This window comes from Streptomyces argenteolus (assembly GCF_042902585.1).
Classification (GTDB): Bacteria; Actinomycetota; Actinomycetes; order Streptomycetales; family Streptomycetaceae; genus Streptomyces; species Streptomyces argenteolus.
On record NZ_JBIBEG010000002.1, the window covers coordinates 115,343 to 169,755 of the forward strand.

A 54,413-nucleotide genomic window follows, 5' to 3' on the forward strand; every position below is an offset into this window, starting at 1 on the left:
TGGGCACGCGACTCCTCCAGGTCGTGCTCGTGCTCCATGGCGGCGAGCCGGTCGGCCTCCAGGAGTTCCTGCACGGAGTTCATCAGCGTCTGCATGTCGACGACGCCGATGAACTCGCCGCGACGACCGGTCACGGCGACCCGCCCTCCGCTGTCGGTCAGCACGGCCTCCAGCGCGTCGTGCAGCGTCGCGTCCCGGGTCACCGTGTCGTGCACCAGCTGTCCGGCCCGGGCCAGCGAACCCTTGGCCCGCATCAGATCGCCGCGCCGCAGCCACTTGTAGGGGCGGTTGCGGCGGTCCAGCATCAGCAGCTCGTTGTGCCGGCCGTCCCGGAGCTTGTTGAAGATCGACTGGAGCGGGTCCTCGACGGTGACCGTGGGGAACTCGGCGATCCCCACGTCCCGCACCCGGGTCAGGTTGAGGCGCTTCAGCGCGGCGCCCGCGCCCACGAAGCCGGAGACGAAGTCGTCCGTCGGGTTGGTGAGGATGGCCTCCGGGGTGTCGAACTGGGCGATGTGCGAACGCTCCCGCAGCACCGCGATCCGGTCACCCAGCTTGATGGCCTCGTCGAAGTCGTGGGTGACGAAGACGATCGTCTTGTGCAGCTCGTGCTGGAGCCGGATCAGCTCGTCCTGGAGATGGTCGCGGGTGATCGGGTCCACCGCCCCGAACGGTTCGTCCATCAGCAGTACCGGCGGGTCCGCGGCCAGTGCCCGCGCCACCCCCACGCGCTGCTGCTGGCCGCCGGAGAGCTGACGGGGATAGCGCCCGTGGAACTCGCGGGGATCGAGTCCCACCAGGTCGAGCATCTCCTCGACCCGGTCCTTCACCCCGGACTTCGACCAGCCCGTCATCTTCGGCACGAGCGCGATGTTCTCCGCGACCGTCATGTGCGGGAAGAGGCCGGAGGACTGGATGGCGTAACCGATCTTGCGGCGCAGCTTCACCGGGTCCATGTCGGTGACGTCCTCGTCGTTGATCCTGATCCGCCCGGACGTCGGCTCGATCAGGCGGTTGATCATCTTCAGGGTGGTCGACTTCCCGCAGCCGGAGGGGCCGACGAGGATCACGGTCTCGCCGGCCTTGATGTCCATGGACACCTCGTCCACCGCGGGGGCGGGGCTGCCGGGGTAGGACTTCGTGAGGTTCTCCAGCTGGATGGTCGCACCCGAGGTGGCCGAAGCGGTGGTGCGGTCCTCGGACCACTCCGTCGGCCCGGTGACGGTCTCAGGCACGGATCCCCCTAGGGATGGTGAGCCGCCCGAGCAGGACGTACGCGGCGTCGAAGAGCAGGGCGAGGATGACGATGCCGACCGTGCCGGCGAGGACCTGGTTGATGGCGTTGGCGCTTCCCAGTGAGGCGAGTCCCCGGAAGATCTCGTTGCCGAGCCCGGGACCCGAGGCGTACGCGGCGATGGCGGCGATACCCATCAGCATCTGGGTGGAGACCCGGATGCCGGTGAGGATGGGCGGCCACGCGAGCGGCAGTTCCACCTTCAGCAGCCGCCTCGTGCGGGACATCCCGATGCCCTTCGCCGCGTCGACGAGGGAGGGGTCGACCCCGCGCAGCCCGACGATGCAGTTGCGGACGATGGGCAGCAGCCCGTACAGGGTCAGGATGATCACCGTGGGCGGGACCCCCAGGCCCACCAGCGGGATCAGGAGACCGATCGCCGCGAGCGAGGGGATGGTGAGGATCGCCGAGGTGGACGTGATCGCCAGTGAGCCGCCCCAGCCGCTGCGGTAACTGACGACACCGATCAGGACGCCGAGAACGGTGGCGATGACCATGCACTGGAAGACCGCGCTGGCATGCTGGTACGTGTCGGTGAGCAGTTGGTCGTGGCGGGTGCCCAGATACTCCCAGAAGTTCACATGGTGCTCCGTAGGCTCAGTCGGTGTCCTCTGCAGCCTGCTCGACCAGCGGGATAATACGCAGGGGTACCGGGTTTTCCATGACGATCGCCGTGGAAGCCCGGACGATGCCATCAAATCCCACGACCCGGTCGATCACCCGCTGGAGATCGGCGTTGGAGCGGGCCACGAGCCGGCAGAACATGTCCCCGTGCCCGGTGGTCGTGTGGAGTTCCAGCACCTCGGGGACGCCACTCAAATGGGCACGTACATCGGCGCCTTGGCCCTGCTTGATCTCCAGTGTGGCGAAGGCGGTGACCGGGTAGCCCAGCGCCGCCGGGTCGACGTCCGGTCCGAACCCCCGGATGACGCCATTCGACTGAAGACGGTCCAGCCGCGCCTGCACGGTCCCGCGCGCCACTCCGAGCCGCCGCGAGGCCTCCAGTACACCGATACGGGGCTCGCGGGCCAGCAGCACGATGAGCCGGCCGTCCAGATGATCGATCGCCATGATCCGCCTCCTGCGGTCAGCCTGTACAGATAGCCCGCCCATCCTGGCCGGAGGCTGCACAGATTGACCAGTGAAGCGGCGAACTGTTGCGCACCTTGCGAAGCGGCGGGAACCTGCGGACATGACTGAGACTCTGCACACCACCCCCGACACCGCCCGGCAGGCCGATCCCTTCCCGGTCAAGGGAATGGACGCGGTGGTCTTCGCCGTGGGCAATGCCAAGCAGGCCGCGCACTACTACTCGACCGCCTTCGGCATGAAGCTCGTCGCCTACTCCGGACCGGAGAACGGCAGCCGCGAGACCGCGAGTTACGTCCTGACCAACGGTTCCGCCCGCTTCGTCCTCACCTCCGTCATCAAGGCGTCCACCGAATGGGGCACCTTCCTCGCCGACCACGTGCACGCCCACGGCGACGGCGTGGTCGACCTCGCCATCGAGGTCCCCGACGCCCGCGCGGCGTACGCCTACGCAGTCGAGCACGGGGCGACGGGTCTCGCCGAGCCGTACGAGGTGAAGGACGAGCACGGCACGGTCGTCCTGGCCGCCATCGCCACGTACGGGAAAACCCGGCACACGCTGGTCGAGCGCGGCGGTTACGACGGGCCGTACCTCCCCGGCTACACGGCGGCCGACCCGATGGTCGAACCGCCCGCCAAGCGCACCTTCCAGGCCGTCGACCACTGCGTGGGCAACGTCGAGCTGGGCCGGATGAACGAGTGGGTGGCCTTCTACAACAAGGTCATGGGCTTCACCAACATGAAGGAGTTCGTCGGCGACGACATCGCCACCGAGTACTCCGCCCTGATGTCGAAGGTCGTCGCCGACGGCACGCTCAAGGTGAAGTTCCCCATCAACGAGCCGGCGATCGCCAAGAAGAAGTCGCAGATCGACGAGTACCTGGAGTTCTACGGCGGCGCGGGCGTCCAGCACATCGCGCTCGCCACGAACGACATCGTCGCCTCCGTGCGGGCCATGCGGGCGGCCGGGGTGCAGTTCCTGGACACCCCGGACTCGTACTACGACACCCTGGGGGAGTGGGCGGGCGAGACCCGGGTGCCCGTGGAGACGCTGCGCGAGCTGAAGATCCTGGTCGACCGGGACGAGGACGGCTATCTGCTGCAGATCTTCACCAAGCCGGTCCAGGACCGTCCGACCGTCTTCTTCGAGATGATCGAGCGGCACGGCTCCATGGGCTTCGGCAAGGGCAACTTCAAGGCCCTGTTCGAAGCGATCGAGCGTGAGCAGGAGAAGCGCGGAAACCTCTAGGACAGCACGACAGGGCCCCTTCCCCGCCCGGGGAAGGGGCCCTGTCCGTCGTCGCTACGGCGTCGCGGTCGCGCTGGGCCCCGCCGCCCGCGGAGATGCCGGCGCGGACTCGGCCCGGGGCTCCTGACGGGGCTGCGCGGGCTTCTTCCCGGACCCCTCCCCGGACCCGGACTCCTTCTCGGCGTCCTTCCCGGACCCCGGCCGCGTACCCGGACCCGAACCCGGGTCCTGCTCCGAGTCCGGTTCCGCGGCGGGCTCCGGTGCGGCCGAAGGGCTCATGTCCGCCGGGCCTCCGGCCGCCGGTTCGCCCAGGGCGTCCAGGGCCTCCTGCGCCAGCGGGGCGGCCAGCGGAGAGAAGCCGGGGTTCGTCCGGAGCGCCTCCTCCAGATGGCCACGGGCCGGACCGTCCTGGCCGAGGGCACTTTCGATGACCCCCAGGTGATAGGCGTACGAGGCATCCCGTACCCCCGTCTCCACCGCCTTCTCCGCGTACTGGAGCGCCTCCTCCGACAGGCCCGCCCGGTGCAGGGACCAGGCCAGCGTGTCCGCCACCGCCGAACTGCGGCGCTGCGCGGCCCACTCCGCGCGCATCAGCTCCACCGCGGCCTCCGGGTCGCCGTGGTCGGCCTCGAAGCGGGCCTCGGTGAGGGACTCGTCCACCCCCGCCGTCCGCGCCTCGGCCAGGAGCTCGCGCAGCTCCGCGTACTGGGTGCGGGCGTCGCCGTCCAGGCCCAGTGACTCGTACAGCTCGCCCAGTTCGAGCACGTACTCCGGACGGGGGAGCTTCGCCGTCACCGTCCGGTAGTCCGCCAGCGCCTCGTCCGTGCGGTCCAGGGCCACCAGGGCGCGCGCCCGGCCCGCCCGGGAGGCGAGGTGTCCCGGATCGGTGCGCAGGGCCGCGTCGTACTGCGCGAGGGCCTCCGCGGGCTCCCCGCGCTCCGCGGCGAGCTCACCGAGGCGGTGCAGCGCCGCCGCCTTCTCGGCGGGCGTGGCCGCGCGGTCCGCCGCCTCCTGGGCGGTGGCCAGGGCGTCCTCGCGCCAGCCCTGGTCGCGGTACATCTGCGAGGTTCCGGCCAGGGCGGGGAAACCCGTGCGCAGCGTCCCGAACTTCTCCGTCGCCCTGGCCGCCGCCGCGTAGTCGCCGAGGCCCCGGTACGCCTCGATCAGGACGGGGTACGCCGTCCAGTCCTTCGGCTGCCGCGTCCGCACCGTCTCGCCCCACTTCTTCGCGGCGAGGAAGTCGTTCCGTGCGTTGGCGAGGGCGCCCAGGCCCACCCAGGCCGGCGTGTTGCCCCGCTCCCCGGGCTGCGCCGCCAGCGACCGCTGGAGCGCCTGCTCCGCCCGGGTGTAGTACGCGGCGTCCGCCGACCGGCGCCCCCATTCGACGTACGCCGTACCGAGCACCGCCCAGGACGGCGCGTCCGCGGGATGCGTCTCCACCCACTTCTGCCGGTCCCCGATCAGTGCGGTCAGGTCGGACAGGGAGGCGGGGGAGCCCGCCGCCGCGGCGGCCTCGGCCCGCGCCACGGGCCCCGGCGTGGGGGGCGCGGCCTCCTCCTCGCCCCCGGGTACGGCGATCACCGCGCCCGCGACGAGCACGGCCCCGGCCACCGCGCCGAACGCCGCCCGGCGCAGCGTCGTGCGCATCGGCGCGGGGGGCGGCGGGACGGACGTCGCACCCTGGGGCGGCAGGGTGGAGGGGGAGAGCTCCGGGTTCTGCTGCGGCTTGGCATCCATGGCCATCACTCTGCGTCAGTACGAAGATCGCATCGCACTTCCCGAAGGGTTCCGCAGACGGGTTCACACCATTGGCCCCGGGTGTCACGCTTGGATCATGGACGCACTCCTCGAACGACTGCGCACAGGTCTTCCCGCCGAGGCACTGATCACGGACCCGGACGTCACCGCCTCGTACGCCCACGACATGGCGAGCTTCTGCGAGGCGGGCGCACCCGCCGTCGTGGTGCTGCCGCGCACGGTCGAGGAGGTCCAGCACGTCATGCGGACCGCCACCGAGCTCCGGGTGCCCGTGGTGCCCCAGGGCGCCAGGACCGGCCTCTCGGGCGCGGCGAACGCCTCCGACGGCTGCATCGTGCTCTCCCTCGTGAAGATGGACCGCATCCTGGAGATCAGCCCGGTCGACCGGATCGCGGTCGTCGAGCCGGGCGTCGTCAACGCCACGCTGTCGCGCGCCGTCGAGGAGCACGGGCTGTGCTACCCCCCGGACCCGTCGAGCTGGGAGATGTGCACCATCGGCGGCAACATCGGGACCGCGTCCGGCGGACTCTGCTGCGTGAAGTACGGCGTCACCGCCGAGTACGTCCTGGGTCTGGAGGTCGTCCTGGCCGACGGGCGGCTGCTGAAGACCGGGCGCCGCACCGCGAAGGGCGTCGCGGGATACGACCTCACCCGGCTCTTCGTCGGTTCGGAAGGCAGCCTCGGCATCGTCGTCAAGGCGGTCCTCGCCCTGCGGCCCCGGCCGCCGCAGCAGCTCGTGCTCGCCGCGGAGTTCCCCTCAGCGGCAGCCGCCTGCGACGCCGTGTGCCGGATCATGGAGCGAGGACACACGCCGTCACTCCTCGAACTGATGGACCGTACGACGGTGCGCGCCGTCAACGCGATGGCCTCCATGGGCCTTCCGGAAACCACCGAGGCCCTGCTGCTCTGTGCCTTCGACACCCCCGACCCCGGTGCCGATCTCGCGGCCGTCGGTGAGCTGTGCGCGGCGGCGGGCGCCACCGAGGTGGTGCCCGCCGAGGACGCGGCCGAATCGGAGCTCCTGCTGCAGGCCCGCCGGATGTCCCTCCCCGCACTGGAGGCCGTCCGGTCCGCCACGATGATCGACGACGTCTGCGTGCCGCGGTCCCAGCTGGGCGCCATGCTCGAAGGGACCGCCGCCGTCGCCGAGAAGTTCGGGCTCACCATCGGCGTCTGCGCCCACGCGGGCGACGGCAACACCCACCCCGTCGTCTGCTTCGACCACACGGACGCCGACGAGTCCCGCAGGGCCCGCGAGTCCTTCGACGAGATCATGGCGCTCGGCCTCGCACTGGGCGGCACCATCACCGGCGAGCACGGCGTCGGCGTACTGAAGAAGGAATGGCTGGCCCGCGAACTGGGGGAGGTGGGAGTCGAGTTGCAGCGCGGCATCAAGGCCGCCTTCGACCCGCTCGGCCTCCTCAACCCCGGCAAACTCTTCTGACGGGCGGCCCCACCGCTCAGGCGTCGCCGTCCTGCGGTTCGTCCTGGGACCAGGGATCACTCAGCCACAGGTCGTCGGCCGGCATCGGGGCGAGCAGCTCGGCCAGCGCCCCGTCCAGCCCGAGCAGCCCGCTCTCCGTCCCCGGCGGCACCACCCGCAGCGTGCGCTCCACCCAGGCGGCCGCGACCGCCGACGGCAGCTCCAGGAGGGCGTTGCCGTCGGGCGAGGTGAGCGCGACGCAGATGACCCCCAGGTCACCGACCCTGGTCGGCCAGATCCGCACGTCCCCGTGCCCGCACGGCCGGAACACCCCCTCCACGAGCAGCTCACGCGCGAACGTCCAGTGGACGGGCGAGTCGGAACCGATGTGGAAGGTGACGTGCACGGCGAACGGGTCGTCGGTGAAGTACGACAGCCGGGCGGGCACGGGGATGGAGCGCTCCGGCGACAGGACCAGCTTCACTTCCAGCTCGCGTTCCACGGCGTTCTGCATGAGGGTGCACGACCTTCCGATGCTCGTAGGGGCCGGTCCCGTGACCGGTCCGCACAAGGAGAGAGCTCCCTCCCGGACGTCTATGACGCGACTTCCAAGAAAAACTTCCGGAGACCTGGAAAGTGGTCCAAACGCCAGGACAGGCCCGGTGGCACTCGGCTGTCTGATAGATGTGGACCCTTGTATTGAGGTCGGCCACCCCCGACGGCCGGCCGGCCTGAGGCCTCGAAGAGATACGGGACCACGGTGATGAGCGCCCCAACCCCGGCACCCGGTGACGAAAGCCCCCGCGAGGGGTACTACCCCGACCCCTCCATTCCCGGATACGTCCGGTACTGGAACGGGGCGTCCTGGGTCCCCGGCACGAGCCGGCCCGCCCCCCAGCAGGACGGGACGACGCCGGCCGCCGCCCCGGCCGCGGACCCGGCCCCGCGGCGGCCCGCCCCGGCGGAGGAGACCGGACCGATGTACCTCGACGAGGTCGACGGTGCGCAGCTGACCGGCGGGAGCCCCGCCGCCGAGCCGGACGTGGCCCCCAGCAGGCCCAGGCCGGCGTCCGCCTGGCAGGCCGACACCTCCCGGCAGACCGGCTTCGGCGGCGAACGCGACCACCGGGTCTCGTGGGGCGGCCAGGATCCGCGTACGCCCGAACCCGCACCGGCCGCCCCCGCACAGGCGGTTCCGGCCCAGGCCGCTCCGGTGGACGGCGCCCCGGCCCCCGCCGCCGACCCCCGCACCGCGCAGGACCCGGACCCGACGCGCGGCGCCCTGCCGGGCATGCGGGACGGCGACGGCGACGCGTCCGACGGCACCGTCGCCATCCGCCGCAACCGCCCGGGCAGCGGCGACGCGGGCCGTCGCCCGCCGACGGACGGCACGGTCACCATCCGCGCGGCGGGCCCCGCCGCGTCCACCCCGCGTCCCGCGCCTGCCGACGGCACGATGGCGATCCGCGCCATGCCGCCCGCCGCCCAGCGGCCTCCCGCGCCCGCCCCGGCCCCCGCGTCGCCTGCGCCTGCGCCGAGCCCGGCGCCGCAGTCGCCGGGGCTGCCCACCCCCCTCACCCCCGGTCCCGGTGGCGGGTCCGCCTCCTGGGCACAGCAGGTCCACCAGCTCGCCCAGCCCGAGCGGACCGCCCCGCCGCAGCAGCCCCGGCAGCAGGCCCCCGTGCCCGCGCCGCAGCAGGGCGCCCGCCCGGAGCAGCCGGTCGTCCCGTGGAAGCCACCCGTCGAGGACCCCTTCCAGCAACTGGCCCGCGCCCAGGCCTCCGCGAGGCCCGCCGGTCTCGGCAAGCGGCTGGCCGCCCGGATCGTCGACACGGTCGTGCTCGGCGCGCTCGTCGGTGCGATTGCCTTCCCGCTGGTCACCCGCGCCACGGACCACATCGACCGGAAGATCGACGTGGCGAAGCAGTCCGGAGAGACGGTCACCGTCTGGCTCCTGGACGCCACCACCGCCGGACTCCTCGGCGGGGTGATCGCCGCGTTCCTGGTACTCGGCTTCCTGCTGGAAGCCCTGCCCACCGCCAAGTGGGGCCGCACGCTGGGCAAGAAGCTGTGCGGTCTGGAGGTGCGCGACATCGAGTCGCACGACTCGCCGAGCCTGGGCGCCGCGCTGCGCCGCTGGCTCGTGTACGGGGTGCTCGGCCTCGTCGTGATCGGTGTCGTCAACGTGCTCTGGTGCCTGATCGACCGTCCGTGGCGCCAGTGCTGGCACGACAAGGCGGCCCGTACCTTCGTCGCCGGCTGACCCCGCCCGTACGGGCACGTCCCCTCCGTCCCCCTCCCTCAGGAGTTCTGGTGCAGGATCTCGCGGATTCGATCGAGTCGATGGAGCAACTCGTGGTGGGCTGGCGGGCGATGGTGCTCGACCGGGACCCCGCGGCGGACGTGCGTGACCTTCCGGGCATCGCCGTGCGATGGGCCGACTCGCGCTTCGCCTTCTGGAACTGCGTCACCCTGACCGACGTCGGCGCGGACCCGGCTCTCGTACGGCAGCGCCTGGGGCACGTCGCGGAGATCATGCGCGCCAAGGAGCGGCCGGGATTCCTGTGGGTCTTCGAGGACCTCCTGACCGCCGAGGCGCGCTCGGCACTCGGCGAGGCGGCCGGGCAGGCGGGCCTCGTGCACGCCTTCCCCGGCATCGGCATGGCCGGGGACCTGCTGCCGCTCGCGGCACCGGCCCACCCCGACCTGACGTTCGTCCGGGTGAGCACCGACGAACACCTGCGGGCGTACGCCGACCTCAACTCCCAGGCGTACGGATTCCCGCTGGAGGACGGCCGCGACGGCCTCGTCGGCTCCGCGCTGTGGAAGGACGGGGTGCACGCCTACCTCGGCCTGCGGGACGGAGTCCCGGTGACGTGCGCGGCGACGGTGGAGGCGGCCGGCCGCCTGTTCGTCGTGCTCGTGGCCACGGACCCGGCGTGGGAACGCAGGGGCTACGGCGAAGCGGTGACCCGCAAGGCGCTGTACGAGGGTGGCCGGGCCACCGGCCTGACCCGTGCGACCCTGCACGCGACCGCCGCGGGCGCGCCCGTGTACCCGCGCATCGGCTTCGAACCGAACTCCCCGATGGCCTTCTACGCGCTGAAGGACTGAGGCCGCCGCCTCCCCGGGCGCCCCTTCCGTCGGGCGGTGGCACCCTTGTCGGTCGGCGGCCCGTTCGTGAGGGCGGCGGCCCCTCGCCGGCGGCGGCCCGTAAGCGGCCCGTACGCCCGTGTGCTGACACCCCGTCCCCCGAAGGGACCTCAGCCGTTGCGGCCGTTTGCGGGGCGGGGTGCACTGCCCCCATGAGCAACGAACCGCCGCCCCCGCCGCCCGGACAGCCGCCCGAGGACGACCCCTTCTCCAAGAGGCCGCCGCAGGGGCCCCCGTCGGGTGGCTCGCCCTACGGCGGCGGGACGCCTCCGCCCCCGCCCCCGCCTCCGCCGCCCGGCCAGGGACCGTACGGCGGCGGCCCGTACGGCGGTGCCGATCCGCTGGCGGGCATGCCTCCGCTCGCGGAGCCGGGCAGGCGCATCCTGGCGCGGCTGATCGACTTCCTCATCATCTCGATCCCGCTGTACCTGATCTCACTGCCTTTCGGCGGGGCGGTCGACGTCACGTCGGACGACGGCAACGACGACTTCGGCACGGCGGTCGGCAACACCTACAGCGGGCATCAGCTGGTCTGGTCGCTGATCGGCCTGGTGGTCTACGTCGCCTACGACACGTACTTCACGCACAAGGACGGCCGGACCCCCGGCAAGCGGCTGCTGAAGATGCGCGTCGCGATGCTCAACGACGGTTCGGTCCCCGACACGAGCTCCTCGCTGATGCGGGCCGTCGTGCTGTGGCTCCCGGCGCTGCTGTGCTGCCCGTGCCTGTGGTGGCTCATCAACATCGTGATGATGTTCACCGACAAGCCCTACCGGCAGGGGCTCCAGGACAAGGCCGGGAAGACCGTGGTCGTCAGCGTCCCCTGAGCAGGGGCCGGCCGGGTCTCCGGCCGGTCAGCGGTGCAGCGAGTGCTCGCTCATGCGCTGCCGCTGGGCCGCGGCGATCTCGATGTCCTCGATCGTGCGGTGCGCGCGGACCGAGGAGGGCACGGGTGTCACTCGTGGGGCCGTCCGGGCGCGCGAGGGCAGGGCCATGGCGACCAGCAGCCCGAGCACCATGGCCGCGGTGCCCACCGCGGCGATGCCGATGCCCGATTCCGTGCGGAACAACAGCAGCATGGCGAGGGCCGAGAGGACCACGGTCGCCGAACCGAAGGAGAACTGTGCGGCAGTCGGACGCGGCATGGCGGTATCCGTCCTCGGGGCGTCGGATGGGGGAGTCTCTCGACTCGTTCGCACTGTCAATCGACTCTACGACGGTGGATGCCCGTGAGGAACGGCCAGTAAGCGTGACCTAACCCACGGTACCGGTGCACAGGGGGCGCACTGAGTCACGGGGAAGCCGATGTCAGCCGTCGGCGCGCCGGTCGGCGGCCGTGCCCGCAGCGGTCCTGTCCGGATAGCGGAAGCGGACTCCCGCATAGTGCACTTGGCCTGTGCAAGTCAAGATCTGTCTTTTCTCTCATAACTCCGATCCAATGTCGTCACTTGTGACGCGTTAATCTGCGCGCGGCCCTTCTTCACCCCCTGGCCGCGGACGCGAACGCCGGGGAGGACTGCATCAAGTGACCACTCAGAGACGGGCGATACGGGCGGCGGCCGTTGCCGTGTGCCTGGCCGCCACCGCTGCGACGGCATCGGCCTTCGCCACCGCGCAGGCCGATGACAGGACGTCAGGATCGGGCGCGACCACCGTGGACCGGCGCGATCCCGCACCGGTCAAGGCGCACGAGCACGACCTCGAAGGGCCCTTCAGCAAGGAGCAGGACGCACAGCGCCAGGCGGCGCTGCAGCAGGTCCTGGCCGGCGACAAGAAGGTGACCACCAAGGGCGGCTCCAAGGTCGTCAAGCTCGGCAAGAGCAAGTACGTCGAGCTCGGCCGGGAGAAGACCGACAAGATCTTCACCATCCTCGTGGAGTTCGGCGACCAGGTCGACGACACCACGATGTTCGACCCGGACGGCGACGGCCCGAAGCCCCCGGTCAAGAAGTACGGCGGCACGCCCGGCCCGCTGCACAACGAGATAGCCGAGCCCGACCCGGCGAAGGACAACAGCACCGCCTGGCAGGCCGATTACGACCAGGCCCACTTCCAGGAGCTGTACTTCGGCGAGGGCAAGGGCAAGGACTCGCTGAAGACGTACTACGAGAAGACGTCCTCCGGGCGCTACTCGGTCGACGGCGAGGTCTCCGACTGGGTCAAGGTCCCGTACAACGAGGCCCGGTACGGCTCCAACTACTGCGGCTCGACCAACTGCGCCAACGTCTGGGACACCGTCCGCGACGGCGTCAACGCCTGGGTCGCCGACCAGAAGGCCAAGGGCCGCACCCTGGACGAGATCAAGGCGGACCTCGCGCAGTACGACGAGTGGGACCGCTACGACTTCGACGGCGACGGCAACTTCAACGAGCCGGACGGCTACATCGACCACTTCCAGCTGGTCCACGCCGGTGAGGACGAGTCCGCGGGCGGCGGCGCGCAGGGCACCGACGCCCTCTGGGCGCACCGCTGGTACGCGTACGGCACCAACGCCGGTGCGACGGGCCCCGAGGGCAACAAGGCCGGTGGCGCCCAGATCGGTGACACGGGCATCTGGGTCGGCGACTACACCGCGCAGCCCGAGAACGGCGGCCTGGGCGTCTTCGCCCACGAGTACGCCCACGACCTCGGCCTCCCGGACCTCTACGACACCTCCGGCGGGGGCGAGAACTCCGTCGGCTTCTGGTCCCTGATGTCGGCCGGCTCCTGGCTCGGCACCGGCGACGGCCAGATAGGCAACCTCCCGGGCGACATGACCGCCTGGGACAAGCTCCAGCTCGGCTGGCTCGACTACGCCACCGCGAAGGCGGCCACGGCCTCCACGCACAAGCTGGGCGTCGCGGAGTACAACACCAAGGACAAGCAGGCGCTGGTCGTCGAGCTGCCCGAGAAGGCCGTCACCACCACGGTCACGAAGCCCGCGGAGGGCTCGAAGCAGTGGTGGAGCGACATGGGTGACGACCTGTCGAACACCCTGACCCGCTCGCTCGACCTCACCGGGAAGACGTCCGCCTCGCTGGACCTGTCCGGCTGGTACGACATCGAGGCCGACTACGACTACCTCTACACCGAGGTGTCCGAGGACGGCGGCAGCAGCTGGACCGCGCTCGACGGCACGGCCGACGGCCAGGCCATCCCGCGTGACGCCAGCGACAAGCCGGCCCTGACCGACGTCTCCGGCGCGTACAAGAAGCTCTCCTTCCCGCTGGACGCCTACGCGGGCAAGAAGATCGACCTGCGCTTCCGCTACCAGACGGACGGCGGAGCGGGCGGCAAGGGCTTCGCGGCCGACGCCGTCACGGTCACCGCCGACGGTGCCGTGCTCTTCACGGACAACGCCGAGGGCGACGACAACGGCTGGACCGCCAAGGGCTTCTCGCGGATCGGTGAGTCGTTCACCAACGACTACCCGCAGTACTACCTCGCCGAGAACCGCCAGTACGTCTCGTACGACAAGACCCTCGAGGTCGGTCCGTACAACTTCGGCTTCTCCACCACCCGCCCGGACTGGGTCGAGCACTACGCCTACCAGAACGGCCTGATGGTGTGGCTGTGGGACACCTCCCAGAAGGACAACAACACCTCGGCCCACCCGGGCCAGGGCCTGATCCTTCCGGTGGACTCGCACGCCAAGCCGCTGAAGTGGACGAACGGCTCGCTCCTGCGCAACAAGATCCAGCCCTTCGACGCGCCGTTCAGCTGGTACCCGAACCAGGGCTTCACGCTGCACAACGCCGACGTGGCGCTCAAGATCAAGCCGTCGCTGGGCGTCCCTGTCTTCGACGACCGCAAGGGCACGTACTGGTACGAGGAGAACCCCACGGGAAGTGTCAAGGTTTCTGACACCAACACCCGGATCGCCATCGTTGACGAGCCGCTCGACGGCTCGACGATCACGGTGAAGGTCGGTCCCTCGACCAAGTAGTCGGCAACACCGCAGGTCACAGCATGATCGGCCGTCGCCCTCTAGCGGGCGGCGGCCGATCGTGTTTAGGTGCGTCCTACCGGATCCTTATTGACACGAAGTCTCACGGGGGAGCGCGAAGCATGGCAGGCGGAGGTTTCTGCAGGTTGCCCAACGGCACGGTGGTGGTGGCGCTGACCCTGAACGGCCCGGCTGTCGGCTCCGGCCCCGGAGCGCCGGTGCGGGTGCTGGTGCACGCGGCGAACCGGGCCCGCGCCCTGACCCGGCTGCGCAATCTCGGACTGCGCGCGGTGTACCTCAGGGGAAACGCCCAGCCGCCCACCCCGGACGAGGTCACGGCGGTCCTGCATCATCCGGACGGACTGCTGTGGCGCGCGGCGCCCCAGACCGCCCAGGAGCTCTGGCACCCCATACGCGCGCTGCTGGGGTCCGCCGGATACGCGGGCCCCGCCCGCCCGGCGGCCTGAGCGTCCCGGGAGGGGTCAGACGACCGGCTTCCCGGACAGCTCCACCCCGGCGGTCCGCAGCTCCTCCAGGGCCCGCTCGGTGGTCCCCTCGGCGACACCGGCCGTCAGGTCCAGCAGGACGTGCGTGACGAAGCCCTCGCGGGCGGCGTCCAGGGCGGTGGCCCGCACGCAGTGGTCGGTGGCGATGCCGACGACGTCGACGGCGGTGACGGAGCGGTCGCGCAGCCACTGGGCGAGCCCGGTGCCGTTCTCGTCGACCCCCTCGAAGCCGCTGTACGCCGCGGCGTACGCCCCCTTGTCGAAGACGGTGTCGATCGCGCCGGAGGCGACCGCGGGAGCGAAGTTGGGGTGGAAGCCCACTCCCTCCGTGCCGGCGACGCAGTGCGGCGGCCAGGAGTGCTCGAAGTCCGGCGCCGAGGAGAAGTGGTCACCCGGGTCGATGTGGTGGTCCCGGGTGGCCACCACATGGCGGTATCCGGGCTGTGCCTCACCGATCAGGTCGGTGATGGCGGCGGCGACATCGGCGCCGCCCGCCACCGCGAGGCTGCCGCCCTCGCAGAAGTCGTTCTGAACGTCAACGACGATCAAGGCGCGATGCATGACGGTTGTCCTTCGATGGGGGGCCGGCGGGTCGTGCGGAAGATGAACGATGGGGATGTCACCGAGCCTAGAGACTCGGCGCACCGGGCGGGAGGGGGCACACACATCGGCTCTCCCGCCGGACCCGCCCGAAACCGGCCGGGCCGCGCCGATCGGGCCGGGCCGGACGGCCTCGGCACGGTCCGGCGGGCGGGAGGACCCGGACGCCGGACCGTCTCAGAGGTACTCCGTGGGCAGCACCGGCTCGCCCCGGGACAGCTGCATCGCCGACATCGGCAGCGCCGCGCGCGCCGCGAGGTGCCGCTCACGCGCCGCCTCCAGCGGCTCCCGCCCGATCACCTCACCGCCCTTGACCAGCTGCACCTGCACCTGCCGGTCCGCGAGCTCCGCCGGGACGTCCCCGGTGCCGATCACCTCGGCCTCGGCCACCCCGGCCCCGTCGAGCCGGCGCGCCGCCCACTTGCGGCCTCCCCGCGAGGACTTCGCGCCCAGCGACTTCTTCACCACCGGGAGCAGCGGATCGGCCGGATCCGCGGACCGCGCACGTGCCACCAGCTTGTAGACCATGGAGCAGGTGGGGTGCCCGCTGCCGGTGACCAGCTGCGTCCCGACCCCGTACGTGTCGACGGGCGCGGCGGCCAGCGAGGCGATGGCGTACTCGTCCAGGTCGGACGTCACCACGATCTTCGTCTCCGTGGCTCCCAGCTCGTCCAGCTGCTGCCGCACCCGGTGTGCGACGAGCAGCAGGTCGCCGGAGTCGATGCGCACGGCACCGAGCTCGGGACCCGCGACCTCCACGGCCGTACGGACGGCCTCGGTCACGTCGTAGGTGTCGACCAGCAGCGAGGTTCCCCGGCCGAGCGAGTCCACCTGCGCCTGGAAGGCGTCCCGCTCGCTGTCGTGCAGGAGCGTGAAGGCGTGCGCGCTCGTCCCCACGGTCGGGATGTTGTAGCGGAACCCGGCGGCCAGGTCCGAGGTGGTGTGGAAGCCTCCGACGTACGCGGCGCGGGCCGACGCCACCGCCGACAGCTCGTGGGTGCGCCGGGCACCCATCTCGATCAGCCGCCTGCCGCCCGCCGCGGCCGACATCCGTGAAGCGGCGGCGGCGATCGCCGAGTCGTGGTTGAGGATCGACAGGATCACGGTCTCCAGCAGCACGCACTCGGCGAAGGAGCCCTCGACCCGCAGGAGCGGGGAGCCCGGGAAGTACACCTCGCCCTCCGGGTAGCCCCAGATGTCGCCGCTGAAGCGGTAGTCGGCCAGCCAGTCGACGGTGGGGGCGTCCACGATGCGCTGGTCGCGCAGGAAGCCGAGCATCTCGTCGTCGAAGTGGAAGTTCTCGACCGCGTCCAGCACCCGCCCGGTGCCCGCGACGACGCCGTAGCGCCGCCCCTCGGGCAGCCGCCGGGTGAACGCCTCGAAGACGGAGCGCCGGTCCGCGGTGCCCGCCCTCAGAGCGGCCTGCACCATCGTGAGCTCGTACTGGTCGGTGAAGAGCGCGGTCGACGGCACACCGACCCGTCGCCCAAGGTCCGCTGAGTTCATACCGGGGATGCTACTCCCTATTCGTCAAAGTGACGAGATGGGGGCGCCGTTTGTGCGCGGACCCCTCCCTGGTGGCAGCATGGGGTAGGTGAGCGTTGCTGCCCCCGTAGAGATCGAACGTCCCGAATCGGCCGAGGAGACCTTCGCCGTCCCCGAGCCCGACGTCCCCTGGGTGACGCTGGTGCACAACGACCCGGTCAACCTCATGAGCTACGTGACCTATGTCTTCCAGGCCTACTTCGGCTACTCGAAGGACAAGGCGCACAAGCTGATGCTCGACGTCCATCAGAAGGGCCGCGCGGTCGTCTCCAGCGGCAGCCGCGAGGAGATGGAACGCGACGTCCAGGCCATGCACGGCTACGGGCTCTGGGCCACCCTGACCCAGGACCGCAACTGACCTTCGCTGCCCTCCGTCCGACCCATCATCGGAGAATTCATGGCCGGCCACTTCGAGGCCACCCCCGGCGGCGGCGCGTCCGTCGCGCTCGACGAGGTCGAGGTCGCCATCCTGCGCTCCCTCGCCGTCCAGCTGCTCGAACTGATCGGACCCGGCGACGAACCCGCCGAGGGTGAGGACCCGCTCGCCGCCCTGTTCGCCGAGGGCCCGAGCGAACCGCCCAGCGATCCGGCCCTGGCCCGGCTCTTCCCCGAGGCGTACGGGGACGAGGACAAGGAGCTGCGCGAGGCCTCCGCCGAGTTCCGCCGCTTCACGGAGAACGACCTGCGCACCCGTAAGCGTGACGACGCGCTCGCCGTCGTACGGACGCTCGACGCGCTCGCGCCCGTCGCCGACGACGGAGCGGTGCTCTCCCTCACCCCCGGGGAATGCCACCACTGGCTCGGCGCCCTGAACGACCTCCGGCTGACCATCGGCACCCGTCTGGAGGTCTCCGACGAGGACGAGGGCCAGGACGGTTCGCTCTACCGCCTGCCCGACAGCGACCCCCGCAAGCCGATGGTCATGGCCTATCTCTGGCTCGGCGCGCTCCAGGAAACACTCGTCGAAACGCTGATGCCCGACTGAGGCCCTCACGTTCACCCGGGTTCGCTCAACGGACGCTCAAATCCGAATAACGATCCCGTCACCTGAACGGCGTTCTTTGCAGTGCCTGGAAACGCTTGTCCGCTTTTTCCTGTGGTGTGCGCCACATAATGTCCGACGGCGCCCCCGGCCGGTCGTGATAAATCTTCACGACCGCCCGGGGACGCCACCCCTGTCCCCGGGGCGCTACGAGCCGGCCGAACGCCGGCGGCACTCCATCCATATCCGGGGGGATCAGGACCTGATCCGACGCCGACGGCGGCGCGGATCGGCGTGGAGAAAGGCGCACCACCATGACATCGGCGCAGGTCGACAACGGACAGGCGGACGGCCCGAAGGCCGTCGACGCCCAGGCGGGCGAGGGCTACCAGCGTGGCCTCGGGGCCCGTCAGATCCAGATGATCGCCATCGGCGGAGCCATCGGCACGGGGCTCTTCCTCGGCGCCGGCAAAGCCATCGACAGAGCGGGCCCGAGCCTCATCCTGGCGTACGCCATCGCGGGCCTGGTCATCTTCTTCATCATGCGGGCCCTGGGCGAACTCCTCATGTACCGCCCGGTCTCCGGTTCCTTCTCGGAGTACGCACGCGAATTCCTCGGACCGTTCTTCGGGTTCGTGACCGGCTGGACCTACTGGCTCTTCTGGGTCGTCACCGGAATCACCGAAGTCACCGCCGCGGCCACCTATATGACGTACTGGTGGGACATCCCGCAATGGCTGTCCGCCCTGGTCTTCACCGTCATTCTGTACGGCGCCAACCTCATCTCGGTGAAGCTGTTCGGTGAGCTCGAGTTCTGGTTCTCGATGGTCAAGGTCACCGCCATCCTCGGCATGATCCTCATCTGTGCCGGCGTGCTCACGATCGGCTTCTCCGACGCGGGGGACACCGCCACCGTCGCCAACCTGTGGAACGACGGCGGGTTCTTCCCCGAAGGCATCGGCGGCACGCTGATGACCCTCCAGATCGTGATGTTCGCCTTCCTCGCCGTGGAACTCGTCGGTGTCACCGCAGGCGAGTCCAAGGACCCCAAGACCGTCCTGCCCAAGGCCATCAACACCGTGCCGTGGCGCATCGCCGTCTTCTACGTCGGCGCGCTCATCATGATCCTGTCCGTCGTCCCGTGGAGCACCTTCGAGCCCGGCGTCTCGCCGTTCGTCGCCGCGTTCGAGGAGATGGGCCTCGGCATCGGCGCCGCGATCGTCAACTTCGTCGTGCTCACCGCCGCGCTCTCCTCCTGCAACTCCGGCATGTACTCCACCGGACGCATGCTGCGGGACCTGGCGCTCAACGGACAGGGCCCCAAGGCCTTCACCAAGCTCACGAAGAACGGCCTCCCGCTCGTCGGCACCACCTTCTCCGCCGCGCTGATGCTCGTCGGCGTCTGGATCAACTACCAGTGGCCCGGAGACGCGTTCAACTACGTCGTCTCCTTCGCGACCATCTCCGGCATGTGGGCCTGGATCATGATCCTGGTCTGCCAGATCCGCTACCGCGCCAAGGCCGACCGCGGCGAACTGCCCCAGTCCACCTTCAAGGCACCCGGCGCACCCTTCACCAGCTGGTTCGCCCTCGCGTTCATCGGCCTCGTCATCATCATGATGGCCGTGGACAAGGACGCCAGGATCTCCCTCTACTGCGCACCGGTGTGGGGCCTGATCCTCGGCGTCTCCTACCTGGTGCTCAAGGCGCGCAACCCCGAGAACACCGCCTTCGCCAAGCGCTGACCGCGCGACGGCCACCCCGGGACTCCGGCCGCCCCAACGGCCCTGTCCGGCATCCGGGCCCTCCCGTACCACTCCCCGGTACGCGAGGGCCCGTCTGCTTATCCTGGGCGCCATGCTGACCCTTACCCAGGCGCTCTACGACCAGATCGTCGCGCACTCCCGCGCGGACCACCCCGACGAGGCGTGCGGAGTGGTCGCGGGCCCGGCCGGAACGGGCCGCGCCGAGCGCTTCGTACCCATGCTCAACGCCGCGCGCTCACCCACGTTCTACGAGTTCGACTCCACGGACCTGCTGAAGCTCTACCGCGAGATGGACGACCGCGACGAGGAGCCGGTGATCATCTACCACTCCCACACCGCGACCGAGGCCTACCCCTCCCGCACCGACGTGACGTACGCCAACGAGCCCGGCGCCCACTACGTCCTGGTCTCCACCGCGGACACCGACGACGCGGGCCCCTTCCAGTTCCGCTCGTACCGGATCGTGGACGGCGAGATCACCGAGGAGGACGTCGAGGTCGTCGAGGCCTATCCCCCCGCCGCCTGACCCTCGCCGACGGCGCCGGAAGCCCCGCCTCCGGCGCCGCTTGTCCACCTGGCGAACGGTCGCCATCCACCATGTGGGATCACACTCCGATTCCGGGGTGGGGAATCGATACGATGAGCCCATGGTTCTCCATGACGTGAGCGAAAAGACGCCGGGCGCGATGCTCGTCGCGCGCCTGCACGTCGACCTGTGCAGGCTTTCCAGCGCGATGTGTCCGCCTCACGCCTGCCCGTGAACCGCCCGGCCTGAGCCGCGGTCCGAGCGCGACCACGTACGCACCACCCCTGCGCGGGGGCACCCAAACGCGCGCCCCACGCCACCTCCCCGCATTCGACAGGAGCCCACGCCATGGCCATCGAGGTCCGCATCCCGACCATCCTCCGCACCTACACCGGCGGCGCGAAGGCGGTCGAAGGCAGCGGTGAGACGCTCGCCGACCTCCTGACCGACCTGGACAGCCGCCACAACGGCATCCGTGAGCGCATCGTCGACGGCGACCAGCTGCGCCGCTTCGTCAACGTCTACCTCAACGACGAGGACGTCCGCTTCCTCGACGGCATCTCCACCAAGCTCAGCGACGGCGACAGCATCACGATCCTCCCCGCCGTCGCAGGCGGCATGCGCTGATGCGGTACGACTCCCCGCTCGCGGCCGTTGGCAACACGCCGCTGGTCCGCCTGCCGCGGCTGTCCCCGTCCGACGACGTCCGCATCTGGGCGAAGCTCGAGGACCGCAACCCCACCGGCTCGATCAAGGACCGCCCCGCGCTCCACATGGTCGAACAGGCGGAGAAGGACGGCCGCCTGACCCCCGGCTGCACCATCCTGGAACCCACCAGCGGCAACACCGGCATCTCGCTCGCCATGGCGGCCAGGCTGAAGGGCTACCGCATCGTCTGCGTCATGCCCGAGAACACCTCGCAGGAGCGGCGCGACCTGCTCACCATGTGGGGCGCCGAGATCATCTCCTCGCCCGCGGCGGGCGGCTCCAACACCGCCGTACGCGTGGCCAAGGAGCTCTCGGCCGAGCATCCCGACTGGGTCATGCTCTACCAGTACGGCAACGCGGACAACGCCGGCGCCCACTACGCCACCACCGGACCCGAGATCCTCGCCGACCTCCCGTCCATCACGCACTTCGTCGCCGGCCTCGGCACCACCGGCACCCTCATGGGCGTCGGCCGCTACCTCCGGGAGCACAAGCCCGACGTCAGCATCGTCGCCGCCGAGCCCCGTTACGACGACCTCGTCTACGGCCTGCGCAACCTCGACGAAGGCTTCGTCCCCGAGCTCTACGACGCGTCCGTGCTCACCACCCGCTTCTCCGTCGGCTCCGCCGACGCCGTCACCCGCACCCGCGAGCTCCTCCAGCAGGAGGGCATCTTCGCGGGCGTCTCCACCGGTGCCGCGCTCCACGCCGCCATCGGCGTCGGCCGCAAGGCCGTCAAGGCCGGGGAGAGCGCCGACATCGTGTTCGTCGTCGCGGACGGCGGCTGGAAGTACCTGTCGACGGGCGTCTACACCGCCCCCACGACGGAAGCCGCCATCGAGACCCTGCACGGCCAGCTCTGGGCCTGACACGGCACAGCACCCTCGGAAGGCGCGGCGCGGACATCCCGCCCGCGCCTTCCGTACGTTCCCGCATGCGCCAGGCCTCGCGCCCCCCGCGCGCTCACCCCCGCCCGCGGACCTGCCCCCACACCCCCGGGTCCAGGTCGCCCGCCTTCCGCCGGAAGCCCGACACCGCCACGTCCCGCAACTCGTCCGTCTCCAGATAGCTCTGCCGCCCCTGCGCGTCACCCACCGACCCCGGCGGCAACGCGATCACCCCCGGCCGCCCGTCGTGGCGCCTGCTGGTGATCTTGGCGACGACCGCCGTACCGCCCCGCACCGACAGCACGAGACACGGCCGGTCCTTCGACCCCGGACCGTCCTCGTACGGCACCTGCGCCCACCAGATCTCGCCCGGCTTCGGACCCCCGTGCGGACGCGCCCCCTTCCGCTCCGGAGCCCGCCCCGGCGGACGGACCCTCCCACCCGGACGCCGCGGCCCGCGGCCACCCCGTCCCCGCGCATCCGAGACCGTCGCCACCAGAGCCAGCAGGACGACGACGACCAGAGCCACCCACCACCACGTGTTCATGTCCCGACCGTACCGGCGAGCGGCACCGCCCGGGTTTCCATCGAACCGGTGACACCACAGGTGAGTTCCCCCACAACGGCAGGCCCTGGAGGAGCGACCGGTGGTCCAGCGCCTTACGCTCGACGCACCGCACGAACCCTCCCCGTTCCCAGGCCTCGGAGGTTCACGCTCCATGAAGCTCACCGTCGTCGGCTGCTCCGGCTCGTTCCCCTCCGCGGGTTCGGCATGCTCGAGCTACCTCGTAGAGGCCGACGGCTTCCGGCTGCTCCTCGACATGGGCAACGGCGCCCTCGGCGAGCTGCAGCGCCATGTCGGTCTCTACGACCTCGACGCCATCTTCCTCAGCCACCTGCACGCCGACCACTGCATCGACATGTGCGCGTACTTCGTGGTCCGCTACTACCGCTTCGACGGTGGGCGACCCGAGGCGATTCCCGTGTACGGACCCGAGGGCACCGAGCAGCGGCTGACCACCGCCCACGCCGACACCCCGTCCGACCACGCGATGGGCGAGGTCTTCGACTTCCACACGCTGAAGTCCGGATCGTTCGAGATCGGCCCCTTCTCGGTGCGTACGGAGAAGCTCTGCCACCCCGTCGACACCTTCGGCATCCGCGTCGAACACGACGGGCGCGCACTCACGTACTCGGGCGACACGGGCGCCTGCGAGGCACTGGCCGAACTGGCCGAGGACACGGACCTGTTCCTCTGCGAAGCATCGTTCGTCCACGGCAAGGAGGACATCCCGGACCTCCACCTCAACGGCCGCGAAGCAGGCGAGTACGCCGCACGCGCCGGAGCGGGACGGCTGGTCCTGACCCACATCCCGCCGTGGACGGATGCCGAACGCAACCTCGCCGACGCCCGCGAGGTCTACGAGGGCCCGGTCGAGCTGGCCGTTCCCGGCGCGGTGTACGAGGTCTGACGTGTACGAGGTCTGACCGGACACGGCGAAGCCCCGTCCTCTCAGCGGAGAGGACGGGGCTTCGCCGTGTCGGTGCCGGGGCCTGCGGACTACTTGGCCTCGGCCTTCTGGAGCTCGGCGAGCTCCTCGTCGGACTCGCGGCCCGGCGTCGGAAGGTTGAACTTCGTGATCGCGAACCGGAAGACCACGTAGTAGACGACCGCGAAGCAGAGGCCGACCAGCACCAGCAGCCAGGGCTTCGACGCGATGCCCAGGTTCAGCAGGAAGTCGACCAGACCGGCGGAGAAGCCGAAGCCGTCCTTCATGCCGAGGGCCCAGGTCAGAGCCATCGAGACACCGGTCAGGACCGCGTGGATCGCGTACAGCACCGGGGCGATGAACATGAACGTGAACTCGATCGGCTCGGTCACACCGGTGACGAACGAGGTCAGCGCGAGGGAGAACATCATGCCGCCGACGACCTTGCGGCGCTCCGGACGGGCACAGTGGACGATCGCCAGGCAGGCTGCCGGGAGGGCGAACATCATGATCGGGAAGAAGCCGGTCATGAACTGCCCGGCCTGCGGGTCACCCGCGAGGAAGCGGGCGATGTCACCGTGGGCGCCGTCGTACTCGCCGGCCTGGAACCACGGGAAGGAGTTGAGCAGGTGGTGCATGCCGACCGGGATCAGCGCGCGGTTGGCGACACCGAAGATGCCCGCGCCGACCGCGCCGGAACCGACCAGCCATTCACCGAAGTTGTGCAGACCCGTGCCGAGCACCGGCCAGATCACGCCGAAGACGATGCCGATGACCAGACCGGCGAAGGCCGAAAGGATCGGGACCAGGCGACGGCCGCTGAAGAAGCCCGCCCAGTCGGGCAGCTTCGTCCGGTAGAACTTCTGGTACAGCAGGGCCACGACTATGCCCATCACGACACCGCCGAGCACACCGGCGTTGACCGGGGCGTCGTTCATGACGATCTTGCCGTCGACGACGCTCGCGACCTGCGGCAGGTTGCTGTCGGTGAAGGTGGCCAGCACCTTCTGGAAGACCAGGTAGCCGGTCACGGCGGCCAGGGCCGTCGAGCCGTCCGACTTCTTGGCGAAGCCGATGGCGATGCCGACGGCGAACAGCAGGGCCATGTTGTCGAGGATGGCGCCACCGCCGGCGGCCATGTAACCGGCCAGCTTCGTGATGACGGTGGGGAACGACTCGCGGCCGAGCATGTCGGCATTGCCGAGCCGGACCAGCAGCGCTGCCGCGGGCAGGACTGCGACCGGCAGCATGAGGCTGCGGCCGATGCGCTGCATGACAGCCATCACGCCGGCGCCCCGCTTCTTCGCGGGGGCGGCCGGAGCGGTGTCCGTACTCATCAACTTCCTCCAGTTGGCAAGGCGCCGCCAGGGACAGGGGATTGTTTCGAGGGGGCGGCGACTCGAGGAACGCGGCGGCAGAGACGGCCGCGTGGTCTGGACCACTGAGTGGTGTAGACCAGTTTTAGCACGGTGAGGGTTAGATAAGGAACCTTCAATTTGTCCCGTAGTGCCCTCGCCACCCTCGGTGACATGGCAAAGGCCCCCAGACCGTCTGGTCCGGGGGCCGCGCGAAGAGCCTGGCGGCTCTACTTCGTCAGGTCGTCCTCGATCTTCTCCTCCTCCTCGACGGGCTCGCGGCCGGGGGTCTGGAGATTGAACTTCGTGATCGCGAACCGGAAGATCACGTAGTAGATGACGGCGAAGCAGAGCCCGATCGGGATGATCAGCCAGGGTTTGGTGTCCAGATGCCAGTTGACGACGTAGTCGATCAATCCGGCCGAGAAACTGAACCCCGCGTGCACCCCGAAGGCCCAGGTCACCCCCATGGAGACGCCGGTCAGGATCGCGTGCACGCCGTACAGCAGCGGGGCGACGAAGAGGAACGAGAACTCCAGCGGTTCCGTCACCCCGGTGACGAACGACGTCAGCGCCACCGACAGCATCAGGCCGGACACCTCCTTGCGCCGTTCCGGGCGGGCACAGTGGGCGATGGCCAGGGCCGCGGCGGGCAGGCCGAACATCATGATCGGGAAGAAGCCCGAGGTGAACTGCCCCGCCGAGGGGTCCCCGGCGAAGAACCGTGAGATGTCGCCCTGGACCGTGCCGCCGTCGTCGCCGGTGAACTCGCCCGCCTGGAACCAGAAGAAGGTGTTCAGGAACTGGTGCATGCCGATCGGGATCAGCAGCCGGTTCGCGAAACCGAAGATCGCCGCACCCCAGGCGCCCAGATCGATCAGCTGCTTGGCGAACCAGGTCAGAGCGTCGCCCACCGGCTGCCACAGCAGGCCGAACAGCACGCCCAGGACGACGCAGAGGAACGCCATCAGGATCGGGACCAGCCGCCGGCCGTTGAAGAAGCCGAGCCAGTCGACCAGCTTGGTGCGGTGGTAGCGCTGCCAGACCACGGCGGTCAGCAGGCCGATGATGATCCCGCCCAGGACGCCGGGGTTCTGCGGCACCCCGTCCGGCGTCGCCTCGGTCACCGTGTCGTCCACGGGGAAGGCCGCCAGGACGCCCCGGTAGACGAGGAAGCCGACGACGGCGGCGAGTGCGGTCGAGCCGTCCGCCTTCTTCGCGAAGCCGATCGCGACGCCGATGCAGAAGAGCAGTGGGAGGCCCACCTCGCCGTCGAGGATCGCCGTACCGCCGTTGAGCAGGACCTTCGCGAACTTGTCCCAGAAGGCGCCGTGGAGCGAGGAGTCGAAGAGGTTGCCGAGGCTGACGAGGAGGCCCGCGGCGGGCAGTACGGCCACCGGCAGCTGGAGGCTGCGGCCCACCTTCTGCAAGCCCTGGACCGGCCCGTTCCACCACTTCCGCTGCGGTTGTGTCGCCGCGTTCGAACTCATCGGCATCCTCCCGGAACACGCCAGGTTTGGCGGTCGTTGCAAACTGGTGTAGACCAGTTGCGATACGGTGCGGAGCCCGGCCGGAAGGCAGGGCGCCGGTGATCGTCATCATTGGGGACAGCGCGGTTACCCGCCCGTGAAGTTGGGCCAACCGTGCGTTACCGTGACGAAACGGACCCACGGTGGGCCGCCCCACGCACGCAAAGACCAGGGAGAAGGACATGGCCAGCAAGGCTGAGAAGATCGTCGCCGGGCTCGGCGGTATCGAGAACATCGACGAGATCGAAGGCTGCATCACCCGCCTCCGTACCGAGGTCCACGACCCCAGCAAGGTCGACGAAGCCGCGCTCAAGGCCGCCGGAGCCCACGGCGTCGTCAAGATGGGCACCGCGATCCAGGTCGTCATCGGCACCGACGCCGACCCCATCGCCGCCGACATCGAAGACATGATGTGACCGGCTGACCCCGCCGGCCCACCTCAGGTCCGCACGCAGGCCCCGCTCCCCGCACCCCGGCCAGGAGCGGGGCCTGTGCTGCACCTGCCGCCCACCCGCGCCGCCCACCCGCGCCGCGCGCCCGCGCCGCGCGCCCGCGCCGCCCACCCGCGCCGCGCGCCCGCGCCCCCGATGCCCCCGCGCCCCCGTCACCGACCCGCGCGGTGCGTCCCGCGCCCGCATGGCCGGCCCCACGCCCGCGCACACCACCGCGGGCACCCGTGCCGCGCGCCCCGCCATGCACCCGCCGCGCGCCCCGCGATACACCCGCCGTGCACCCGTCATGCACCCGAACGGACCCCGACGCCACAGCCGATAGGCTCGGCCCCATGTCTCGTATCGACGGCCGCACCCCCGAACAGCTCCGCCCCGTCACCATCGAACGCGGATGGAGCAAGCACGCCGAGGGCTCCGTGCTCATCTCCTTCGGCGACACCAAGGTCTTCTGCACCGCCTCCGTCACCGAAGGCGTCCCGCGCTGGCGCAAGGGCAGCGGTGAGGGGTGGGTCACCGCCGAGTACTCCATGCTGCCCCGCTCGACCAACACCCGCGGCGACCGCGAATCCGTACGCGGCAAGATCGGCGGACGCACCCACGAGATCAGCCGCCTCATCGGCCGCTCCCTGCGCGCCGTCATCGACTACAAGGCCCTCGGCGAGAACACCATCGTCCTGGACTGCGACGTCCTCCAGGCCGACGGCGGAACCCGCACCGCCGCCATCACCGGCGCCTACGTCGCCCTCGCGGACGCCGTCGCCTGGGCCCAGGGCAAGAAGATCATCAAGCACGGCCGCAAGCCGCTCACCGGCACCGTCGCCGCGATCAGCGTGGGCATCGTCGACGGAACCCCCCTCCTCGACCTCTGCTACGAGGAGGACGTGCGCGCCGAGACCGACATGAACGTCGTCTGCACCGGGGACGGCCGCTTCGTCGAGGTCCAGGGCACCGCCGAGGCCGAGCCCTTCGACCGCACCGAGCTCAACGCCCTCCTCGACCTCGCCACCGCCGGCTGCGCCGACCTGGCCAAGCTCCAGGAAGCGGCGCTCGCCCGCACACTCGGCGAGTAAAGAAGCAACCACATACGCAGCGCACAGCGTCGTGATGAGTACGGGCGCACGGGTCGAACCGTGCGTCCGTCCACGTATCCGCCCCCGGGGAGGGACCGCACCATGGCCTCGCGCCGCCACCACCGCACCGCACTCGCCGTCACGGCCACCCTGCTGACCCTCACCGCAGCCGTCGGCTGTGGCGCCGTGGACAAGGCCCTGGACTGCGTCCGCACCGCCGACGCCATCGCCACCAGCGTCGACAACCTCCAGCAGGCCATATCCACCGCCTCCGACGACCCGACGCAGGCGACCGAGGCCCTGGACCAGATCGACAAGGAACTCGACAACCTCGGCGACACCACGGACAACGCCGACCTGGGCAAGGCCGTCGACGACCTCCAGGCCGGCGTCACCAACGTCCGCGACTCCATCGAGAAGGGCGACGCGACGCCCGACATCACCCCGGTCACCGACGCCGCCACGGAGATCGGCAAGGTCTGCACCCCGTAGCAGGCAGCGATAATCGACGCATGACGCGTCTGATCCTCGCCACCCGCAACGCCGGGAAAATCACCGAACTGCACGCGATCCTCGCCGACGCGGGTCTCACCCACGACCTCGTCGGCGCGGACGCGTACCCCGACATCCCCGACGTCAAGGAGACCGGCGTCACCTTCGCCGAGAACGCCCTCCTCAAGGCCCACGCCCTGGCCCGGGCCACCGGCCACCCCGCGATCGCCGACGACAGCGGCCTCTGTGTCGACGTACTCGGCGGGGCCCCCGGCATCTTCTCGGCCCGCTGGGCCGGAGCCCACGGCAACGACAAGGCCAACCTGGATCTGCTGCTCGCCCAGCTCGGCGACATCTCCGACCCGCACCGCAGGGCCTACTTCGCCTGCGCCGCGGCCCTGGCTCTCCCCGACGGCACGGAACGCGTGGTCGAGGGCCGCCTCGAAGGCACCCTGCGCCACGCCCCGGCCGGCGGCTACGGCTTCGGCTACGACCCGATCCTCCAGCCGGAGGGCGAGACCCGGACCTGCGCGGAGCTGACCCCCGCGGAGAAGAACGCGATCAGCCACCGCGGCAAGGCGTTCCGGGCGCTGGTGCCGGTGGTGCGGGAACTGGTGGGGTGAGCCACGCAGCACGGCAACGACCTGCGAATCGAACCCTCGATTCGCAGGTCGTTTGTCGTGCGGCGGAAGGGATTCGAACCCTCAAGCCGTTTCACGGGCCACAGATCCTAAGTCTGCTGTGTCGCCATTGCACCACCGCCGCTAGCCGCCTGTCATCGTACCGGGCGGGCTGTGGAGGTGGTAAGCGAGTATCAACGGTGCACCGTCCGGTGTCCGCCCCCTCGGCACCACGTGGTCGTGATCGCGTGGCAGTTCGGGCACAGTAGCCGCAGGTTTTCGGCGCGGTCATCGCTCCAGTCACCGTTGATGTGGTCGATCTCCAGGGTGATCGGAAATCCACGCCAGACCGGATCCGTGCCGCACCCGTCACACTGCTCGGGCACACCGATCTCGGAGAGGGCTCGACGCAACAGCCCGGTCCTCGTGCGGCGTCTGCCTTCGTGCTTGACCAGCAGATCCTCCGGGCGCCTGGTAGGCGTCGGGGCGGGCCTACCGCGCTGGTGTGCCTGGCCCAGGAAGTGGGACGTCGTCATTCCTTCTTACGCGATCCAATGGCGTAGGAGCTTTCGTTGATGACTGTTGTCCCTGCGACCGAGCATGCGCAGCAACTCCGCCAAGGAGTTGGAGCTTGCCACAGCCTCGCCGAGCCTGGCCCGGGTCGGACGTGAGGCGACCGTGTCGGAACCGCGGTGGTCGAAGTGGGAGACGTCGATTCCGTAGTGGCCGAACCGGCGTAGCAGATAGCGGCGGAGTTGCCGGCGCGGATGAGTGCCGAAGAAGGCTATGACGTCGTCGATGTTCGAGCAGCGTGCCGCAGCTTCGATCAGCCGCTCACGGGTGTAGTGCTTGCGCTCGGTCATCGACTGGCGCGCCCGGAGCGGCGTCCCTTGCCGCGACCGCGATATGTGTCGGTGGTCGAGTGGCAGTTGGGGCACAGGAGTCGCAGATTCTGCAGACGGTTGTCGCGCCAGATCCCGTTGATGTGGTCCACCTCGAGCGGCAGTGGGAGACCTTGCCAGATCGGTTCCGTCCCGCACAGGGCGCACCGCTCCACGACGCCGAGTTCCGACATGGCCGCCTTGAGTCGGACGCCGGGAATGCGACGAGCGTGCGGTGTCGCGTCTTCCACCAGCAACTCCTCGGGAGTGCGGCGACGCTGCTTCATTCCAGCCCTGGAAGGCCGAGTGAAGTGCGAGGTGTCGATGCCGTAGGCCCTGATGCGGCGGGTGATGTTCGTGTGGTGGCCCCCCACCGCTTCGAGGCCGAGGCGATGGAGTACCTCGTACACGCTGTTCGACACTGCCACCACTGGTTCGAGGATGTCCCTGGTCCACCGAGCACCCTCACGCTCGAAGTGGCCGGTGCTGATGCCCATCTGCTTCATGCGGTCGAGGAGATATCGCCGCGACGAGCTCTTCGGGTCCACCCCGAGCTTCGTCAGCGCCTCCGAAAGTGTCCGTGACAGCGAGGCCGCTTCCATGAGGCGCTCTCGCGTGTACGGGCTTACCGGCATGTCCCCCTCCGCATCCGGCCGCGCGTTCGCGGCCTCGTACGGAGCAACGAACCGTTAATCGGATGGTCACGTCCGCAATGCGATGAGATGTGGAAGGGCCCGTACCGCTTCGTGGCGATACGGGCCCTTCCTGGGGGACGGGGTTCAGAACTTCGGGTCCGGGCTCTGGGCGTGGACCAGTTCCGCCGCTTCCTCCTCCGTCTCGACCGAGGGCGGCGAGCCGGCCAGCGGCTTGTTCGCGGTCTCCTTCATGCAGGCCACCGCGATCACGCCGACCAGCGCCGCCGCCATCGCGTAGTACGCCGGCATCAGGTTCGAGCCGCTCCAGCTGATCAGGGCGGTGATCACCAGCGGGGTCGTACCGCCGAAGATCGAGGCCGAGAGGTTGTAGCCGACCGACAGGGACCCGTAGCGGACGTTCGTCGGGAAGAGTGCCGGGAGCGCGGCGGACATGGTGCCCAGCATGCAGACCAGGGAGAGGCCCAGCATCAGCATGCCGATGATGATCGCCGGGATGCTGCCCTGGCGGATCAGCAGGAAGGCCGGCAGCGACAGGAACAGGAAGCCGAGCATGCCCGCCATCAGCAGGGGCTTACGGCCGAAGCGGTCGGAGAGCTTCCCGAACCGGCTGATGATCAGCATCAGGAACACCATGACGCCGAGCAGGATGAGCAGCCCGTGGGTCTCGCTGTAGCCGAGCTCGTCGGAGAGGTACGTCGGCATGTACGAGAGCAGCATGTAGTCGGCGATGTTGTACGCGCCGACCAGGGCGATGCAGAGGATGAGCGTCGGCCAGTACTGGCGGAAGATCTTGGCGAGGTCGCCCTTGGCCGTGGACTCGACGTGGTCGGCGGCTTCGGTGGCGTGGGCGGTGCCGCCCTCCAGCTTCTGGAAGGCGGGGGTCTCGTCGAGACGGAGTCGCAGGTAGAGGCCTACGAGGCCGAGGGGTCCGGCGACGAGGAACGGGATGCGCCAGCCCCAGGACTCCATCTGGGGGTCGTCCAGGAGGGCGTAGAGCAGGGTGACGAGTCCGGCGGCGCCGACGTATCCGGCGAGCGTGCCGAATTCGAGGAAGCTGCCGAAGAAACCGCGGCGCTTGTCGGGGGCGTACTCGGCGATGAAGGTGGACGCGCCGCCGTACTCACCGCCGGTGGAGAAGCCCTGGAGCATCCGGAAGAAGATGAGGAGGACCGCGGCCCATACGCCGATGGTGTCGTGGGAGGGGATGAGTCCGATCGCGAAGGTGCCGATCGCCATGAGGATCATGGTGAGGGCGAGGACCTTCTTGCGGCCGATCTTGTCGCCCATGGGGCCGAAGAACATGCCGCCGAGGGGCCGGACGAGGAAGGCCACGGCGAAGGTCGCGAACGACGAGAGGAGCTGGGTGGTGTCGTTCCCGGAGGGAAAGAACACGTGTCCGATGGTGACGGCCAGGTAGGAGTAGATACCGAAGTCGAACCACTCCATGGCGTTACCGAGTGACGCCGCCTTCACCGCACGCTTGACCGCCTGGTCGTCGGTGACGGTGATGTCGGTCCGGCGGAGGCGGGGGTTCTGGCGTTTTCTGATGGCCCGGAAGAGCGCGGGATGGCGCTTGACCGCTTCGGGGTCGGCCGCCTGGTGGGGGTCGGAGGCCGCCATGGCCGGGTCCTTTCGTCGAACGGTGTTCCAGGAAAGGCTTCTGCGCGGTCATGGCGTTTGCAAACCGGATCGATCGGCGAATGCGATCTCGCTCACATCATATTTCGGCCAGGACCCCCACGAATCCGGACTCAGACGGCGAGGTCCTTGAGGATCTTGGCCACGTGGCCGGTGGCCTTGACGTTGTAGAAGGCCCGCTCCACCTTGCCCTCTTCGTCGACGACGATCGTGGAGCGGATGACGCCCGTCACCACTTTGCCGTAGAGCTTCTTCTCGCCGTACGCGCCGTACGCCTCCAGGGTTTCCTTGGACGGGTCGCCGACCAGGGTGACCTTGAGGTTCTCCTTCTCGCGGAACTTGGCGAGCTTCTCCGGCTTGTCGGGCGACACGCCGATGACGTCGTATCCGGCTGCGGCGAGGACGTCGAGGTTGTCGGTGAAGTCGCAGGCCTGCTTGGTGCATCCGGGGGTAAGAGCGGCGGGGTAGAAGTACACGATGACCTTGCGGCCCTTGTGGTCCGCGAGCGAGACCTCTTTCCCGTCGGCGTCCGGAAGGGTGAAGGCGGGGGCGGTGTCGCCGGTCTGCAGTCGCTCGCTCATGTCTCTCCTCGAGTGGCGCACGGGGTGTGTGGCACCGAGCGTAATAGGGGGTGCCGCCGGGTGGAGGAGCGGCCGAGCTGACAGACTGTCGATGAAGGTTTACCCGACGACGACCACGGAGGCGGCGCAGTGTCGGATACCAGGACCCCTGCGCAGATCGAGGCGGACATCATCAGCAGGCGTGCGCAGCTTGCGGTGGTGCTGGACGAGATCGGGGTGCGGGTGCACCCGAAGACGATGATCGGTGACGCGAAGGCCAGGATGGCGTCGACGGTGGACCGGACGGCCGGGCGTGCGTTCGTCGCGGTGAACCGGTCGGTGTCGGACGTGAAGGCGCAGTTCGTGGCCGAGGACGGTTCGCCGCGGCTGGCGAGGGTGATTCCTGCGGCGGTGGTGGTGGCCGGAGCGGTGGCCCTGCTGACGGTTTCGGTGCGGGGCAGGAAGCGCTGAGAGCGGTTCCGGTGCGGGCCTGGGGCGTGTCCGGTGTCCTGGGGCAGGTAGGTTTCGGGTCGTGAGCGACAACGGCATGAGCAACACCGACGACAAGCTGCCGATCCGGATGCTGCACGATCGTGTGCTGGTCCGGTCCGATTCGCCGGAGGGCGAGCGGCGGTCGGGCGGCGGCATCCTGATCCCGGCGACGGCTGCGGTCGGCCGGCGGCTGGCGTGGGCCGCGGTGGTCGCGGTCGGGCAGAACGTGCGGACCGTGGAGCCGGGCGACCGGGTGCTGTACGACCCGGAGGACCGGGCCGAGGTCGAGGTGCGCGGCGTGGCGTACGTGCTGATGCGTGAGCGGGATCTGCACGCGGTGGCGGCGGACCGCTTCGAGGGTTCGGTGGACTCGACCGGGCTGTATCTGTAGGCGGAGTGGGCGAGAGGGCCCGGTGACGGTTGTCACCGGGCCCTCTCGCTGTTTGTTGCTACGGTGGTGTGACCCCGACGAGACGCGCCGTACCGGGTTTCCGCAAAGACGACGCACCCGTGTTGTTCGCGTGTTTCGTCGTGGAGGTGCTGTCGTGGCGTGGGTTCTGCTGGTCGTGGCCGGTCTGCTGGAGGTCGGCTGGTCGATCGGGATGAAGTACACGGAGGGGTTCACCCGGCTGTGGCCGAGTGTGTTCACCGGTCTGGGGATCGTGACCAGCATGGTGTTGCTGTCGCAAGCGGCGAAGACTCTGCCGATCGGTACGGCGTACGGGGTGTGGGTCGGGATCGGTGCGGCGGGTGCGGCGGTGCTGGGGATGGTGGTGCTGAACGAGCCGGTGACGGCCGCCCGTATCTTCTTCGTCTGTCTGCTGCTGGTGGCCGTGGTGGGTCTGAAGGCGACATCGGGGCACTGAGCGTGGTCCGCCCCGTTCGGGGCGGTGCTCAGGGGTGGGCCGGGAGGAGCGCGGGCGCCGCGTTCCCGGCCCGCTCGTCCTCGGTCCGCCTGTTCTCGTCCGGGTCGTCCTCGGGCCGGCCGTCTTCGGTCCGTGCGCCGCTCCCGTCCCGGCCGCTTCGGTGAGCGCCGGCCCCGTCGCCGCCGGGGCGGCCTTCGCCGGTGGCGGGGCTTTGCCCGGTCGTGGGGCGGGCGGGTGCGCCGGCGTGGGTGGCGGCGCCGGGGTGCCGGGGTGCGCCGGCGGCGTCCGGGGTGCGTGACCGGGGGCCGTCCTGGTCCTGCGGGGAGTCCTCCCGGGAGTTCTCGCGGCCTGGCGGGTCGTCGCTCTCCCCGGTGTCCTCGGTGTCACCCCCTTCCGCTTCCTCCGTCCCGTCCTCCTCTCCCGGGCTCTCGTCGGGGTCGGGTTCCTCGGGGCCTTCGTCGGCCTCCAGCTCGAACGCCCGCACGGGGCTGCCTTCCAGGGCGGCCCGGGTGTAGGCGGCCCAGGTCTGGGCCGGGGCGCCGCCGCCGTTCATGCGGGCCAGGCCGAGGGCTCCGTAGAGGGGTTTCTGGACTCCGGTGTCGGGGTCCTGGCCCATCACCGCGATGACGGTGGCGAGGTCGGGGGTGTAGCCGGCGAACCACGCGGCCCTGTCCTCCTCGGCGGTGCCCGTCTTGCCCGCTGCGGGGCGGCCCGCGCCCAGGGCCGCGGTTCCGGTGCCGCCGTCGACGACGCTGCGCAGGACGGAGGTGGTGGTGTCGGCGGCTTCGCGGCTGACGGCCTGCCGGGTGGTCCTGGCGGGGAGGTCCAGTTCGCTGCCGTCCTTGCTGATCTTGGCGACGAGCGTGTAGGGGCGCTGTCTGCCGTGGTCGGCGAGGGTGGCGTAGGCGGAGGCCATGTCGACGGCGCTGGCGGTGGCGGGGCCGAGGGCGATGGAGGGGGAGGCCGTGAGGTCGGGGGTGTCCTTGGGGATGCCGAGGGCGATCGCGGTGTCCTTGACCTCCTGCGGGCCGACGTCCTGGGCCATCTGGGCGTACACGGCGTTGACGGATTTGTCGGTGGCCTCGCGGACGGTGATGGAGCCGTAGTCGACGTCGTCCTCGTTGGCGGGGGAGTAGCCGGTGGAGCCGGTGGAGCTCTGGACGGTGCGTTCGTTCGTGCCGTCGTAGCGGGTGTTGGGGGTGATGGGCCGGTCCTTCTGGGTGGTGGACCCGTTGGCGAGGGCGGCGGCGAGGACGAACGGCTTGAAGGTGGATCCGACCTGGTAGTCGCGCCGGGTCGCGTTGTTGACGAACTGCTCGGTGTAGTCGACGCCTCCGTAGAGGGCGACGACGTGGCCGGTGGCGGGGTCGACGGAGGCGCCTCCCGCGCGGACGTTGCGGTCGGCCGGGCGGTCGTCGCTGGTCTTGGACAGCACGTTGTCCTTGACGGCTTCGACGAGGGCGTCCTGCTTCTTCCGCTGGAGCGTGGTGGTGATGCGGTAGCCGCCGGTGGCGAGGGTGTCCGCATCGATGATCTTGTTGGCGGCGAGGTAGGCCTCGACCGCCTGGACGATGTAGCCGCGCTGGCCGGAGAGTGCGGTGGCGGGCTTGGCCTTGTCCGGGACGGGGAAGGTCATCGCGTCGCGGTCGGCGGCACTGAGCCAGTCGTGCTCGACCATGCCGTCGAGCACGTAGTCCCAGCGGGCGAGGACGGCCTTCTTGTTCTCGGGGTGGGCGACGACGTCGTACGAGCTGGGGGCGTTGAGCAGGGAGGCGAGGTAGGCGCCCTGGCCGGTGTCGAGGTCTTCGACGTCCTTGCCGTAGTAGGCGTGGGAGGCGGCCTGGATGCCGTAGGCGTTGCGCCCGAAGTAGCTGGTGTTGAGGTAGCCCTGGAGGATCTCGTCCTTGCTCTTCTCGCGGTCGAGCTTGATGGAGATGAAGAACTCCTTGGCCTTGCGGATGACGGTCTGTTCCTGGCCGAGGTAGTAGTTCTTGACGTACTGCTGGGTGATGGTGGAACCGCCCTGCCTGCCCTTGCCGGTGACGGTGTTCCAGCCGGCGCGGAGGGTGGCCTTGATGTCGATGGCGTCCTCGGAGTAGAAGTCCCGGTCCTCGGCGGCGAGCACGGCGTGCTGGATGGGCCGCGGGATGCGGTCCAGCGGGATCTTCTCGCGGTTGATCTCGCCGTCCCGGGCGATGACCGTCTTCCCGTCCGCGTACACGTAGACGTTGGCCTGCGCGGTCGCGGCGGCGTTGGCGGCGGGGATGTCGATGAGCTGGTAGCCCGCGATGAAGCCGCCGACGAGGAGGAGGGCGAGGAGAAGGACCCCGCCCAGGACCATGCGCCAGGTGGGGATGATCCGTCGCCAGCCGGTGCGCTTGGGCCGCTTGGGGCGCCCCGCGCGCCCCTTGGCGTCCGTTGCGCCGTTCGTGCGCTGGGGGTCGGAGGTGGCGGCCGCGGTCGAGGGATCCCGGGGGGCCCAGCCTTGGGAGGGCTGCTGACCAGGGTCTCCGCCGTGCTGCGGTGGCTCGTGGTTCATGAGTGGGAGGCTCCTCGACTGCGGACGATTATCCCATAGTGCACTTTTCGGACGGATAACCCTCGGAACCACCGCGGCGGAAATGGGGTCGCGGCGCCGAGGAGCCGTCCGCTAGGGTCGTGCGCTTTGGGCCAGGAGAGGGGGGGCGGGGTGCGGCTCTACGCCGTCGTGGCGGTTGGGGGATTCCGGCGGCACGCCACGTACCGGGTGGCCACGCTCGCGGGGGTGTTCACCAACACCGTCTTCGGTTTCATCATGGCGTACACCTACACCGCCCTGTGGGACGAGCGTCCGCACCTGGGCGGGTACGACATGTCGCAGGCGCTGACCTATGTGTGGCTGGGTCAGGCCCTGCTGATGACCTGCGCGATGATGGGCGGCGGCTTCGAGGACGAGCTGATGGAGCGGATCCGTACGGGCGACATCGCGGTCGATCTGTACCGGCCCGCCGATCTGCAGCTGTGGTGGCTGGCCGGGGACCTGGGCCGGGCCGCGTTCCATCTGCTGGGGCGCGGGATCGTGCCGATGGTGCTGGGCGCGATGGCCTTCGATCTGGCGCTGCCGGGCTCGCCGTGGACCTGGCTCGCCTTCCTGGTGTCGGTGGCGCTGGGCGTGGTCGTGAGCTTCGCCGTGCGTTTCCTGGTGGCGCTGTCGGCCTTCTGGCTGATGGACGGGGCGGGGGCGATGCAGATCGCCTGGCTGGCCGGACTGTTCTTCTCGGGGATGCTGCTGCCGCTGAACCTGTTCCCCGGTGTGCTCGGTGACGTGGCCCGCGCGCTGCCGTGGTCGTCCCTGTTGCAGGTGCCGGCCGACGTGTTCCTCGGTACGCGCACGGGCTGGGACCTGGCGGGGGCGTACGCCTTCCAGGCCGGCTGGGCGGTGGTGCTGCTGCTCGCGGGACGGCTCCTCCAGTCGGTGGCGACCAGGAGGGTGGTGGTCCAGGGTGGCTGAGGTCCGGGTGGAGCGTGCCGTCGCGGCGGAGCCGGGGATCGCGTTCGCCGAGCGGTCGCGGCTGGTCGAGGGGGTGCGGGCGTACGGGCTGATCGTGGCGATGTGGCTGCGCTCGACGATGGCCTACCGCGCGTCGTTCGTGATGACGGCCGTGGGCAACTTCGTCGCGACGGGCTTCGACTTCGTCACGATCATGCTGATGTTCACGCACGTCGACGTGCTGGGCGGCTTCACCCTGCCGGAGGTCGCGCTGCTGTACGGGACGTCGGCGACGGCGTTCGGGCTGGCCGACCTGGTGCTGGGGTCCATGGACCGGCTGGGGCGGCGGGTGCGGGACGGGACGCTGGACACCCTGCTGGTGCGGCCGGTGCCGGTGCTGGCGCAGGTGGCCGCCGACCGGTTCGCGCTGCGGAGGCTCGGGCGGATCACGCAGGGGCTGCTGGTGCTGGGCTACGCGCTGATGGTGCTGGACATCGGGTGGACGCCGCTGAAGGTCGCGATGCTGCCGATGATGGTGCTGAGCGGGGCGGCCGTCTTCGGGGCGGTGTTCGTGGTGGGGGCGGCGTTCCAGTTCTTCGCCCAGGACGCCTCCGAGGTGCAGAACGCGTTCACGTACGGCGGGACGACGCTGTTGCAGTATCCGCCGTCGGTGTTCGCGAAGGACCTGGTGCGGGGGGTGACCTTCGTGGTGCCGCTGGCGTTCGTGAGCTGGCTGCCGGCGTTGTACGTGCTGGGCCGGGACTATCCGCTGGACCTGCCGCGCTGGGTGGCGTTCCTGCCGCCGCTGGTGGCGGCGGGGTGCTGGGTGCTCGCGGGACTGGCGTGGCGGGTGGGGCTGCGGTCCTACCGCAGTACGGGAAGCTGAGGAGGGGGCGTGGACGACATGGACTTCATCGAGCTCGACGGCGTCGAGAAGGTCTTCGACGTGCGCCGCAGGACCGGTTTCCTGCGCCGGGAGCGGCGCGAGGTGCGGGCGGTGGACGGGATCAGTTTCCGGGTGCCGCGCGGTGAGATGGTCGGCTACATCGGCCCGAACGGGGCGGGCAAGTCGACGACGATCAAGATGCTGACGGGCATCCTCACGCCGAGCGGCGGCCGGTTGCGGGTCGCGGGGATCGATCCGGCCCGGGAGCGCACGAAGCTGGCGCACCGGATCGGGGTGGTGTTCGGGCAGCGTACGACGCTCTGGTGGGACCTGCCGCTGCGGGACTCCTACCGGCTGATGCACCGGATGTACCGGATCCCGGACGCGCGTTTCCGGGAGAACCTGGATCGCTGTGTCGAACTCCTGGACCTGGGGGCCCTGCTGGAGGTCCCGGTGCGTCAGTTGTCCCTGGGGCAGCGGATGCGGGGCGACATCGCGGCGGCGCTGCTGCACGATCCGGAGGTGCTCTACCTCGACGAGCCGACGATCGGGCTCGACGTTATCTCCAAGGCCAAGGTCCGTGGTTTCCTGCGGGAGTTGAATGCGGAGCGGTCGACGACGGTGCTGCTCACCACACACGACCTGACCGACATCGAGCAGCTGTGCAAGCGGGTGATGGTGATCGACCACGGCCGTCTGGTGTACGACGGGGCGCTCGCCGGGCTGCACGAGGTGGGGCGGAGCGAACGCACGCTGGTCGTCGACCTGGAGCGTGAGCTGCCGCCGATCGAGCTGGGGTCGGAGCCCTCGGTCCGGGTGGTGAAGGTGGAGGGGCCCCGGCAGTGGCTGGCGTTCCCCGCGGCCGGGTCGGCGGCGCCGCTGGTGGCGCGGATCGCCGCGGAGTATCCGCTGGTCGACCTCTCGGTGCGGGAGCCGGACATCGAATCCGTGATCGCGAAGATGTACGTGTCGGATCCGGGTCTCTAGGCCCGTTCCGAGATCGCTCTATAGGGTGCGCGGTATGACAAGTGAAAACCCGGAGATGCGTGCCTCCGACGCGGAGCGGGAGCGGGTCGCGGAGACCCTGCGGGAGGCCGTGGCCGAGGGCCGGCTGGAGATGGACGAGTTCGAGCAGAGGCTCGACGCTACGTACAGGGCGCGTACGCACGGGGAGTTGGAGCCGCTCGTGCGTGATCTTCCGGTGCCCGGTGCGCCGGTCCGGCAGGGCATCGGGGCGGAGCCCGCGAGGGGTTCGGCCGCCGACTGGCCGTCGCGGATCGGGGGCACCCCCACTTCGTCGGGCGGGTTCGCCTTCTGGGGCGGGTTCAGCCGCAAGGGCCACTGGACGGTGGGCCCGACGTTCACGGCGTTCTCGATGTGGGGCGGCGGCGAGATCGATCTGCGCGAGGCCCGCTTCGCGGAGCGCGAGGTGGTGATCCGCTGCTTCACGATCATGGGCGGTATCCAGGTGACCGTGCCGCCCGACCTCGATGTGCAGGTGCGGGGCCTCGGCCTCATGGGAGGCTTCGGGGAGCATTCCAAGCTCGACGACGATCCGGAACCGGCGCCGGGTTCACCGCGGGTGCGGGTCACGGGATTCGCGCTGATGGGCGGAGTCGGTGTGGAGCGCAAGCGGAGCAAGGCGCAGAAGCGGCGGCTCCAGGAGCAGGAGCGGGAGCGGCTGCGGTCGCAGAACCCGGACGCGGGGGACGGGCGCAAGGAGCTCGGCTGAGCGGGACCGGTCGCTCTGCACGGAACGGCCAGGTCGCTCTGCACGGAGCGGCCCCGGCCGCTCTGTACGGAACGGCCGGGGCGGGTCAGGTCAGAAGACGTCGGCCTTCGGGATCCCTTCCACCGCGGCGAGATCGATCGCCTGGGCCATCGCGCGGTAGCCGGCGTCGTTGAAGTGGAGCCGGTCGCCCGCGTCGTAGTCGGGCAGGATCCGGTCGGGTGCGTAGGGGTCGCGTACGGCGCGGTCGAAGTCGATGAAGGCGTCGTAGATCCCGCCTGACCTGATCTCCTCGTTGACCGCCAGGCGTACGGCGTCGCGTTCCGGTGTCCAGGTCCGGTAGCCCCGGAAGGGGGTCAGGGTCGCGCCGACGACCCGCAGCCCACGGGCGTGCGCGCGCTCGGTGAGGGCGCGGAGTCCGGCCGTGATGCGCTGGGGGTCGGTCTCCTGGGGACTCTGCTGCACGTCGTTGATGCCCAGCGCGATGATCACGGTCTTCGCTCCGGCGACGGAGAGCACGTCGCGTTCGAAGCGGCCGGCCGCGCTGAGCCCGCCGACCTTGCGTACGCCGTTGACGGCGAGCGGGCTGTCGCGCAGGAGGCGGTTGCCCGCGATGCCCTGGTTGGCGACCCCGTAGCGGTGCCGCAGCCGGTCGGCGAGCAGGTCAGGCCAGCGGGAGTTGGCGTCGGTGGTGGAGCCGCTGCCCGCGGTGAGGGAGTCGCCGATGGCGACGATCGCGCCGGCCGATGCCTCGTTGCGGACGTCGACGGCCGTCAGGTAGCGCCAGCGGGTGGTGCTCCAGGTGCCGTCGGCGTCGGCCAGGTAGGACGTCTGGTGGGTGTTGGGGTGCTGGGTGACGGGCCCGGCGGCGTACGGGGTGCGCAGGGTGACTTCCAGGTCGGCGTCGGGGGCGACGGGGACGACGACGGGGTCGCTGACGACCTGCCGGCCCGCGGCGACCGTGACGGTGGGAAGGCCGCGGAAGGTGACCGGCCGGGTGTTGACTGCGGCCTGGTCCACGACGAGCGGCGCGGCGCCGAAGAGGTTGGACAGGGTGATGCGGGCGGCGTCACCGCCGATGCTGGTGTGCACGATGTTGCGGATGGTGCGGCCGGGATACCCCTGGGCGGCGTTCGGTTCGGCGCTGACGGGGGCGCCGGTCCAGGTGACGACCCAGGTGCCGGTGGAGTGGGCCGGTGCGGCCTGGTTGCGGGCCGCCGCGTGGTTCTCGGTCCCGGTGAGCGGGGTCTGCCGCTGCTCGGCGACGAGCGAGGTGCCGAAGGCGACGGCGGCGGCGAGTGCGGCGGTGCCTGCCACGAGGGCGATGAGCAGGGCGTAGCCCTGGCGCCTGGGCATCTGTGGTGTTTCTCCTTGCGGTGTTCGACCCGGTGATCGGGTTGCTCTCATGATGCGACAGGCCCCGGGGAACTCGACGTGCGGCCCAGGAGTAGGTGAGGTAGGGACAATGCGTACGGCACGGCGTGACGCGTACGCGGACAGGTGGAGCGGATGGAACAGGACGCGGGACAGGGAACGGCCGTGGGAGCCGGAGCTCCGGACGGGCAGCGGCCGAGGCCGTCGCCCGGCGGCTTCGCGTACACCGCCGCCGACGAGGAGAAGCGGCGCGGTGTGCGCCGTATGAAGACCACCGCCACGGGTCTGCTCCTGCTCGTCGCGCTCGTGTACGTCCTCGCCACGTGGGCGGAGAACTCGGGTGTGAGCGGCTGGCCGGGCTACGTCGCGGCGGCTGCCGAGGCGGGAATGGTCGGTGCGCTGGCGGACTGGTTCGCCGTCACGGCGCTCTTCCGGCGTCCGCTCGGTCTGCCCATCCCCCACACCGCCATCATTCCCAACAAGAAGGACCAGTTGGGGGAGTCACTCGGTTCCTTCGTGGGCGAGAATTTTCTCTCCGGGGACGTCGTTCGTGACCGAATTCACGCGCTGGGCGTCGGCGCCAGGCTCGGGACCTGGCTGGCGGAGCCCGCCCACGCGGACCGGGTCACCGCCGAGCTGGCGACCGCGTTGCGCGGTGCGCTGACGGTGCTGCGCGACTCCGATGTGCAGGCGGTCGTCGGGGAGGCGATCACCCGGCGGGCCGACGCGGTGGAAATCGGCCCCGGCATAGGCAAGATGCTGGAGAAGGTCGTCGCCGACGGCGGTCACCGCAGGGTCGTCGACCTCGTCTGCCTGCGGGCGCACGACTGGCTGGTGCGGCACGGGGACTCGGTGATGGACGCGGTGCAGGGCGGCGCACCTGGCTGGACGCCCAGGTTCGTGGACAAGCGGGTGGGGGAGCGGGTCTACAAGGAGCTGCTGCGGTTCGTCACGGAGATGCGGGACATGCCGGGCCACCCGGCGCGCGGTTCGATCGACACGTTCCTGACGGACTTCGCCGCCGACCTCCAGACGGACACGGACACCCGGGCCCGGGTGGAGCGGCTGAAGTCGGAGATCCTGGGGCGCCAGGAGGTCCAGGACGTCATCGCGTCCGCCTGGTCCTCCGTCCGCGCGATGATCATGGCGGCGGCCGAGGACGAGCGGAGCGAGCTGCGGCTGCGGGCCAGGGCCTCGCTGATCTCGCTGGGCGCCAGGCTCGCCACGGACCAGCGGCTCCAGGCCAAGCTGGAGGGCTGGCTGGAGGACGCCGCGGCGTACGTCGTCACGACGTACCGCTCGGAGATCACCTCGCTGATCAGTGACACGGTCGCCGGCTGGGACGCGCAGCAGACGTCCCGGAAGATCGAGGCGCACATCGGCCGCGACCTCCAGTTCATCCGGATCAACGGCACGGTGGTCGGTGCGCTGGCGGGTCTGGCGATCTATTCGGTGTCACGGGTGCTCGGCGGCTGAGGGAGGTCTCGGGCCAGGACCGCGGTGGCGTACCGGGCCGGCGGTGGGCAGACGGGCGCGCGGGGCCGACGGCGGACGCGGGAGCGGACCTGGGACACGCCGGAGGGGACCGGGGGCGCGCCCGTCCTGTCGTACGGGCGCGTCCCCGGGTCACGCGGGGAGTTGCTCTTCAGTACGCACCCCGCGGCGCCCGTGTTCAATCCCCGGGCACCGGATTTCTCAGGCGGCCCGCCGGGTGACGGCCCACGAGGCGGCGGCGACGCCGCCCGCGACGGCGAACACCGAGGGCCAGGCGCCGACCTTCTTGGCGAGCGGGTGCGAGCCGGCGAACGCGGCGACGTAGGCGAGGGTGAGTCCGGTGGCGGCCTTGGCGCCGGCCTGCCGGTTCCATTCGTAGGCCGCGACCGATCCGGCTGCTGCCAGTGCGACGCCGCCCAGCGGGCGCTGCCTGGTCCAGCGGGCGATCGCGTATCCGCCGACGAGACCGCTCGCCGCCACCGCCGCTGCCGGAACCTTCGCCATTGCCGCCACCTTCGCTCTCCTGCGTACCCGTGTCCTGGATTCCGAGGATAGGCCGCACCCGGGCGGACCGGCCGACCGGCCTGCCCGGGGAGCCGGGGGCCCGTCGGCCGGCCGGGGGACCGGTCCGGGGAGCGGGGACGCGAAGGTGAACCGGAACGGGGCCCGTCAGTCGGTGCCGAACTCCATCGCGGCGCGGTCCAGCAGCTCGTCGTCGCCGGAGACCTCGCCGCGGGAGGCGATGGCCTGGGCGCCGCCCTCGGGCATGGTGCCGATCAGGCCGGTCGCAGCCGCCTGGGCGGCACCGATCAGGGAGGCCTGGGAGGTGCCGACGAGGCCGAGGCCCGCGAACTGCTCCAGCCGGGCGCGCGAGTCGGCGATGTCGAGGTTGCGCATGGTGAGCTGGCCGATCCGGTCCACCGGACCGAACGCCGAGTCCTCGGTGCGCTCCATGGAGAGCTTGTCCGGGTGGTAGCTGAACGCGGGGCCGGTGGTGTCGAGGATCGAGTAGTCCTCACCGCGTCGCAGCCGCAGGGTCACCTCGCCGGTGACGGCCGAGCCGACCCAGCGCTGGAGCGACTCACGGACCATCAGCGCCTGCGGGTCCAGCCAGCGGCCCTCGTACATCAGGCGGCCGAGGCGCCGTCCCTCGTTGTGGTAGTGGGCGAGGGTGTCCTCGTTGTGGATGGCGTTGACGAGGCGCTCGTAGACGGCGTGCAGGAGCGCCATGCCGGGCGCCTCGTAGATGCCGCGGCTCTTCGCCTCGATGATGCGGTTCTCGATCTGGTCCGACATGCCCAGGCCGTGCCGGCCGCCGATCGCGTTGGCCTCCATGACCAGGTCGACCGGGGTGGCGAACGTCTTGCCGTTGATCGTCACCGGGCGGCCCTGCTCGAAGCCGATCGTGACGTCCTCGGTGGCGATCTCGACCGAGGGGTCCCAGAAGCGGACACCCATGATCGGCTCGACGGTCTCCACGCCGGTGTCCAGGTGCTCCAGCGTCTTGGCCTCGTGCGTGGCGCCCCAGATGTTGGCGTCGGTCGAGTAGGCCTTCTCGGTGCTGTCGCGGTAGGGCAGCCCGTGGGCGACCAGCCACTCCGACATCTCCTTGCGCCCGCCGAGTTCGGTGACGAAGTCGGCGTCGAGCCACGGCTTGTAGATGCGCAGGTGGGGGTTGGCGAGGAGGCCGTAGCGGTAGAACCGCTCGATGTCGTTGCCCTTGAACGTCGAGCCGTCGCCCCAGATCTGTACGTCGTCCTCGAGCATCGCCCGGACCAGCAGGGTGCCGGTCACGGCGCGGCCGAGCGGCGTGGTGTTGAAGTAGCCGCGTCCGCCGGAGCGGATGTGGAACGCGCCGCACGCGAGCGCGGCCAGGCCCTCCTCGACCAGTGCCGCCCGGCAGTCGACCAGGCGCGCGATCTCGGCGCCGTAGGTCTTCGCGCGGCCGGGCACCGAGGCGATGTCGGGCTCGTCGTACTGGCCGATGTCGGCGGTGTAGGTGCAGGGGACGGCACCCTTGTCGCGCATCCACGCGACCGCGACCGAGGTGTCGAGGCCGCCCGAGAAAGCGATGCCGACGCGCTCGCCGGTGGGCAGGGAGGTGAGAACCTTAGACATAGGAAGAGTATGCACTGCGTCGCATGTATATGCAAATGAGGTGGTGAGCCCCGTGCCGCCCCGCCCGACGTCGCCGGATGACCCGCGCCGGCTATAAGGTCTGGGCCAACCGAACGAGGGGGGCCTCATGTTGATCCGTACCGGCCTGCGCGCCGCGATACCGGCCGCGGTCCTGGGAGCGCTGCTGGTGGGCTGCAGCGCGGCGACCACCACGAACGGGCCGGGAGGCGACGTGCCGTACGTGGATCCGTCGGTGGCGGAGGCGGCGGCCGACGAGGCGGAGGCGTCCCTGATGCCGACGCCCTCACCCACGCCCACGCTCATCGTCCAGGAGGACCCGGCCGCGCCGGAGTTGGTCCGTGACGCGTTCGCCGGGCTCCAGGCGACCTACCAGGACGGCTGCGCGCCCGGCGGTGCGAACTGCGCCTACTTCCTGGGGCGGGTCAACGACGAGCTGGACCGGCTGGACAGGTCCATGAAGGCGGACAAGAAGGGCCCTGGGCACTTCGAGGAACCCATCGCCTGGGTCGGTACCCTGCGCACCGCGCTGGACGGTGACGACTCCACCCCGAACCTGGAGAAGCACCGGAGCGAACTGCTCGGCACCCGGGACCGCATCAACACCTGGATGCAGGGCCACCCGGACGACTACCGCTGACCGCCCCGCCGTTCACACCCGCAGGACGTCGATCCCCAGGGCGGTGAACTCCTGGACGACGTCCTCGGGCGCGTCCTTGTCCGTGACGAGGACCGACACCGCCTCCGTCCCGCAGACCTGGGCGAAGGCACGGCGGCCGAGCTTGGAGGAGTCGGCGACCACGATCACCGTGCCCGCGCACTCGGCGAGGGCGCGGTTGGCGCCGGCCTCGGACTCGTCGTGCGTGGCCGCCCCGAAGCGCGGGTGCACGGCGTCCACCCCGAGGACGGTGAAGTCCAGCGCGAGCGTCCGCAGCACGGTGTCGACCAGGGGGCCGACGAGTTCGTACGAATTCGGCCGGGCCACCCCGCCCGTGACGACGATCTTCACCTGGGGGCGTACGGCCAGCTCGTTGGCGATGTTGATCGCGTTGGTCACCACGGTCAGCGCCACACCGCCGCCCGAGGGCTCCGGCCGCAGCGCCAGTTCCCTGGCCACCTCGGAGGTGGTCGTACCGCCGTTGATGCCGACCGTGGAACCGGTGGGGATCAGCTCGGCGGCGGCCTTCGCGATGCGCTGCTTCTCGTCGGCGCGGCGGGCCGCCTTGTAGCGCAGCGGCAGGTCGTAGGCGACGGTGCTCACCACCGCGCCGCCCCGGGTGCGGGTCAGCAGATTCTGCCGGGCGAGCTCGTCAAGGTCGCGGCGGACGGTGGCGGCGGAGCAGCCGAGCCGCTCGGCGGCGTCGAGTACGTCGAGATGGCCCTGGTCGCCGAGGATCTCCAGCAGCCGGGTCCATCGGGTGTGTGCCGCCACCTGGTCCTCCTTGCTCGCAGCGAACCCTATCGCCCGGGGCGGGCCAGGATGCCCAGCAGGCGTGTCACCTCCGCGGCGACCGCGTCGCGGGCGGGGCCGAGGTAGGCGCGGGGGTCCGCCGCCTCGGCGTGGGCGTCCAGATAGCTGCGGACGGCCCGCGTGAACAGCTTGTTCAGGTGTGTGGAGATGTTCACCTTCGTCATGCCCGCGTGGATCGCCGCGGCCAGCCCGGTGTCCCCGACACCGGAGGAGCCGTGCAGGACGAGCGGGACGCCCACGGCGTCGCGCAGCCGCGCGATGAGCGCGAGGTCGAGGACGGCGTCGCGGGTCAGCATCGCGTGGGAGCTCCCGACCGCCACCGCGAGGGCGTCGACCTCGGTCGCCTCGACGAACGCCCGCGCCTCCGCCGGATCGGTGCGCACTCCGGGGGCGTGCGCTCCGTCCTTGCCGCCGATCTCGCCGAGCTCCGCCTCCACCCAGACCCCGTGCCCGTGGCAGTACGCGGTGATCTCGCGGGTCGCGGCCACGTTGTCGTCGTAGGGCAGCGCCGACGCGTCGAACATGACGGAGGTGAAGCCGAGCCGGACGGCCTCGCGCACCAGCCCCGCCGACTCGGCGTGGTCGAGGTGCACGGCCACCGGCACGCCCGCCGCCCGGGCGACGGCGAGCGAGGCGAGCCCGATCGGTTCGAGGGAGCCGTGGTAGCGGGCGGTGTTCTCGCTGACCTGGAGGATCACCGGCAGTCCGACGGCCTCCGCCCCGCTCACGATGGCCTGCGCGTGCTCGATCTGCACCACGTTGAAGGCCCCGACGCCCGTGGCATCGGTCCGGGCGCCGTGGGTGATGTCACCGGTGGATATGAGCGGCATGGGCGTCCTTCGCGGAGGCGGGTTGCGTGAACCCAGGCGAATGGTGCTCGAAGTTGCTCATTTATAGCGTGCTTGAAGCAGATTGGAAAAGAGCAGGCGCCCCCGGCGAGGCCGGAGGCGGCTGTCGAACGGCAGGCGCGGGCTACTCGCAGGCGACCCCGTCGCCGTCCCGGTCGAGGTGGGATCCGTATCCGGGGTCACCCCGGTGGATGGGGGCGGCTCCCGCGGCGCGCACGGCGGTGCAGTTGGCGTAGTAGGTGCCGCTGTCCCCGGAGGAGCCCGTGCTCGAACTCCCGCCTGAGGAGCCTCCCGACGACCCGCCGCTCGATCCTGACGACCCGTAGGGCTCGCAGCCGACTCCGTCGCCGTCCCGGTCCAGGTGGGAGGCGTATCCGGGGTCGCCGCGCCGGACGGGAGCCGCCCCCGCGGCCCGTGCGGCGTCGCAGTTCCTGTAGTACACGGAAGGCTCCACCGGTGTGGCCTTCGCCTTCGGGGTCCGCGCGACCGTGGGTGTGGGCGTCGGGGTCGGCGTCGGCGACGGGGTGGGCCCGGAGACGGTGATCCGCACGACGGCGCTCGCGCCGGCCGGGCCCCCGTCTTTCGCCGTGACCTCGTACGTGAACTCGTCCTCGCCGCTGTACCCGTCGGCCGGGGTGTAGGTGAGCGAGGTGCCGTCGGCCGTCACGGTCCCGTGCGGTGCCGGGCTCGCCACGGTGACGGCGAGTTCGGTCGCCTCGTAGGTGTCCAGGAGGGGCGCCTCGTCGCCGCCCTCCAGGGTCACGAGGTCGTTGGCCAGTGGCTCGATCGCGACCTCCTGGCCGGCCTCCGTCGCGGCGGTGTCGTCGGCCGGCGCGAACGCCCGCACCCCGGTGGGTGGGGCCGTCGCCGCTGCCGGCTCCGCGTCCTGGCTCGTGCCGTCGCCGCTGCCGCACCCCGCCAGTGCCAGCAGCAGGACCGTCGCCCCCGCCGACATCCTGAGCCTGCCGTGTGTCCTTCGCTTCTTCATGTGCCCCCCAAGGCGTGCCTGACTGCCGTGCAGTCGAGGGGCGATGCTCGCAGCGGCGGACGGCGCGGCGGGGCTCTTCCGTGGAAAGGAAGCGGAATTGTGACGAAGGTGTGAAGAAGTGATGGGGGAGGCCTGGAGGTCGACTGGGTCAGGTCATCGCCTGGGTCCCGATGACGTCGAGGAGGCCGAGCGCGGCGGCGGCCTCACTGCCGGGGGCCGCCGTGTAGGCGACGACCCGCAGGTCGCTGCCCGCGGCGACGAGGACGTCGCAGGACAGGGTGAGCCGGCCGACCTCCGGGTGGTGGACGGTCTTGGTGCCGGACGCGTGGGTGCCCACGATGCCGGAGTCCCACAGCCCGGCGAAGACGGTGCTGGTCTCCCGCAGGTCCCTGACGAGGGAGCGCAGGCCGAGGTCCGCCGGGTAGCGGGCGGTGGCCGCCCTGAGGTCGGCGACCGTGGACGCCTCGAAGTCGGCCCGCTGCGCGGGGGTCTGGGCGATCCGGCCGTGCCTGCCGGTGAAGTGCCGCCAGACGATGTTGCGTTCGCGTCCGTGCAGCGCGGAGGGGTCGCCGAACAGGGCCGCCCACGAGGGGTTGCACTCGATGAGGTTCCAGGCGGCGTCGTGGACGCTCAGCGGTGCGCCGCTCAGCTGGTCGAGCAACCGGCGCAGGCCGGGCGGGACGTGCGTGGAGATGTGGCCGGGGCCGGGTTCGGGCTGACCCGCCAGGAGGTACAGGTAGGCGCGTTCCGCCGTCGACAGGCGCAGGGCGCGGGCCAGGGAGGCGAGGACCTGCGGGGAGGGGGAGGTGGCCCTGCCCTGTTCGAGGCGGGTGATGTAGTCGACGGAGAGGGTGGCCAGCTGGGCCAGTTCCTCGCGGCGCAGGCCGGCTGCCCGCCGTACGCCGCCCGCGGGCAGCCCGACCGTCTGCGGGGAGATCCGGTCCCGCCAGCCGTGCAGCGCCCTGCCCAGCTCGTTGCCGTCCTTGGATGCGCTCACCCCTCCAGTATCCGCGTGGGGCCCCGGAACAGCCTGGTACTGGCAGTCCCCCCGCTACGGCGGGTACTGCCTGTTCCCTGGTGCGGCGAGCAGGGTGAAGGCGTACCCGACCCGATCACCTGACGAACACGGGAGCACAGCCATGACCACCACCCTCATCACCGGCGCCAACAAGGGCCTCGGTTTCGAGACCGCCCGCCGCCTCGTCGAAGCCGGGCACACCGTCTACACCGGGGCGCGTGACGTCCGGCTCGGGGAGGAGGCGGCGGCGCGGCTCGGCGCGCGCTTCGTCCAGATCGACATCACGGACGACGACTCCGTCGAGGCCGCCGCGGAGTTCGTGCGCAAGGACGCCGGCGGGCTGGACGTCCTCGTCAACAACGCGGGGATCGCGGGCGTCCCCAAGCCTGTGGGCGAGGTGACGGGGGCCGACATGCGGTACACGTACGAGACGAACGTCTTCGGGGCGGTGCGCGTGACCCGTGCCTTCCTGCCGTTGCTGGAGGCGAGTCCGTCCCCGGTCGTCGTCAACGTGGCCAGCGGACTCGGCTCGATCGCGGCGACGACCGACCCGAACCGCATCGAGTCCACCGTCCCGGCGCTCGCCTACGGCTCCTCCAAGACCGCGCTGATCATGGTGAACTCGCAGTACGCGAAGGCCTACCCCGGCATCCGGTTCAACGCCGTGGACCCCGGCTACACCGCCACCGACCTCAACCACCACACGGGCACCAACACCGTGGAGGAGGGCGCGGACATCATCGTCCGCATGGCCCTGGTCGGAGCCGACGGCCCGACCGGCGGGTTCTTCGACGCGGAGGGAGTCGCCGCCTGGTGAACCGGGGCGGGCCGTATATCACTGGTCCGCCGCCCCGACGGCCCGTACGGTGCGCGCATGACTGCGCAGCTCCGCCTGGAAAAGGTGACCCCGGACAACGTCCTCGAAGCCTGCCGCCTGAAGGTCGCACCCGAGCAGGAGCGGTTCGTCGCCCCCGTCGCACGGTCGCTGGCCGAGGCGTACGCCGACCCGGAGACCGCCTGGCCCCGGTTGGTCTTCGACGGCGACCGGATGGTCGGCTTCGTGATGGCGTTCCTCGACGTCCGGTTCCACCCCGAGGACCCGGAGGACCGGCCCCGCTCCGGACTCTGGCGGCTGGCCGTCGCCGCCGGCGAGCAGGGCAAGGGGTACGGGCGCTTCGCCGTGGAGGCGGTCTGCGAGGAGCTCCTGCGGCGCGGGCAGAAGCGGATCACCGTGACCTGGTCCCAGGGGGAGCACGGCCCCGAGGACTTCTACCTCCGGCTCGGATTCCGCAGGACCGGTGAGATGAGCGAGGACCAGGTGGTCGCCGAGATGGACCTGCCGCGACCCTGACCCGGACGCGGTGATCCACATGCGGTCCGGGAGCCGGGGCGCGAGGATCGGGGATACGGGCGGTGGCCCGGCCGCGCCTCGGCCCTCTCTCGGGCCGGTTCTCCCTTCCAGGCGCTCCGGTCCGCCTCCCGGCCGAACCGTCAGGGGGGTCTGGAGGTAAGGATGCCGCGGCCCCTGTGGACCGGAGCGATCAGCTTCGGGCTGGTGACGATCCCCATCAAGGTGGTGTCGGCCACCGAGAACCACTCGATCTCCTTCCACCAGTACCACCGCGAGGACATGGGCCGTATCCGCACCCGCAAGGTGTGCGAGGTCGACGGCAAGGTCCTCTCCCAGGACGAGATCGGCAAGGGCTACGAGGTCGCCAAGGACCGGACCGTGCCCGTCACCGACGAGGAACTGGACCGGATGCCGCTGCCGACGGCGAAGGCCATCGAGATCGTCGCGTTCGTCGAGGCCGACAGCATCGACCCCGTACGCATCAGCGACAGCTACTACCTCGCGGTCGACGGCCAGGTCGCGGCCAAGCCGTACACGGTGCTGCGCCGGGCGCTGGAGCGCAGCGAGAAGGTCGCCGTGGCGAAGTTCGCCTGGCACAACCGTGAGCGGCTGGGCCTGCTGCGGGTGCGGGAGGACGCGATCGTGCTGCACGCGATGCGCTGGCCGGACGAGATCCGCAGCCCCGAGACGCTGGCCCCCCGGGAGACGGAGCTCGACGAGGGCGAGATCGAGCGGGCCGTGCAGCTCACCGACAGCATGGCCCTGGACGACATCTCCGGCTTCCGCGACCGCTACCGGGAGGCACTGGAGGAACTGCTCGCCGCCAAGTCCGAGGGCAAGGCGCTCCCGGAGGCGGCCGGGGGCGAGGAGGAGGAGCCCGGAAAGGTCATGGACCTCATGGCCGCGCTGAACGCCTCGGTGAAGGCGGCCAAGGAGACGCGGGGCGAGGACGCGACCGTGCACGAGATGACTCCGGGCAAGCCCCGGAGCCGGAAGAAGGCGGCCCCGGCGAAGAAGAAGACGGCGGCCGGGAAGACGGCGGCGGCCAAGAAGCAGTCGGCCAGGAAGACGGCCGCCAGGAAGCGCACCGCCTCCTGAGCCGGGGCGGGACGGCCGTTCGCGCCGGACCCCGTGCCGTCCCGCCTCAGCCGAGGTCGTCCGGGGCCAGATCCGGTCGCAGCCGGTGCCAGGAGGGCTGCCGCAGCCGACCCGCCCGCGTGCGGGTCGCGTACCGCACCTCCCCGACGAGCCGCGGCAGCACCCACCGGGCGCCGGCCACGGGCGGGACCTCGTCGAAGGGGCAGGTGTCGACCGCGGCGACCCGCAGCAGCTCGGCGATCCTGGCCCGCTCGGCGTCGCTCCACCCCGTACCGACGCTGCCCGCGTAGCGCAGGCCGCCCGCGTGCCGCTCGCCGACCAGCAGGGCGCCGGGCAGGCCGCCCAGCCGGCCGCGGCCCGGCACCCAGCCGCCGACGATCACGTCCACCGTGCGGGCATGGCGGATCTTGATCCAGCTGCGGGAGCGGACCCCGGGCTCGTAGACCGAGGTCAGCCGCTTCGCGATCAGGCCCTCCAGCCCGGCCTCCCGCGTCATGCCCAGGGCCTCCTCGCCGTGCCCGACGGCCACCGCGGGCGTGAACCAGTGGGGCCCGTGCAGCCCGAGCCCCTCCAGGGCCGAGCGCCGCTCGGTCCAGGGCAGCGCGACCAGGCTCCTGTCACCCAGGAACACGGCGTCGAACAGCACCAGATGGGCGGGCACCCGCTGGGCCATGCGCGCCGCCTTCGCCGGTGATCCGGAGAGCCCCATCCGCGACTGGAGCCGCTCGAAGTCGCTGCGCCCCTCGCCGTCCAGCGCGACGATCTCGCCGTCCAGCACCGCGGGCACCCCGCCGAGCGCGGGCCCGAGCGCCGCCAGGTCCGGATACGCGGGAGTGATGTCGGCCCCCGACCTGGCGAAGAGCCGCACGGACCCGTCCCCGGGCAGATGGACCATGGCGCGCTGGCCGTCCTGCTTGACCTCGTACGCCCACTGCGCGTCCGTGGCGGCGGGCGGCAGCGGTCCGGGGGTGGCGAGCATAGGGGTGATCCGGGGCAAAAGCGTCATGGCGGCAGCTTCTCAGCTGATCCGCCGCCGGGCGCCGCACGGACCTGCCTCCCCGCCGGGCGTCGTGGAGCCCGGGGCCCGTACGGCCCGTCGGCAGCGCTGCGGCTCCGGCGGTCGTACGGGCCCCCGGGTGCGGTCGTCCGGCCGTCAGTTGTAGCCGAAGCCCCGGGGGAGCGGGGCCTGACGGAACAGCCGGGTGGGGACCGCGTCGGCCAGCGCCTGGTAGCCGGCCGGGTTGAGGTGCAGGTGATCGCCGGTGTCCAGGGAGGCCAGGAGGCGGCGGGGTGCCTGCGGGTCGCGGACGGTCCGGTCGAAGTCGATCACGCTGTCGAAACGGCCGCTCGTACGGATCCAGGAGTTGACCGTCTGCCGGGCCCGCTCGCGGTGGCCGTCCGGGTCGTCGTACCCGGTGTTGCCGCCCATCGGGGTCAGGGTCGCCCCGTACACACGGATGCCGTGGGTGTGGGCCCGCGTGATGATCTGCTCGTACGCCGCGATCACCTCGGCGGCGATCCGCTGCTGGGCGGACGCGGTGGCCTCGGCCGTGCCGATGTCGTTGATGCCCTCGAAGACCAGCAGCCAGTCCACCCCGCTCTGGGCCAGGACGTCACGGTCGATGCGGGCCAGGCCGTTGGGGCCCAGGCCGTCGTCGAGCAGCCGGTTGCCGCCGGCCGCCTGGTTGACCAGGGCCGTCCTCGATGTGGCCGCCCCGGCTTCCAGCCGCTTCAGCAGCAGGTCGGGCCACCGGTTGTTCCTGTTCGTCGTCGAGCCCCGGCCGTCGGTGAGCGAGTCGCCGAGGACGACGGCCGCCGAGGTGGTGCTCCTGGACCAGACCTCGACGCCACTCAGGAAGTACCAGTGGTCGGTCGGAGTCGCCCCGGGCAGGTCGGCGTCGCTCACGTGCTCCCCGGCACGCAGGTACGAGGTCGTACGGGAGCCTGGGTGCGAGGTGATCGAGGTGGAGGCCTGACCGGTCGCCAGATACACCGTCGCCGTCAGGTTCGACCCCGGTGCCAGCGGGAAGTCCAGCGGATCGGAGACCGCCTGCGCGCCCACCGGGACCGAGATCGAGGAGCGGCCCTGGAAGGTCACGGGCCGGGCGGTCCCGGGGGTGATCGCGCTGGTGCCCGCCGTGTCGTCGAGCGGCAGCGCCACGGACACCTTGGTGATCGGCAGCGCCGAGCCACCGAAAGCGTTCGAGAAGCGCAGCCGGATGTGCTCACCGCCGGCCGAGACGTGGACCGTCTGCCGCAGGGTGGCGTCCGTGAGCACGGAGCCGTCCTGGGTGAACGGCGCCGGGGGCATGTTGCCCGGCTCCGTCAGCTGCGGCATGGACGTCCAGGTGCTGACCCAGCGTGCGTTGCGCTCGTCGGGCGCCGCCGAGCTGCCCGGACCGTGACCGTCCCCGGCGCCGAGTGCGGGGGAGACGACGACGGCGGTCAGTGCCGCGGCGGCGAACAGGCTGAGGAACGACGATCTCCGGATCACGGTGGTGCTCCCTCTGGCTGGGTGGGGGAAGCAGGGTGAATCCATGGATGTGGACGGCGTCTTCACTGACGTCCGGGGATTCGAGCGGCAGGCTAGCGGCTCCGATAATTTTCGGTCAATGCTCCGAAAGCTTCGAAAACTTTCGTCGGCTCAGCCCCGTTCGTTCAGGGGGCGTGGAGCGGTGACCGTTACGGCATCACGCGCCCAGGGCGTGCCCCGCGAGGGAGAGGCGCAGCCGGCACTCGTCCTCCGCCTCGACGGTGACGGGGATGCCCCAGTGCTCGCTGAGCCTGCGGCCGACCTCGACGAGCCGCATGCGTTCCTGGGGAGTGTGGGCGGGGTAGCGCGTCCAGCCGTGGTCGGCGATCGCGTTGCCCAGTTCGGTGAACAGCAGGGCGCGGTACCGCTGTTCCTCCTCCGTCGTCAGAGGGGAAGGCCCGGGCCCGGGGCCCAGCGTGCGTACGTTGCGGAGGTCGCGGATCACGGACGCATCTTCGCAGGGTCGCCTGCGTACGGCGGCCGGCGGTGGAGCTCCGGGCCGCGCA

Annotated in this window: 56 protein-coding genes, 1 tRNA gene, 1 pseudogene and 1 riboswitch (1 of these 59 cut by a window edge); of the genes and pseudogenes, 31 read left to right on the forward strand and 27 right to left on the reverse strand. The window is 70.7% G+C overall.

The window, feature by feature from the left end:
- The 3 genes in view from ACFY8O_RS07110 to ACFY8O_RS07120 are tightly spaced (at most 16 nt apart) and all read right to left on the reverse strand, a layout consistent with a single transcriptional unit that may run on beyond the window.
- A protein-coding gene (locus ACFY8O_RS07110) for an ABC transporter ATP-binding protein (RefSeq protein ID WP_145801237.1) crosses the window boundary here: on the reverse strand, nt 1–1,235 show its 5' portion. The gene continues 43 nt to the left of window position 1, outside the view; 1,235 of the gene's 1,278 nt are visible here — the first part of the coding sequence; it begins with the start codon at nt 1,233–1,235; its stop codon lies off the left edge, out of view.
- Complete coding sequence (locus ACFY8O_RS07115) at nt 1,228–1,875, reverse strand: ABC transporter permease (protein WP_361572073.1); 648 nt, start codon at nt 1,873–1,875, stop codon at nt 1,228–1,230. The genes ACFY8O_RS07110 and ACFY8O_RS07115 overlap by 8 nt, the downstream gene beginning before the upstream one ends.
- Before the next feature lie 16 nt (nt 1,876–1,891).
- The gene (locus ACFY8O_RS07120) at nt 1,892–2,365 is read right to left on the reverse strand and encodes an Lrp/AsnC family transcriptional regulator (RefSeq protein WP_145801239.1); all 474 of its coding nucleotides are present in this window, start codon (nt 2,363–2,365) and stop codon (nt 1,892–1,894) included.
- A gap of 121 nt (nt 2,366–2,486) precedes the next feature.
- Between ACFY8O_RS07120 and hppD the strand changes: the two genes are divergently transcribed.
- The gene (hppD, locus tag ACFY8O_RS07125) at nt 2,487–3,632 is read left to right on the forward strand and encodes a 4-hydroxyphenylpyruvate dioxygenase (RefSeq protein WP_145801241.1); all 1,146 of its coding nucleotides are present in this window, start codon (nt 2,487–2,489) and stop codon (nt 3,630–3,632) included.
- A 54-nt stretch (nt 3,633–3,686) separates the two neighbouring features.
- Here the strand turns inward: hppD and ACFY8O_RS07130 are convergent, their stop codons facing one another.
- Nucleotides 3,687–5,369 (reverse strand): tetratricopeptide repeat protein, encoded by a 1,683-nt coding sequence (locus tag ACFY8O_RS07130; RefSeq protein ID WP_387899774.1) that lies wholly within the window; start codon nt 5,367–5,369, stop codon nt 3,687–3,689.
- Between the two features lie 97 nt (nt 5,370–5,466).
- On the opposite strand from ACFY8O_RS07130, the gene ACFY8O_RS07135 reads away from it, so the two are divergent.
- Nucleotides 5,467–6,834, forward strand: coding sequence for an FAD-binding oxidoreductase (locus tag ACFY8O_RS07135; protein WP_387899776.1), 1,368 nt, complete (start codon nt 5,467–5,469; stop codon nt 6,832–6,834).
- A 16-nt stretch (nt 6,835–6,850) separates the two neighbouring features.
- Here the strand turns inward: ACFY8O_RS07135 and ACFY8O_RS07140 are convergent, their stop codons facing one another.
- Nucleotides 6,851–7,327, reverse strand: coding sequence for an SsgA family sporulation/cell division regulator (locus tag ACFY8O_RS07140; RefSeq protein WP_145801244.1), 477 nt, complete (start codon nt 7,325–7,327; stop codon nt 6,851–6,853).
- Nucleotides 7,328–7,576: 249 nt separating this feature from the next.
- Here ACFY8O_RS07140 and ACFY8O_RS07145 point away from each other — a divergent pair, with 249 nt between their 5' ends.
- The 3 genes from ACFY8O_RS07145 (at nt 7,577) to ACFY8O_RS07155 (ending at nt 10,793) form a co-directional block, all read left to right on the forward strand.
- Nucleotides 7,577–9,076, forward strand: coding sequence for an RDD family protein (locus tag ACFY8O_RS07145; protein WP_387899778.1), 1,500 nt, complete (start codon nt 7,577–7,579; stop codon nt 9,074–9,076).
- A 50-nt stretch (nt 9,077–9,126) separates the two neighbouring features.
- The gene (locus ACFY8O_RS07150; protein ID WP_145801246.1) at nt 9,127–9,927 is read left to right on the forward strand and encodes a GNAT family N-acetyltransferase; all 801 of its coding nucleotides are present in this window, start codon (nt 9,127–9,129) and stop codon (nt 9,925–9,927) included.
- 191 nt (nt 9,928–10,118) lie between these two features.
- Complete coding sequence (locus tag ACFY8O_RS07155; protein ID WP_387899779.1) at nt 10,119–10,793, forward strand: RDD family protein; 675 nt, start codon at nt 10,119–10,121, stop codon at nt 10,791–10,793.
- Nucleotides 10,794–10,820: 27 nt separating this feature from the next.
- Here the strand turns inward: ACFY8O_RS07155 and ACFY8O_RS07160 are convergent, their stop codons facing one another.
- Entirely contained in the window at nt 10,821–11,111 is a 291-nt protein-coding gene (locus ACFY8O_RS07160) for a hypothetical protein (RefSeq protein WP_387899781.1), read from the reverse strand.
- Nucleotides 11,112–11,491: 380 nt separating this feature from the next.
- Between ACFY8O_RS07160 and ACFY8O_RS07165 the strand changes: the two genes are divergently transcribed.
- Nucleotides 11,492–13,891: an immune inhibitor A domain-containing protein gene (locus ACFY8O_RS07165; protein ID WP_387899783.1), complete on the forward strand. Its 2,400-nt coding sequence runs from the start codon at nt 11,492–11,494 to the stop codon at nt 13,889–13,891.
- A 122-nt stretch (nt 13,892–14,013) separates the two neighbouring features.
- Nucleotides 14,014–14,358 carry a hypothetical protein gene (locus ACFY8O_RS07170; RefSeq protein ID WP_145801251.1) on the forward strand — a complete coding sequence of 115 codons (345 nt, stop codon included), beginning with the start codon at nt 14,014–14,016 and terminating at the stop codon, nt 14,356–14,358.
- 15 nt (nt 14,359–14,373) lie between these two features.
- Here ACFY8O_RS07170 and ACFY8O_RS07175 read toward each other — a convergent pair whose 3' ends face one another.
- Together ACFY8O_RS07175 and ACFY8O_RS07180 are read right to left on the reverse strand one after the other, a co-directional pair.
- Complete coding sequence (locus ACFY8O_RS07175) at nt 14,374–14,958, reverse strand: isochorismatase family protein (RefSeq protein WP_145801252.1); 585 nt, start codon at nt 14,956–14,958, stop codon at nt 14,374–14,376.
- Nucleotides 14,959–15,174: 216 nt separating this feature from the next.
- Nucleotides 15,175–16,503, reverse strand: coding sequence for a nicotinate phosphoribosyltransferase (locus ACFY8O_RS07180; protein WP_387899784.1), 1,329 nt, complete (start codon nt 16,501–16,503; stop codon nt 15,175–15,177).
- A gap of 88 nt (nt 16,504–16,591) precedes the next feature.
- Here ACFY8O_RS07180 and clpS point away from each other — a divergent pair, with 88 nt between their 5' ends.
- The 7 genes from clpS (at nt 16,592) to ACFY8O_RS07215 (ending at nt 21,393) form a co-directional block, all read left to right on the forward strand.
- Nucleotides 16,592–16,900: an ATP-dependent Clp protease adapter ClpS gene (gene clpS / locus ACFY8O_RS07185; protein WP_031100168.1), complete on the forward strand. Its 309-nt coding sequence runs from the start codon at nt 16,592–16,594 to the stop codon at nt 16,898–16,900.
- 39 nt (nt 16,901–16,939) lie between these two features.
- Nucleotides 16,940–17,527 (forward strand): DUF2017 domain-containing protein, encoded by a 588-nt coding sequence (locus ACFY8O_RS07190; protein ID WP_145801254.1) that lies wholly within the window; start codon nt 16,940–16,942, stop codon nt 17,525–17,527.
- A gap of 311 nt (nt 17,528–17,838) precedes the next feature.
- Nucleotides 17,839–19,269, forward strand: a complete 1,431-nt coding sequence (locus tag ACFY8O_RS07195) for an amino acid permease (RefSeq protein ID WP_145801255.1) — start codon at nt 17,839–17,841, stop codon at nt 19,267–19,269.
- A 112-nt stretch (nt 19,270–19,381) separates the two neighbouring features.
- Complete coding sequence (locus ACFY8O_RS07200; RefSeq protein ID WP_145801257.1) at nt 19,382–19,816, forward strand: Mov34/MPN/PAD-1 family protein; 435 nt, start codon at nt 19,382–19,384, stop codon at nt 19,814–19,816.
- A 121-nt stretch (nt 19,817–19,937) separates the two neighbouring features.
- On the forward strand, nt 19,938–20,051 hold the full coding sequence (locus tag ACFY8O_RS07205; RefSeq protein WP_387899787.1) for a putative leader peptide: 114 nt from the start codon (nt 19,938–19,940) through the stop codon (nt 20,049–20,051).
- Between the two features lie 113 nt (nt 20,052–20,164).
- Nucleotides 20,165–20,443, forward strand: coding sequence for a MoaD family protein (locus tag ACFY8O_RS07210; RefSeq protein ID WP_387899789.1), 279 nt, complete (start codon nt 20,165–20,167; stop codon nt 20,441–20,443).
- The gene (locus ACFY8O_RS07215; protein ID WP_387899791.1) at nt 20,443–21,393 is read left to right on the forward strand and encodes a PLP-dependent cysteine synthase family protein; all 951 of its coding nucleotides are present in this window, start codon (nt 20,443–20,445) and stop codon (nt 21,391–21,393) included. The genes ACFY8O_RS07210 and ACFY8O_RS07215 overlap by 1 nt, the downstream gene beginning before the upstream one ends.
- A gap of 94 nt (nt 21,394–21,487) precedes the next feature.
- Here ACFY8O_RS07215 and ACFY8O_RS07220 read toward each other — a convergent pair whose 3' ends face one another.
- Nucleotides 21,488–21,958, reverse strand: a complete 471-nt coding sequence (locus tag ACFY8O_RS07220; protein ID WP_145801260.1) for a type II toxin-antitoxin system PemK/MazF family toxin — start codon at nt 21,956–21,958, stop codon at nt 21,488–21,490.
- 172 nt (nt 21,959–22,130) lie between these two features.
- Here ACFY8O_RS07220 and ACFY8O_RS07225 point away from each other — a divergent pair, with 172 nt between their 5' ends.
- Complete coding sequence (locus tag ACFY8O_RS07225; protein WP_145801261.1) at nt 22,131–22,883, forward strand: MBL fold metallo-hydrolase; 753 nt, start codon at nt 22,131–22,133, stop codon at nt 22,881–22,883.
- Nucleotides 22,884–22,972: 89 nt separating this feature from the next.
- Here the strand turns inward: ACFY8O_RS07225 and ACFY8O_RS07230 are convergent, their stop codons facing one another.
- Complete coding sequence (locus ACFY8O_RS07230) at nt 22,973–24,238, reverse strand: PTS transporter subunit EIIC (RefSeq protein ID WP_145801262.1); 1,266 nt, start codon at nt 24,236–24,238, stop codon at nt 22,973–22,975.
- Between the two features lie 248 nt (nt 24,239–24,486).
- Nucleotides 24,487–25,746 (reverse strand): PTS transporter subunit EIIC, encoded by a 1,260-nt coding sequence (locus ACFY8O_RS07235; RefSeq protein WP_145801264.1) that lies wholly within the window; start codon nt 25,744–25,746, stop codon nt 24,487–24,489.
- 182 nt (nt 25,747–25,928) lie between these two features.
- Between ACFY8O_RS07235 and ACFY8O_RS07240 the strand changes: the two genes are divergently transcribed.
- The 4 genes from ACFY8O_RS07240 (at nt 25,929) to rdgB (ending at nt 28,422) form a co-directional block, all read left to right on the forward strand.
- On the forward strand, nt 25,929–26,201 hold the full coding sequence (locus ACFY8O_RS07240; RefSeq protein ID WP_387899794.1) for a glucose PTS transporter subunit EIIB: 273 nt from the start codon (nt 25,929–25,931) through the stop codon (nt 26,199–26,201).
- A gap of 368 nt (nt 26,202–26,569) precedes the next feature.
- Nucleotides 26,570–27,307: a ribonuclease PH gene (gene rph, locus ACFY8O_RS07245; RefSeq protein ID WP_145801265.1), complete on the forward strand. Its 738-nt coding sequence runs from the start codon at nt 26,570–26,572 to the stop codon at nt 27,305–27,307.
- Between the two features lie 102 nt (nt 27,308–27,409).
- The gene (locus tag ACFY8O_RS07250; protein ID WP_387899796.1) at nt 27,410–27,799 is read left to right on the forward strand and encodes a hypothetical protein; all 390 of its coding nucleotides are present in this window, start codon (nt 27,410–27,412) and stop codon (nt 27,797–27,799) included.
- Between the two features lie 20 nt (nt 27,800–27,819).
- The gene (rdgB, locus tag ACFY8O_RS07255; RefSeq protein ID WP_387899798.1) at nt 27,820–28,422 is read left to right on the forward strand and encodes an RdgB/HAM1 family non-canonical purine NTP pyrophosphatase; all 603 of its coding nucleotides are present in this window, start codon (nt 27,820–27,822) and stop codon (nt 28,420–28,422) included.
- A gap of 58 nt (nt 28,423–28,480) precedes the next feature.
- On the opposite strand, the gene ACFY8O_RS07260 is transcribed toward rdgB, so the two are convergent.
- The 5 genes and pseudogenes from ACFY8O_RS07260 to bcp form a co-directional block, all read right to left on the reverse strand.
- A tRNA-Leu gene (locus tag ACFY8O_RS07260) sits at nt 28,481–28,564 on the reverse strand.
- Between the two features lie 49 nt (nt 28,565–28,613).
- Nucleotides 28,614–29,282 (reverse strand): annotated as a pseudogene (locus ACFY8O_RS07265) (HNH endonuclease).
- The gene (locus ACFY8O_RS07270) at nt 29,279–29,935 is read right to left on the reverse strand and encodes an HNH endonuclease (protein ID WP_387899800.1); all 657 of its coding nucleotides are present in this window, start codon (nt 29,933–29,935) and stop codon (nt 29,279–29,281) included. The pseudogene ACFY8O_RS07265 and the gene ACFY8O_RS07270 overlap by 4 nt, the downstream one beginning before the upstream one ends.
- Before the next feature lie 144 nt (nt 29,936–30,079).
- Nucleotides 30,080–31,576, reverse strand: a complete 1,497-nt coding sequence (gene proP, locus ACFY8O_RS07275) for a glycine betaine/L-proline transporter ProP (protein ID WP_145801269.1) — start codon at nt 31,574–31,576, stop codon at nt 30,080–30,082.
- A gap of 131 nt (nt 31,577–31,707) precedes the next feature.
- Nucleotides 31,708–32,175: a thioredoxin-dependent thiol peroxidase gene (gene bcp, locus ACFY8O_RS07280; RefSeq protein WP_387899802.1), complete on the reverse strand. Its 468-nt coding sequence runs from the start codon at nt 32,173–32,175 to the stop codon at nt 31,708–31,710.
- 129 nt (nt 32,176–32,304) lie between these two features.
- Between bcp and ACFY8O_RS07285 the strand changes: the two genes are divergently transcribed.
- The 3 genes from ACFY8O_RS07285 (at nt 32,305) to ACFY8O_RS07295 (ending at nt 33,512) form a co-directional block, all read left to right on the forward strand.
- On the forward strand, nt 32,305–32,625 hold the full coding sequence (locus ACFY8O_RS07285) for a DUF3618 domain-containing protein (RefSeq protein ID WP_145801272.1): 321 nt from the start codon (nt 32,305–32,307) through the stop codon (nt 32,623–32,625).
- A gap of 76 nt (nt 32,626–32,701) precedes the next feature.
- Entirely contained in the window at nt 32,702–33,037 is a 336-nt protein-coding gene (locus ACFY8O_RS07290) for a GroES family chaperonin (RefSeq protein WP_033298980.1), read from the forward strand.
- A gap of 52 nt (nt 33,038–33,089) precedes the next feature.
- Nucleotides 33,090–33,155, forward strand: a riboswitch (guanidine-III (ykkC-III) riboswitch).
- Nucleotides 33,156–33,191: 36 nt separating this feature from the next.
- A complete protein-coding gene (locus tag ACFY8O_RS07295) occupies nt 33,192–33,512 on the forward strand; it encodes a DMT family transporter (RefSeq protein WP_145801273.1) in 321 nt (106 codons plus the stop codon).
- Between the two features lie 28 nt (nt 33,513–33,540).
- Here ACFY8O_RS07295 and ACFY8O_RS07300 read toward each other — a convergent pair whose 3' ends face one another.
- Nucleotides 33,541–36,051, reverse strand: coding sequence for a transglycosylase domain-containing protein (locus ACFY8O_RS07300; protein ID WP_387899805.1), 2,511 nt, complete (start codon nt 36,049–36,051; stop codon nt 33,541–33,543).
- A 150-nt stretch (nt 36,052–36,201) separates the two neighbouring features.
- Here ACFY8O_RS07300 and ACFY8O_RS07305 point away from each other — a divergent pair, with 150 nt between their 5' ends.
- From ACFY8O_RS07305 to ACFY8O_RS07320, 4 genes are read left to right on the forward strand one after another with little or no spacing between them, the layout of a single operon-like run.
- Nucleotides 36,202–37,002: an ABC transporter permease gene (locus ACFY8O_RS07305; protein ID WP_387901024.1), complete on the forward strand. Its 801-nt coding sequence runs from the start codon at nt 36,202–36,204 to the stop codon at nt 37,000–37,002.
- Complete coding sequence (locus ACFY8O_RS07310; RefSeq protein WP_145801276.1) at nt 36,995–37,867, forward strand: ABC transporter permease; 873 nt, start codon at nt 36,995–36,997, stop codon at nt 37,865–37,867. Before ACFY8O_RS07305 ends, ACFY8O_RS07310 begins: the two co-directional genes overlap by 8 nt.
- A gap of 18 nt (nt 37,868–37,885) precedes the next feature.
- Nucleotides 37,886–38,854 carry an ABC transporter ATP-binding protein gene (locus ACFY8O_RS07315; protein ID WP_387901027.1) on the forward strand — a complete coding sequence of 323 codons (969 nt, stop codon included), beginning with the start codon at nt 37,886–37,888 and terminating at the stop codon, nt 38,852–38,854.
- Nucleotides 38,855–38,909: 55 nt separating this feature from the next.
- Nucleotides 38,910–39,599, forward strand: coding sequence for a DUF1707 domain-containing protein (locus ACFY8O_RS07320; protein WP_387901030.1), 690 nt, complete (start codon nt 38,910–38,912; stop codon nt 39,597–39,599).
- A 90-nt stretch (nt 39,600–39,689) separates the two neighbouring features.
- Here the strand turns inward: ACFY8O_RS07320 and ACFY8O_RS07325 are convergent, their stop codons facing one another.
- Entirely contained in the window at nt 39,690–40,952 is a 1,263-nt protein-coding gene (locus ACFY8O_RS07325; RefSeq protein WP_387899807.1) for an SGNH/GDSL hydrolase family protein, read from the reverse strand.
- Nucleotides 40,953–41,105: 153 nt separating this feature from the next.
- Here ACFY8O_RS07325 and ACFY8O_RS07330 point away from each other — a divergent pair, with 153 nt between their 5' ends.
- A complete protein-coding gene (locus ACFY8O_RS07330) occupies nt 41,106–42,446 on the forward strand; it encodes a DUF445 domain-containing protein (protein ID WP_387899808.1) in 1,341 nt (446 codons plus the stop codon).
- Nucleotides 42,447–42,665: 219 nt separating this feature from the next.
- On the opposite strand, the gene ACFY8O_RS07335 is transcribed toward ACFY8O_RS07330, so the two are convergent.
- Both ACFY8O_RS07335 and argG read right to left on the reverse strand, forming a co-directional pair.
- Nucleotides 42,666–42,968 (reverse strand): hypothetical protein, encoded by a 303-nt coding sequence (locus tag ACFY8O_RS07335; RefSeq protein WP_387899810.1) that lies wholly within the window; start codon nt 42,966–42,968, stop codon nt 42,666–42,668.
- A gap of 165 nt (nt 42,969–43,133) precedes the next feature.
- Entirely contained in the window at nt 43,134–44,582 is a 1,449-nt protein-coding gene (gene argG, locus ACFY8O_RS07340; protein WP_145801281.1) for an argininosuccinate synthase, read from the reverse strand.
- A 127-nt stretch (nt 44,583–44,709) separates the two neighbouring features.
- Between argG and ACFY8O_RS07345 the strand changes: the two genes are divergently transcribed.
- Nucleotides 44,710–45,240, forward strand: coding sequence for a hypothetical protein (locus ACFY8O_RS07345; protein ID WP_387899812.1), 531 nt, complete (start codon nt 44,710–44,712; stop codon nt 45,238–45,240).
- Between the two features lie 12 nt (nt 45,241–45,252).
- Here ACFY8O_RS07345 and ACFY8O_RS07350 read toward each other — a convergent pair whose 3' ends face one another.
- From ACFY8O_RS07350 to ACFY8O_RS07365, 4 genes are all read right to left on the reverse strand, one after another.
- On the reverse strand, nt 45,253–46,032 hold the full coding sequence (locus ACFY8O_RS07350) for a DeoR/GlpR family DNA-binding transcription regulator (protein ID WP_387899814.1): 780 nt from the start codon (nt 46,030–46,032) through the stop codon (nt 45,253–45,255).
- Nucleotides 46,033–46,058: 26 nt separating this feature from the next.
- A complete protein-coding gene (locus ACFY8O_RS07355; RefSeq protein ID WP_387899815.1) occupies nt 46,059–46,901 on the reverse strand; it encodes a class II fructose-bisphosphate aldolase in 843 nt (280 codons plus the stop codon).
- Between the two features lie 142 nt (nt 46,902–47,043).
- Nucleotides 47,044–47,907 (reverse strand): excalibur calcium-binding domain-containing protein, encoded by an 864-nt coding sequence (locus tag ACFY8O_RS07360; RefSeq protein ID WP_387899817.1) that lies wholly within the window; start codon nt 47,905–47,907, stop codon nt 47,044–47,046.
- A gap of 148 nt (nt 47,908–48,055) precedes the next feature.
- Nucleotides 48,056–48,904: a helix-turn-helix transcriptional regulator gene (locus ACFY8O_RS07365; protein ID WP_387899818.1), complete on the reverse strand. Its 849-nt coding sequence runs from the start codon at nt 48,902–48,904 to the stop codon at nt 48,056–48,058.
- A 142-nt stretch (nt 48,905–49,046) separates the two neighbouring features.
- On the opposite strand from ACFY8O_RS07365, the gene ACFY8O_RS07370 reads away from it, so the two are divergent.
- The 3 genes from ACFY8O_RS07370 to ku all read left to right on the forward strand — a co-directional run bounded on the left by ACFY8O_RS07370 (nt 49,047) and on the right by ku (nt 51,374).
- Entirely contained in the window at nt 49,047–49,742 is a 696-nt protein-coding gene (locus tag ACFY8O_RS07370; protein WP_387899820.1) for an SDR family oxidoreductase, read from the forward strand.
- A 57-nt stretch (nt 49,743–49,799) separates the two neighbouring features.
- Nucleotides 49,800–50,276 carry a GNAT family N-acetyltransferase gene (locus tag ACFY8O_RS07375; RefSeq protein ID WP_387899821.1) on the forward strand — a complete coding sequence of 159 codons (477 nt, stop codon included), beginning with the start codon at nt 49,800–49,802 and terminating at the stop codon, nt 50,274–50,276.
- A gap of 162 nt (nt 50,277–50,438) precedes the next feature.
- The gene (ku, locus tag ACFY8O_RS07380; RefSeq protein ID WP_387899822.1) at nt 50,439–51,374 is read left to right on the forward strand and encodes a non-homologous end joining protein Ku; all 936 of its coding nucleotides are present in this window, start codon (nt 50,439–50,441) and stop codon (nt 51,372–51,374) included.
- A gap of 46 nt (nt 51,375–51,420) precedes the next feature.
- On the opposite strand, the gene ACFY8O_RS07385 is transcribed toward ku, so the two are convergent.
- The 3 genes from ACFY8O_RS07385 to ACFY8O_RS07395 form a co-directional block, all read right to left on the reverse strand.
- The gene (locus tag ACFY8O_RS07385) at nt 51,421–52,380 is read right to left on the reverse strand and encodes an ATP-dependent DNA ligase (protein ID WP_387899824.1); all 960 of its coding nucleotides are present in this window, start codon (nt 52,378–52,380) and stop codon (nt 51,421–51,423) included.
- A 147-nt stretch (nt 52,381–52,527) separates the two neighbouring features.
- Nucleotides 52,528–53,913, reverse strand: coding sequence for an SGNH/GDSL hydrolase family protein (locus ACFY8O_RS07390; RefSeq protein ID WP_387899825.1), 1,386 nt, complete (start codon nt 53,911–53,913; stop codon nt 52,528–52,530).
- A gap of 151 nt (nt 53,914–54,064) precedes the next feature.
- On the reverse strand, nt 54,065–54,352 hold the full coding sequence (locus tag ACFY8O_RS07395; protein WP_387899827.1) for a hypothetical protein: 288 nt from the start codon (nt 54,350–54,352) through the stop codon (nt 54,065–54,067).
- Nucleotides 54,353–54,413 lie beyond the last annotated feature (61 nt).

Coding starts and splice junctions, on each gene's coding strand:
- ACFY8O_RS07120 (WP_145801239.1), bottom strand. CDS start 2,365: ATGGCGATCGATCATCTGGACGGCCGGCTCATCGTGCTGCTGGCCCGC.
- hppD (WP_145801241.1), top strand. CDS start 2,487: ATGACTGAGACTCTGCACACCACCCCCGACACCGCCCGGCAGGCCGAT.
- ACFY8O_RS07130 (WP_387899774.1), bottom strand. CDS start 5,369: ATGGATGCCAAGCCGCAGCAGAACCCGGAGCTCTCCCCCTCCACCCTG.
- ACFY8O_RS07135 (WP_387899776.1), top strand. CDS start 5,467: ATGGACGCACTCCTCGAACGACTGCGCACAGGTCTTCCCGCCGAGGCA.
- ACFY8O_RS07140 (WP_145801244.1), bottom strand. CDS start 7,327: ATGCAGAACGCCGTGGAACGCGAGCTGGAAGTGAAGCTGGTCCTGTCG.
- ACFY8O_RS07145 (WP_387899778.1), top strand. CDS start 7,577: ATGAGCGCCCCAACCCCGGCACCCGGTGACGAAAGCCCCCGCGAGGGG.
- ACFY8O_RS07155 (WP_387899779.1), top strand. CDS start 10,119: ATGAGCAACGAACCGCCGCCCCCGCCGCCCGGACAGCCGCCCGAGGAC.
- ACFY8O_RS07160 (WP_387899781.1), bottom strand. CDS start 11,111: ATGCCGCGTCCGACTGCCGCACAGTTCTCCTTCGGTTCGGCGACCGTG.
- ACFY8O_RS07170 (WP_145801251.1), top strand. CDS start 14,014: ATGGCAGGCGGAGGTTTCTGCAGGTTGCCCAACGGCACGGTGGTGGTG.
- ACFY8O_RS07175 (WP_145801252.1), bottom strand. CDS start 14,958: ATGCATCGCGCCTTGATCGTCGTTGACGTTCAGAACGACTTCTGCGAG.
- ACFY8O_RS07180 (WP_387899784.1), bottom strand. CDS start 16,503: ATGAACTCAGCGGACCTTGGGCGACGGGTCGGTGTGCCGTCGACCGCG.
- ACFY8O_RS07190 (WP_145801254.1), top strand. CDS start 16,940: ATGGCCGGCCACTTCGAGGCCACCCCCGGCGGCGGCGCGTCCGTCGCG.
- ACFY8O_RS07195 (WP_145801255.1), top strand. CDS start 17,839: ATGACATCGGCGCAGGTCGACAACGGACAGGCGGACGGCCCGAAGGCC.
- ACFY8O_RS07200 (WP_145801257.1), top strand. CDS start 19,382: ATGCTGACCCTTACCCAGGCGCTCTACGACCAGATCGTCGCGCACTCC.
- ACFY8O_RS07205 (WP_387899787.1), top strand. CDS start 19,938: ATGGTTCTCCATGACGTGAGCGAAAAGACGCCGGGCGCGATGCTCGTC.
- ACFY8O_RS07210 (WP_387899789.1), top strand. CDS start 20,165: ATGGCCATCGAGGTCCGCATCCCGACCATCCTCCGCACCTACACCGGC.
- ACFY8O_RS07215 (WP_387899791.1), top strand. CDS start 20,443: ATGCGGTACGACTCCCCGCTCGCGGCCGTTGGCAACACGCCGCTGGTC.
- ACFY8O_RS07220 (WP_145801260.1), bottom strand. CDS start 21,958: ATGAACACGTGGTGGTGGGTGGCTCTGGTCGTCGTCGTCCTGCTGGCT.
- ACFY8O_RS07225 (WP_145801261.1), top strand. CDS start 22,131: ATGAAGCTCACCGTCGTCGGCTGCTCCGGCTCGTTCCCCTCCGCGGGT.
- ACFY8O_RS07230 (WP_145801262.1), bottom strand. CDS start 24,238: ATGAGTACGGACACCGCTCCGGCCGCCCCCGCGAAGAAGCGGGGCGCC.
- ACFY8O_RS07235 (WP_145801264.1), bottom strand. CDS start 25,746: ATGAGTTCGAACGCGGCGACACAACCGCAGCGGAAGTGGTGGAACGGG.
- rph (WP_145801265.1), top strand. CDS start 26,570: ATGTCTCGTATCGACGGCCGCACCCCCGAACAGCTCCGCCCCGTCACC.
- ACFY8O_RS07250 (WP_387899796.1), top strand. CDS start 27,410: ATGGCCTCGCGCCGCCACCACCGCACCGCACTCGCCGTCACGGCCACC.
- rdgB (WP_387899798.1), top strand. CDS start 27,820: ATGACGCGTCTGATCCTCGCCACCCGCAACGCCGGGAAAATCACCGAA.
- ACFY8O_RS07270 (WP_387899800.1), bottom strand. CDS start 29,935: ATGCCGGTAAGCCCGTACACGCGAGAGCGCCTCATGGAAGCGGCCTCG.
- proP (WP_145801269.1), bottom strand. CDS start 31,576: ATGGCGGCCTCCGACCCCCACCAGGCGGCCGACCCCGAAGCGGTCAAG.
- bcp (WP_387899802.1), bottom strand. CDS start 32,175: ATGAGCGAGCGACTGCAGACCGGCGACACCGCCCCCGCCTTCACCCTT.
- ACFY8O_RS07290 (WP_033298980.1), top strand. CDS start 32,702: ATGAGCAACACCGACGACAAGCTGCCGATCCGGATGCTGCACGATCGT.
- ACFY8O_RS07300 (WP_387899805.1), bottom strand. CDS start 36,051: ATGAACCACGAGCCACCGCAGCACGGCGGAGACCCTGGTCAGCAGCCC.
- ACFY8O_RS07315 (WP_387901027.1), top strand. CDS start 37,886: ATGGACTTCATCGAGCTCGACGGCGTCGAGAAGGTCTTCGACGTGCGC.
- ACFY8O_RS07320 (WP_387901030.1), top strand. CDS start 38,910: ATGCGTGCCTCCGACGCGGAGCGGGAGCGGGTCGCGGAGACCCTGCGG.
- ACFY8O_RS07325 (WP_387899807.1), bottom strand. CDS start 40,952: ATGCCCAGGCGCCAGGGCTACGCCCTGCTCATCGCCCTCGTGGCAGGC.
- ACFY8O_RS07330 (WP_387899808.1), top strand. CDS start 41,106: ATGGAACAGGACGCGGGACAGGGAACGGCCGTGGGAGCCGGAGCTCCG.
- ACFY8O_RS07335 (WP_387899810.1), bottom strand. CDS start 42,968: ATGGCGAAGGTTCCGGCAGCGGCGGTGGCGGCGAGCGGTCTCGTCGGC.
- argG (WP_145801281.1), bottom strand. CDS start 44,582: ATGTCTAAGGTTCTCACCTCCCTGCCCACCGGCGAGCGCGTCGGCATC.
- ACFY8O_RS07345 (WP_387899812.1), top strand. CDS start 44,710: ATGTTGATCCGTACCGGCCTGCGCGCCGCGATACCGGCCGCGGTCCTG.
- ACFY8O_RS07355 (WP_387899815.1), bottom strand. CDS start 46,901: ATGCCGCTCATATCCACCGGTGACATCACCCACGGCGCCCGGACCGAT.
- ACFY8O_RS07360 (WP_387899817.1), bottom strand. CDS start 47,907: ATGAAGAAGCGAAGGACACACGGCAGGCTCAGGATGTCGGCGGGGGCG.
- ACFY8O_RS07370 (WP_387899820.1), top strand. CDS start 49,047: ATGACCACCACCCTCATCACCGGCGCCAACAAGGGCCTCGGTTTCGAG.
- ACFY8O_RS07375 (WP_387899821.1), top strand. CDS start 49,800: ATGACTGCGCAGCTCCGCCTGGAAAAGGTGACCCCGGACAACGTCCTC.
- ku (WP_387899822.1), top strand. CDS start 50,439: ATGCCGCGGCCCCTGTGGACCGGAGCGATCAGCTTCGGGCTGGTGACG.
- ACFY8O_RS07385 (WP_387899824.1), bottom strand. CDS start 52,380: ATGACGCTTTTGCCCCGGATCACCCCTATGCTCGCCACCCCCGGACCG.
- ACFY8O_RS07390 (WP_387899825.1), bottom strand. CDS start 53,913: ATGGATTCACCCTGCTTCCCCCACCCAGCCAGAGGGAGCACCACCGTG.